General features: G+C 71.7%; 71 protein-coding genes (1 of these 71 only partly in view). 22 read left to right on the top strand and 49 right to left on the bottom strand.

All coding sequences use genetic code 11. The annotated features are described in order from the left end of the window. The 22 genes from ACFY3I_RS38445 to ACFY3I_RS38340 form a co-directional block, all read right to left on the bottom strand. On the bottom strand, positions 1 to 5,628 hold the 5' end (the start) of the coding sequence (locus ACFY3I_RS38445; protein ID WP_390865603.1) for a hypothetical protein. The gene continues 6,351 nt to the left of window position 1, outside the view; only the first 5,628 of its 11,979 coding nucleotides appear in the window; the start codon lies at positions 5,626 to 5,628; the stop codon falls past the left edge of the window. A 105-nt stretch (positions 5,629 to 5,733) separates the two neighbouring features. Continuing rightward, the gene (locus ACFY3I_RS38440; protein WP_388305621.1) at positions 5,734 to 5,946 is read right to left on the bottom strand and encodes a hypothetical protein; all 213 of its coding nucleotides are present in this window, start codon (positions 5,944 to 5,946) and stop codon (positions 5,734 to 5,736) included. Positions 5,947 to 5,951: 5 nt separating this feature from the next. After that, positions 5,952 to 6,275: a thermonuclease family protein gene (locus ACFY3I_RS38435; RefSeq protein ID WP_390865601.1), complete on the bottom strand. Its 324-nt coding sequence runs from the start codon at positions 6,273 to 6,275 to the stop codon at positions 5,952 to 5,954. 31 nt (positions 6,276 to 6,306) lie between these two features. Further along, a complete protein-coding gene (locus ACFY3I_RS38430) occupies positions 6,307 to 8,736 on the bottom strand; it encodes a phage portal protein (RefSeq protein ID WP_390865600.1) in 2,430 nt (809 codons plus the stop codon). 53 nt (positions 8,737 to 8,789) lie between these two features. Beyond that, on the bottom strand, positions 8,790 to 9,182 hold the full coding sequence (locus ACFY3I_RS38425; protein ID WP_390865599.1) for a hypothetical protein: 393 nt from the start codon (positions 9,180 to 9,182) through the stop codon (positions 8,790 to 8,792). A gap of 44 nt (positions 9,183 to 9,226) precedes the next feature. Then, complete coding sequence (locus ACFY3I_RS38420) at positions 9,227 to 9,832, bottom strand: hypothetical protein (RefSeq protein WP_390865598.1); 606 nt, start codon at positions 9,830 to 9,832, stop codon at positions 9,227 to 9,229. 92 nt (positions 9,833 to 9,924) lie between these two features. Further along, complete coding sequence (locus ACFY3I_RS38415; RefSeq protein WP_390865597.1) at positions 9,925 to 10,368, bottom strand: NUDIX domain-containing protein; 444 nt, start codon at positions 10,366 to 10,368, stop codon at positions 9,925 to 9,927. Between the two features lie 55 nt (positions 10,369 to 10,423). After that, on the bottom strand, positions 10,424 to 11,035 hold the full coding sequence (locus ACFY3I_RS38410) for an AAA family ATPase (protein WP_390865596.1): 612 nt from the start codon (positions 11,033 to 11,035) through the stop codon (positions 10,424 to 10,426). Then, on the bottom strand, positions 10,957 to 11,817 hold the full coding sequence (locus ACFY3I_RS38405; protein WP_390865595.1) for a hypothetical protein: 861 nt from the start codon (positions 11,815 to 11,817) through the stop codon (positions 10,957 to 10,959). Before ACFY3I_RS38405 ends, ACFY3I_RS38410 begins: the two co-directional genes overlap by 79 nt. Before the next feature lie 61 nt (positions 11,818 to 11,878). Continuing rightward, complete coding sequence (locus tag ACFY3I_RS38400) at positions 11,879 to 12,667, bottom strand: hypothetical protein (protein ID WP_390865594.1); 789 nt, start codon at positions 12,665 to 12,667, stop codon at positions 11,879 to 11,881. 1 nt (position 12,668) lies between these two features. Continuing rightward, positions 12,669 to 13,646, bottom strand: a complete 978-nt coding sequence (locus tag ACFY3I_RS38395; RefSeq protein WP_390865593.1) for a radical SAM/SPASM domain-containing protein — start codon at positions 13,644 to 13,646, stop codon at positions 12,669 to 12,671. Between the two features lie 248 nt (positions 13,647 to 13,894). Continuing rightward, the gene (locus ACFY3I_RS38390) at positions 13,895 to 14,590 is read right to left on the bottom strand and encodes a hypothetical protein (protein WP_390865592.1); all 696 of its coding nucleotides are present in this window, start codon (positions 14,588 to 14,590) and stop codon (positions 13,895 to 13,897) included. Then, positions 14,583 to 15,056, bottom strand: a complete 474-nt coding sequence (locus ACFY3I_RS38385) for an ATP-binding protein (protein ID WP_390865591.1) — start codon at positions 15,054 to 15,056, stop codon at positions 14,583 to 14,585. The genes ACFY3I_RS38390 and ACFY3I_RS38385 overlap by 8 nt, the downstream gene beginning before the upstream one ends. Next, positions 15,053 to 15,517 (bottom strand): DUF6415 family natural product biosynthesis protein, encoded by a 465-nt coding sequence (locus ACFY3I_RS38380; RefSeq protein WP_390865590.1) that lies wholly within the window; start codon positions 15,515 to 15,517, stop codon positions 15,053 to 15,055. Before ACFY3I_RS38380 ends, ACFY3I_RS38385 begins: the two co-directional genes overlap by 4 nt. After that, positions 15,517 to 16,020 (bottom strand): ATP-binding protein, encoded by a 504-nt coding sequence (locus ACFY3I_RS38375; protein ID WP_390865589.1) that lies wholly within the window; start codon positions 16,018 to 16,020, stop codon positions 15,517 to 15,519. The genes ACFY3I_RS38380 and ACFY3I_RS38375 overlap by 1 nt, the downstream gene beginning before the upstream one ends. Positions 16,021 to 16,123: 103 nt before the next feature. After that, positions 16,124 to 17,314 carry a helix-turn-helix domain-containing protein gene (locus tag ACFY3I_RS38370; protein WP_390865588.1) on the bottom strand — a complete coding sequence of 397 codons (1,191 nt, stop codon included), beginning with the start codon at positions 17,312 to 17,314 and terminating at the stop codon, positions 16,124 to 16,126. A 120-nt stretch (positions 17,315 to 17,434) separates the two neighbouring features. After that, positions 17,435 to 18,565 (bottom strand): tyrosine-type recombinase/integrase, encoded by a 1,131-nt coding sequence (locus ACFY3I_RS38365; RefSeq protein ID WP_390865587.1) that lies wholly within the window; start codon positions 18,563 to 18,565, stop codon positions 17,435 to 17,437. After that, positions 18,562 to 18,924, bottom strand: a complete 363-nt coding sequence (locus ACFY3I_RS38360; protein ID WP_390865586.1) for a hypothetical protein — start codon at positions 18,922 to 18,924, stop codon at positions 18,562 to 18,564. Before ACFY3I_RS38360 ends, ACFY3I_RS38365 begins: the two co-directional genes overlap by 4 nt. Next, positions 18,921 to 19,439, bottom strand: a complete 519-nt coding sequence (locus ACFY3I_RS38355) for a hypothetical protein (protein ID WP_390865585.1) — start codon at positions 19,437 to 19,439, stop codon at positions 18,921 to 18,923. Before ACFY3I_RS38355 ends, ACFY3I_RS38360 begins: the two co-directional genes overlap by 4 nt. After that, positions 19,436 to 19,771, bottom strand: coding sequence for a hypothetical protein (locus tag ACFY3I_RS38350; protein ID WP_390865584.1), 336 nt, complete (start codon positions 19,769 to 19,771; stop codon positions 19,436 to 19,438). Before ACFY3I_RS38350 ends, ACFY3I_RS38355 begins: the two co-directional genes overlap by 4 nt. Then, the gene (locus ACFY3I_RS38345) at positions 19,768 to 20,025 is read right to left on the bottom strand and encodes a hypothetical protein (RefSeq protein ID WP_390865583.1); all 258 of its coding nucleotides are present in this window, start codon (positions 20,023 to 20,025) and stop codon (positions 19,768 to 19,770) included. The genes ACFY3I_RS38350 and ACFY3I_RS38345 overlap by 4 nt, the downstream gene beginning before the upstream one ends. Further along, entirely contained in the window at positions 20,022 to 20,279 is a 258-nt protein-coding gene (locus ACFY3I_RS38340; protein ID WP_390865582.1) for a hypothetical protein, read from the bottom strand. Before ACFY3I_RS38340 ends, ACFY3I_RS38345 begins: the two co-directional genes overlap by 4 nt. A gap of 145 nt (positions 20,280 to 20,424) precedes the next feature. On the opposite strand from ACFY3I_RS38340, the gene ACFY3I_RS38335 reads away from it, so the two are divergent. The 20 genes from ACFY3I_RS38335 (at position 20,425) to ACFY3I_RS38240 (ending at position 31,127) form a co-directional block, all read left to right on the top strand. Then, complete coding sequence (locus tag ACFY3I_RS38335; RefSeq protein WP_390865581.1) at positions 20,425 to 20,613, top strand: hypothetical protein; 189 nt, start codon at positions 20,425 to 20,427, stop codon at positions 20,611 to 20,613. A 1-nt stretch (position 20,614) separates the two neighbouring features. After that, positions 20,615 to 20,902, top strand: a complete 288-nt coding sequence (locus ACFY3I_RS38330) for a hypothetical protein (protein WP_390865580.1) — start codon at positions 20,615 to 20,617, stop codon at positions 20,900 to 20,902. Between the two features lie 76 nt (positions 20,903 to 20,978). Beyond that, on the top strand, positions 20,979 to 21,563 hold the full coding sequence (locus ACFY3I_RS38325) for a hypothetical protein (protein WP_390865579.1): 585 nt from the start codon (positions 20,979 to 20,981) through the stop codon (positions 21,561 to 21,563). Between the two features lie 85 nt (positions 21,564 to 21,648). Then, positions 21,649 to 22,563: a hypothetical protein gene (locus tag ACFY3I_RS38320; RefSeq protein WP_390865578.1), complete on the top strand. Its 915-nt coding sequence runs from the start codon at positions 21,649 to 21,651 to the stop codon at positions 22,561 to 22,563. 16 nt (positions 22,564 to 22,579) lie between these two features. Then, positions 22,580 to 23,149, top strand: a complete 570-nt coding sequence (locus ACFY3I_RS38315) for a hypothetical protein (RefSeq protein ID WP_390865577.1) — start codon at positions 22,580 to 22,582, stop codon at positions 23,147 to 23,149. Positions 23,150 to 23,240: 91 nt separating this feature from the next. Beyond that, a complete protein-coding gene (locus tag ACFY3I_RS38310; protein ID WP_390865576.1) occupies positions 23,241 to 23,903 on the top strand; it encodes a hypothetical protein in 663 nt (220 codons plus the stop codon). Next, positions 23,900 to 24,136, top strand: a complete 237-nt coding sequence (locus tag ACFY3I_RS38305; RefSeq protein WP_390865575.1) for a hypothetical protein — start codon at positions 23,900 to 23,902, stop codon at positions 24,134 to 24,136. The genes ACFY3I_RS38310 and ACFY3I_RS38305 overlap by 4 nt, the downstream gene beginning before the upstream one ends. Next, entirely contained in the window at positions 24,133 to 24,387 is a 255-nt protein-coding gene (locus tag ACFY3I_RS38300; RefSeq protein ID WP_390865574.1) for a hypothetical protein, read from the top strand. Before ACFY3I_RS38305 ends, ACFY3I_RS38300 begins: the two co-directional genes overlap by 4 nt. Beyond that, positions 24,384 to 25,043 carry a hypothetical protein gene (locus ACFY3I_RS38295; RefSeq protein WP_390865573.1) on the top strand — a complete coding sequence of 220 codons (660 nt, stop codon included), beginning with the start codon at positions 24,384 to 24,386 and terminating at the stop codon, positions 25,041 to 25,043. Before ACFY3I_RS38300 ends, ACFY3I_RS38295 begins: the two co-directional genes overlap by 4 nt. Next, positions 25,040 to 25,315 (top strand): hypothetical protein, encoded by a 276-nt coding sequence (locus ACFY3I_RS38290; RefSeq protein WP_390865572.1) that lies wholly within the window; start codon positions 25,040 to 25,042, stop codon positions 25,313 to 25,315. The genes ACFY3I_RS38295 and ACFY3I_RS38290 overlap by 4 nt, the downstream gene beginning before the upstream one ends. After that, positions 25,312 to 25,770 (top strand): hypothetical protein, encoded by a 459-nt coding sequence (locus tag ACFY3I_RS38285; protein WP_390865571.1) that lies wholly within the window; start codon positions 25,312 to 25,314, stop codon positions 25,768 to 25,770. The genes ACFY3I_RS38290 and ACFY3I_RS38285 overlap by 4 nt, the downstream gene beginning before the upstream one ends. Further along, entirely contained in the window at positions 25,767 to 26,213 is a 447-nt protein-coding gene (locus tag ACFY3I_RS38280; protein WP_390865570.1) for a hypothetical protein, read from the top strand. The genes ACFY3I_RS38285 and ACFY3I_RS38280 overlap by 4 nt, the downstream gene beginning before the upstream one ends. Beyond that, a complete protein-coding gene (locus ACFY3I_RS38275) occupies positions 26,210 to 26,512 on the top strand; it encodes a hypothetical protein (protein WP_390865569.1) in 303 nt (100 codons plus the stop codon). The genes ACFY3I_RS38280 and ACFY3I_RS38275 overlap by 4 nt, the downstream gene beginning before the upstream one ends. Before the next feature lie 3 nt (positions 26,513 to 26,515). Beyond that, positions 26,516 to 26,698 carry a hypothetical protein gene (locus ACFY3I_RS38270; RefSeq protein WP_390865568.1) on the top strand — a complete coding sequence of 61 codons (183 nt, stop codon included), beginning with the start codon at positions 26,516 to 26,518 and terminating at the stop codon, positions 26,696 to 26,698. Further along, the gene (locus ACFY3I_RS38265; RefSeq protein ID WP_390865567.1) at positions 26,695 to 27,345 is read left to right on the top strand and encodes a hypothetical protein; all 651 of its coding nucleotides are present in this window, start codon (positions 26,695 to 26,697) and stop codon (positions 27,343 to 27,345) included. The genes ACFY3I_RS38270 and ACFY3I_RS38265 overlap by 4 nt, the downstream gene beginning before the upstream one ends. Continuing rightward, a complete protein-coding gene (locus ACFY3I_RS38260) occupies positions 27,342 to 27,659 on the top strand; it encodes a hypothetical protein (RefSeq protein ID WP_390865566.1) in 318 nt (105 codons plus the stop codon). Before ACFY3I_RS38265 ends, ACFY3I_RS38260 begins: the two co-directional genes overlap by 4 nt. 84 nt (positions 27,660 to 27,743) lie before the next feature. Beyond that, a complete protein-coding gene (locus ACFY3I_RS38255) occupies positions 27,744 to 27,992 on the top strand; it encodes a hypothetical protein (protein WP_390865565.1) in 249 nt (82 codons plus the stop codon). A gap of 233 nt (positions 27,993 to 28,225) precedes the next feature. Beyond that, on the top strand, positions 28,226 to 30,151 hold the full coding sequence (locus ACFY3I_RS38250) for an FtsK/SpoIIIE domain-containing protein (RefSeq protein WP_390865564.1): 1,926 nt from the start codon (positions 28,226 to 28,228) through the stop codon (positions 30,149 to 30,151). Further along, entirely contained in the window at positions 30,133 to 30,570 is a 438-nt protein-coding gene (locus ACFY3I_RS38245; protein ID WP_390865563.1) for a hypothetical protein, read from the top strand. Before ACFY3I_RS38250 ends, ACFY3I_RS38245 begins: the two co-directional genes overlap by 19 nt. 104 nt (positions 30,571 to 30,674) lie before the next feature. Beyond that, positions 30,675 to 31,127 carry a hypothetical protein gene (locus tag ACFY3I_RS38240; RefSeq protein WP_390865562.1) on the top strand — a complete coding sequence of 151 codons (453 nt, stop codon included), beginning with the start codon at positions 30,675 to 30,677 and terminating at the stop codon, positions 31,125 to 31,127. Positions 31,128 to 31,175: 48 nt separating this feature from the next. On the opposite strand, the gene ACFY3I_RS38235 is transcribed toward ACFY3I_RS38240, so the two are convergent. Next, positions 31,176 to 32,414: a hypothetical protein gene (locus ACFY3I_RS38235; protein WP_390865561.1), complete on the bottom strand. Its 1,239-nt coding sequence runs from the start codon at positions 32,412 to 32,414 to the stop codon at positions 31,176 to 31,178. A gap of 195 nt (positions 32,415 to 32,609) precedes the next feature. On the opposite strand from ACFY3I_RS38235, the gene ACFY3I_RS38230 reads away from it, so the two are divergent. After that, positions 32,610 to 33,782 (top strand): hypothetical protein, encoded by a 1,173-nt coding sequence (locus tag ACFY3I_RS38230; protein WP_390865560.1) that lies wholly within the window; start codon positions 32,610 to 32,612, stop codon positions 33,780 to 33,782. A 73-nt stretch (positions 33,783 to 33,855) separates the two neighbouring features. Here ACFY3I_RS38230 and ACFY3I_RS38225 read toward each other — a convergent pair whose 3' ends face one another. The 15 genes from ACFY3I_RS38225 to ACFY3I_RS38155 all read right to left on the bottom strand — a co-directional run bounded on the left by ACFY3I_RS38225 (position 33,856) and on the right by ACFY3I_RS38155 (position 44,630). Continuing rightward, entirely contained in the window at positions 33,856 to 34,080 is a 225-nt protein-coding gene (locus tag ACFY3I_RS38225) for a hypothetical protein (protein ID WP_390865559.1), read from the bottom strand. Positions 34,081 to 34,131: 51 nt separating this feature from the next. Next, complete coding sequence (gene dcd / locus ACFY3I_RS38220) at positions 34,132 to 34,716, bottom strand: dCTP deaminase (RefSeq protein ID WP_390865558.1); 585 nt, start codon at positions 34,714 to 34,716, stop codon at positions 34,132 to 34,134. A 9-nt stretch (positions 34,717 to 34,725) separates the two neighbouring features. Beyond that, on the bottom strand, positions 34,726 to 35,772 hold the full coding sequence (locus ACFY3I_RS38215; protein WP_390865557.1) for a hypothetical protein: 1,047 nt from the start codon (positions 35,770 to 35,772) through the stop codon (positions 34,726 to 34,728). Between the two features lie 50 nt (positions 35,773 to 35,822). After that, positions 35,823 to 37,619, bottom strand: a complete 1,797-nt coding sequence (locus ACFY3I_RS38210; protein ID WP_390865556.1) for a hypothetical protein — start codon at positions 37,617 to 37,619, stop codon at positions 35,823 to 35,825. 268 nt (positions 37,620 to 37,887) lie between these two features. Continuing rightward, on the bottom strand, positions 37,888 to 38,718 hold the full coding sequence (locus ACFY3I_RS38205) for a hypothetical protein (RefSeq protein WP_390865555.1): 831 nt from the start codon (positions 38,716 to 38,718) through the stop codon (positions 37,888 to 37,890). 342 nt (positions 38,719 to 39,060) lie between these two features. Further along, positions 39,061 to 39,681, bottom strand: a complete 621-nt coding sequence (locus ACFY3I_RS38200) for a hypothetical protein (protein ID WP_390865554.1) — start codon at positions 39,679 to 39,681, stop codon at positions 39,061 to 39,063. 108 nt (positions 39,682 to 39,789) lie between these two features. Beyond that, a complete protein-coding gene (locus ACFY3I_RS38195) occupies positions 39,790 to 40,044 on the bottom strand; it encodes a hypothetical protein (protein ID WP_390865553.1) in 255 nt (84 codons plus the stop codon). After that, positions 40,041 to 40,868 carry a hypothetical protein gene (locus ACFY3I_RS38190; RefSeq protein ID WP_390865552.1) on the bottom strand — a complete coding sequence of 276 codons (828 nt, stop codon included), beginning with the start codon at positions 40,866 to 40,868 and terminating at the stop codon, positions 40,041 to 40,043. The genes ACFY3I_RS38195 and ACFY3I_RS38190 overlap by 4 nt, the downstream gene beginning before the upstream one ends. Next, on the bottom strand, positions 40,865 to 41,221 hold the full coding sequence (locus ACFY3I_RS38185) for an HNH endonuclease signature motif containing protein (protein ID WP_390865551.1): 357 nt from the start codon (positions 41,219 to 41,221) through the stop codon (positions 40,865 to 40,867). Before ACFY3I_RS38185 ends, ACFY3I_RS38190 begins: the two co-directional genes overlap by 4 nt. A 121-nt stretch (positions 41,222 to 41,342) precedes the next feature. Further along, positions 41,343 to 41,936, bottom strand: coding sequence for a hypothetical protein (locus tag ACFY3I_RS38180; RefSeq protein ID WP_390865550.1), 594 nt, complete (start codon positions 41,934 to 41,936; stop codon positions 41,343 to 41,345). Between the two features lie 135 nt (positions 41,937 to 42,071). Next, positions 42,072 to 42,464, bottom strand: coding sequence for a hypothetical protein (locus ACFY3I_RS38175; protein ID WP_390865549.1), 393 nt, complete (start codon positions 42,462 to 42,464; stop codon positions 42,072 to 42,074). 95 nt (positions 42,465 to 42,559) lie between these two features. After that, complete coding sequence (locus tag ACFY3I_RS38170; protein WP_390865548.1) at positions 42,560 to 43,108, bottom strand: hypothetical protein; 549 nt, start codon at positions 43,106 to 43,108, stop codon at positions 42,560 to 42,562. 74 nt (positions 43,109 to 43,182) lie between these two features. Next, the gene (locus tag ACFY3I_RS38165) at positions 43,183 to 43,635 is read right to left on the bottom strand and encodes a hypothetical protein (RefSeq protein WP_390865547.1); all 453 of its coding nucleotides are present in this window, start codon (positions 43,633 to 43,635) and stop codon (positions 43,183 to 43,185) included. A 224-nt stretch (positions 43,636 to 43,859) separates the two neighbouring features. Then, positions 43,860 to 44,195: a hypothetical protein gene (locus ACFY3I_RS38160; protein ID WP_390865546.1), complete on the bottom strand. Its 336-nt coding sequence runs from the start codon at positions 44,193 to 44,195 to the stop codon at positions 43,860 to 43,862. A 69-nt stretch (positions 44,196 to 44,264) separates the two neighbouring features. After that, on the bottom strand, positions 44,265 to 44,630 hold the full coding sequence (locus ACFY3I_RS38155; protein WP_390865545.1) for a hypothetical protein: 366 nt from the start codon (positions 44,628 to 44,630) through the stop codon (positions 44,265 to 44,267). Between the two features lie 86 nt (positions 44,631 to 44,716). Here ACFY3I_RS38155 and ACFY3I_RS38150 point away from each other — a divergent pair, with 86 nt between their 5' ends. After that, entirely contained in the window at positions 44,717 to 45,061 is a 345-nt protein-coding gene (locus ACFY3I_RS38150; RefSeq protein WP_390865544.1) for a hypothetical protein, read from the top strand. 22 nt (positions 45,062 to 45,083) lie between these two features. Here ACFY3I_RS38150 and ACFY3I_RS38145 read toward each other — a convergent pair whose 3' ends face one another. The 11 genes from ACFY3I_RS38145 to ACFY3I_RS38095 all read right to left on the bottom strand — a co-directional run bounded on the left by ACFY3I_RS38145 (position 45,084) and on the right by ACFY3I_RS38095 (position 52,067). Further along, positions 45,084 to 45,293 (bottom strand): hypothetical protein, encoded by a 210-nt coding sequence (locus tag ACFY3I_RS38145; protein WP_390865543.1) that lies wholly within the window; start codon positions 45,291 to 45,293, stop codon positions 45,084 to 45,086. Between the two features lie 89 nt (positions 45,294 to 45,382). After that, positions 45,383 to 45,796 (bottom strand): hypothetical protein, encoded by a 414-nt coding sequence (locus ACFY3I_RS38140; RefSeq protein ID WP_390865542.1) that lies wholly within the window; start codon positions 45,794 to 45,796, stop codon positions 45,383 to 45,385. After that, positions 45,793 to 46,086: a hypothetical protein gene (locus tag ACFY3I_RS38135; RefSeq protein ID WP_390865541.1), complete on the bottom strand. Its 294-nt coding sequence runs from the start codon at positions 46,084 to 46,086 to the stop codon at positions 45,793 to 45,795. Before ACFY3I_RS38135 ends, ACFY3I_RS38140 begins: the two co-directional genes overlap by 4 nt. 96 nt (positions 46,087 to 46,182) lie before the next feature. Continuing rightward, a complete protein-coding gene (locus tag ACFY3I_RS38130) occupies positions 46,183 to 47,568 on the bottom strand; it encodes a DNA cytosine methyltransferase (protein ID WP_390865540.1) in 1,386 nt (461 codons plus the stop codon). Between the two features lie 98 nt (positions 47,569 to 47,666). Next, positions 47,667 to 48,227, bottom strand: a complete 561-nt coding sequence (locus tag ACFY3I_RS38125; protein ID WP_390865539.1) for a hypothetical protein — start codon at positions 48,225 to 48,227, stop codon at positions 47,667 to 47,669. A gap of 93 nt (positions 48,228 to 48,320) precedes the next feature. Further along, a complete protein-coding gene (locus ACFY3I_RS38120) occupies positions 48,321 to 48,698 on the bottom strand; it encodes a hypothetical protein (RefSeq protein ID WP_390865538.1) in 378 nt (125 codons plus the stop codon). After that, entirely contained in the window at positions 48,695 to 49,219 is a 525-nt protein-coding gene (locus ACFY3I_RS38115; RefSeq protein WP_390865537.1) for a hypothetical protein, read from the bottom strand. Before ACFY3I_RS38115 ends, ACFY3I_RS38120 begins: the two co-directional genes overlap by 4 nt. A gap of 63 nt (positions 49,220 to 49,282) precedes the next feature. Beyond that, the gene (locus ACFY3I_RS38110) at positions 49,283 to 50,122 is read right to left on the bottom strand and encodes a hypothetical protein (protein ID WP_390865536.1); all 840 of its coding nucleotides are present in this window, start codon (positions 50,120 to 50,122) and stop codon (positions 49,283 to 49,285) included. A gap of 70 nt (positions 50,123 to 50,192) precedes the next feature. Beyond that, the gene (locus ACFY3I_RS38105) at positions 50,193 to 51,104 is read right to left on the bottom strand and encodes a hypothetical protein (protein ID WP_390865535.1); all 912 of its coding nucleotides are present in this window, start codon (positions 51,102 to 51,104) and stop codon (positions 50,193 to 50,195) included. Between the two features lie 130 nt (positions 51,105 to 51,234). Continuing rightward, on the bottom strand, positions 51,235 to 51,459 hold the full coding sequence (locus tag ACFY3I_RS38100; RefSeq protein WP_390865534.1) for a hypothetical protein: 225 nt from the start codon (positions 51,457 to 51,459) through the stop codon (positions 51,235 to 51,237). Positions 51,460 to 51,557: 98 nt separating this feature from the next. After that, positions 51,558 to 52,067 carry a hypothetical protein gene (locus tag ACFY3I_RS38095; protein WP_390865533.1) on the bottom strand — a complete coding sequence of 170 codons (510 nt, stop codon included), beginning with the start codon at positions 52,065 to 52,067 and terminating at the stop codon, positions 51,558 to 51,560. Positions 52,068 to 52,188: the final 121 nt, after the last annotated feature.

The raw sequence follows: 52,188 nt of genomic DNA, 5'->3' as shown, positions 1-52,188 counted from the left end.
CCCGTCCGGGTTCGTGTCGTTGCGCTGCCGGCCGTTGTCCTGGTCGTCCTGGCGCTGCTCGTCCTCGTTGTCCGGCTGGCCCTGGTCGTCGCCGGGGGTCTGGGTGTCGTCGGGGTTCGGCTCGCCCTGGTTGTCGTCCTGGTTCGGCTCGTCGGCGCTGTCGCCGGCCGGGGCCGTCTGGTCGTCCCGCTGCTGCCCGCGGTCCTCACCGTCGGGGGTGCCTCCGTCCGTCGTGTCGTTGCTGCTGCCGTCGTTCTGGCCGTCGTTGGACGCGCCGTCGGTGCTGCGGTCGCCGTCTGCGTGAGCGTTGCTGTGGTCGTCGCCTCCGTGGTTGTCGCGGTCGTCCTGCTCGCCGCGGGCTGCACGCGCAGCACGGCGGAACCGGTCGGCGGCGAGCTCGCCCTGGGGGCCTGCGAGCCCGTACTGGTCGGCGAGCTCGTCCATGCGGTCGGCGATGTCACCGAGTTCCGCGTCCCGGTCGTCCGCGGAGTCAGCGCGGCCGAGACGGTCGTTGAGCTCCTGCATCTCCGGCAGGGAGTCGCCGCCCACGGCGTTCATGCCCTCGCCGAACAGGTCCCGGGCACGGGTGGCGCGGTCGTCGACGTTCGGAGCGTCCGCGTTCGGGGCGTCGGCGTTCGGCAGGTTGGCGTCGGGTGCGTCGTCCCTGTGCTGCGCTCCGGCGTCGTCGGGGATGGCCACGATGTCGCTCGGGCGGAAGCTCAGCGGCTGGCCCTTGACGCGCCAGTAGCCCTCTCGCTCGGCCGGGCGTTCCACCGTGACGTTCATGTGCTCTTTACCCGCGTGGGGGCCCGAGCCGCCGCCCCTGCGCGCGACGATCCGGTAGCGGTCGCCGGGGCGGGGCTGGATCTGAGAGCCGTCAACGGCCTGCCAGCCCTCCGGTACCGGCACCTTGGACGCATGGTGCCGCTCGAAATCGCCCTCGATCCGGCGCGCCAGGTCGGAGGAGTCCTCTCGTCCGGGGTTGCCCTCCGGGAGCCGCTCCGCCAGATCGGTGGCGGGGATCATCGCGAACTCGGTCCGCACGGTGTCCTTGCCGTTGAGCTTGACGTGCGCCTCGACCTCGATGCGGACCTGCCCGTTGCTGAGTACGGGGGTGACGTCGACGACGCGCCCCACCATGTGCATCGGCTCGTTGTAGACGGGGTCACGCGAGACGGTGTGCACCCAGTCCCCGCGCTGGATCTCGGACGCGGGCACCATGTCGCCGCCGTAGCGCTGCCGCACCGCGGCAAACTCGTCGGGCAGCTCGGGGCCCGTGCTCGGCGTTCCCGGAACCCCGCCCTCGGGCGCGTTCGCGTCGGGCGCGGTGGGAGCGTCCGTCGTGCTGCCGTGCTGGAAGTCCGGGTGGTCGAGGGCCCGCTGAGCCTTGCCGTGCGCGGCCACCGCCCACGACTTGTACCGGCGCGTCTCGAACGGCAGGTCCTCGCGGCTGAACTGCTCCTCGAGCCACGCGGCCTCGTCGCGGATCTTGCGGAGGTCTGCCTGCAGATCCTCGGTGTCGCCGTCCTCGACGCGGCGGATCAGCTCGCCCAGGCGCCGCATCCGCTCCTGGTCCTGGTCGTCGATCCCATCGGCGTGGTTCAGCAGGGTGGCGACGTCGTCGCCGATGTCGGCCATCCGGGGACGGAGCTCATGCCGCCATGCCGGGGTCGGCTCCGGGCGGGTGCGGTCGTTGGCCCACGCGAACGTGTCGTCGGGGCCCCGCAGGAACAGGGGGCTGCCCCAGGCGTGCGAGCCGTCGGGGTTGCTGAAGCGGACGATCGTCGTGCCGTCGTCCTGGTGCTCCACGCCGGTAACGCGGACCGGCTGCCCCCAGCCCTCGGGGTACGGCCTGCCGTCCCGGTCACGGCCCATCCGGGGGATACGGATGATGTCGTTCTCGGCCACGTCGGCGCGGTCGCCGAGAGTCCAGCCGTTCGGCGTCTGCGTGCGCGCCTGGTCCTGGCGAGCGTGCTCGGCGTCGTTGTTCCGGCGGACGTCGCGGCTCTGGACGAGCGCGGCCACGGCCTGGGCGCGGCTCGGGTAGAAGTCGGGAGACCGGCGGCCTTCGGCGTCTGTGTACTGCCACTTGCGGGCGGTCTGGCTGACGCTGCCGGCGTCGTCGCCGTCGACGGCCACCGGGTACGAGCCGTCAGCGGAGCGGTTGCCGATCTCGGCACGGGCGAGTGCCGCGGCCCGGTCCTGCTTCTCCTTCTCCTTCCGTTCCTTGTCCTTGCGGGCCGTCTCGCGGTTGCGCTGCTCCTGCCACAGGTCGCCGCGGCGGCTGCCGACTGGTGAGAGCGCGAGCATGCGACTGCCCTGAACGCGCGGGCCTTCCCCGCTGCTCGAGACGTGCCGGTTCTGCCACGCCTGCAGCGCCTCGAGCTCGGCGTCGATGTCCTCGTCGCTCATGCTCGCCGGGGACGCCTCCCCGATCGGGGCAGGCGGGGCGACGGAGTCGTCCGGGGTGCCGGGGGTGTCTCCCTCGGGCGCGTTGGCGTCAGGGGTGTCGGCGGCGTCGGCGCCCGGGGTGTTGGTGTCCGGGGCGTCCGAGGACGGGGCGTCGCCCTCCGGCGCGTTCGCTTCGGGGGTGTTGGTCTCCGGCACTTCGGGGGCGGTCTCGTCCTCGTGCAGGACGCGCAGTTCCTTGTCCGGCGCGAGGAAGTGCTCCCCACCGTCCTCGTCGACGACGCGGATGCGGCCGCGCGGGGTCCGGATCGGCTCGTCCCGCACGGTGTGGGTGCGCCCGTCGGTGTCGACGAACCGGTCGCCGGGCTTGAAGTCGGCAGGCTTGCGGGACTGCGGGGGCCGCAGCCGGGACGTGTCGCGGCCTTCGTGGTCGGCGAACATGTCCGGCGTGCCCAGCGGGTCGTCCGCCAGGTCGTCCGGGTTGTTCGGGTCGGCAACGAACCGCTGCTGCTCGTCGGGGGCGACGTCGAACAGACCGCCGGGCTCCTCCGCGGGCTTCGGCTTCGGCTTGTCCTCGCGCTTCGGCGCACGGCCGGCGCGGCGGGCCTCCTCCGCCTCGAGGACCTGGAGGCGGGTGCGGTCGACTCCCGACAGCTCCCCGCCGTTGGCCATCTCCCGCTCCATCAGGGAGACGATCTCGTCGCGGATCTCGCCGTCGTCCATCGACGACGGGGCCTTCGCTCCGTGCGCCGCGGCCGCGGGCGCGTTCACCTCGTCGGGCGACATGGTGACCGTGTCCGGGGTGCCAGCGTCCGGGGTGCCCTGGCCGGCGTCCGGGGCGTTGGCCGACGGTGCATCCGGCGTGCTGCCACCGGCGTCCGGGGTGGGAACGTTCGCGTCTGGGGCGTCGCCGTCCGGCTTCGCCGCGCGGGCCTCCTCCAGCTTGGCCGCGGCCTCGTCAACGCGCTTGGTGTAGTTGCGGTGGGCCCGGACCTCCTTCGGGTCGGAGTCCAGTCCTTCACCGCCCGCGAGCGTCCACGCCCACTCGAGCAGGGCCCGGTGCGTCTCGATCGGCGCGGTGACCTTCAGCGTGCCGTTGCGGCCGCGGACGGCTTCGGTGAGTGCCTTACGGGTGTCGGGGTCCTCCATCGCCGCGGTTTCGTCCACGTTGAGGAAGTCCGCGAGCGCCTCCGGCATGGTCAGGGTGACCAGGTTGTCGGGGGACCAATCGTGCTGCAGCGGTTCGCCGGCAGGCTCCGGGCTCGCGGGCGCGTTGGTCTCGGGCGCGTTGGCGTCCGGGGCGTTCGCGGCCGCGGCCGCCCTGCGGGCCTGGATCGCGCGGGCGTCGGCCTCGAACCGGTCGGCGTTGTAGTCCAGGCCCTCCTCGAGCCGGTGAAGGGAGCGCGCCATGTCCTGGCTGACGTTGTCGGAGTCCAGCCCGTGGAGGACGTCCAGGGCGCCGCGCATCGCGTCGGCGTTCTGCTGGTAGCCCTCGGGGCCCTTGGGGTCCTCCGTGACGTTCTGCATGTGCTGGGCCAGGGTGCGGAACTCGTCCGGCGCCCCGTCCGGCCACTGCTGCCCGGCGAGCTCGTTGACCCGGCCCCAGTCCCGGACGATCATCCTGGCCGCACCGCGGGCATCCGTGCTGTTCGGGTGCTGCTGCGTGTGGCTGGGGACGTCGCGCAGGACGTCCTCCGGTCGGCGGCTGCCGCGCGGGACGACGGACAGCATGGCGTCGGGGCGCGTACCGAACTGGTCGACCTCGCCGCGGCCGCCGAGGTTGCGGGTCGTGAAGGTCCGGCCGCCCTGGTGGCGGTTGATCCGGGTGACGACGTGCCCGAAGTTGCCGCGGGAGATGACGTCTCCGACGCGGACGTGGTCGGCGCGCCGTTCCTCCGGGGCGTGGCCGTCCGTGTGCCCGAGCCGGTCCGCCTGGCTGGGCATCCGCCGGACGTGGGCGGAGTCGTTGGATGCCATCACGACGCCGTCCGGGCGGGTCAGGGTGACGTCGACGAGGGGCGCGCCCTGGGTTCCCGGGCCGGGCCGGTAGGTGGGCGCGACGGTGCCCTCGACGGTGACCGTCTCCGGCTTGTCCTGGCCGCGGGTGCTGTCCGGCCACTCGATGTCACCGCGGCCCACGGTCACCCTGACGCGGTCACCAGGCTGGAGCTGGTCTCGGCTGACCGTCTCCGGCGTACCAGCGTCCGGGTGCGGGGCGTGGGCCGTGTCGGGATTGGGGCGGGAGGCGTCGAACTCCCCGCGGGCCCGCTTGATGGCGGTCGCGATGTTCTCGTCCCTGTCCGAGCGCCAGGTGCGCGCCTCGGCGTCAAGGTCGGGGTTGGAGAAGTCGAATCCCCGAGCAAACGCGCGGATCGCAGCGCCCTTGGTCGGGGCGGTGGTCCGGAGGTGGCGGGCGAACTCACTGGCCTCGTCGGGGGTGGCGAAGTCCCCGGCAAGGTCCATGCGCTGACCGGTGCCGGTCGCCGTCAGGTACCAGCGGCCGGTGGAGTCGTCGCGGAGGACGGCCAGGTCCCCCGCGATACGCAGGTCGTCGTCAGTGGCGACGGAGCGCAGGAACTGCGCCATCTCCGGCCGGGTGTCGGGCCGGTCGGCCAGGTCGAGGAAGTGCTGACGGACTGCCGCCGTGTCCTGGAAGCGGCTGCCGCCCGAAGTGGGTTCGTTGGGCAGGGCGCGGACGTTGACCGGGTGCCTGCCGTGCTCGGGCTCGTCCTGGTCGTCGTTCTCGCGGGGCCCGACGGGGTGGTCGTCCTCGCCGATCGGGCGGCCGCGGTCGTCGACGGGGTGAGCGTCGTTGGGGGTGTCGGGGTCGCCGGCGTCGTCGTGGACAACGCCGTTGCCGCGCCGGGCGTCCTTGTCCCGCTTCTCGTCCTCCGCCTCGACCTTGTGCTCGTTGTCAGTGGGCGCGGAGCCGTCGGGGCGGGCCACCATGGACACCCACTTGGCGCTGGTGGTGTGCCTGCGGCCGTTGAACTCGTTCGGGCCGGTCTGGTCCTGCACGAGGATGCGGTCGTTGGGCAGGGCGCGCATGACGCGCGCGAGGTCGCCTCCCCACAGGCGGACGATGCCGCCGGTCTCGATAAATCGGCCCTTGCTGTCGCGAGGATGCAGGGCGGGGTTCCAACGGCGGGCGGCCTTGACCTCGAGACCGTCACTCAGGTCCTGCAACTCAGCGTGCGCAGCAGCGGGGCGATTCAGCATGGCGCGGACCATGCACATCGCGCGCGGTTAGCGTCGCGTGGTGATGGCCGCGCCATACTCCAAGATCGTTCTTGCCCAATTGGGCAAGCGGCCCCCACCCGCTGGTTACATCGTCTCCGTCAGGATGTGCAGCGCGAACCAGCCGCTGAATCCGAACCAGGCGGCCGCGAATATGGCCCGGCCCGCCTTGCTGGTTCTCGTGCGGAACAGGCGGCGGACGTTCTCCGAGAGGGTGTCCTCGTCCTTCTTGTTGGCGAGGGCGATGGCCTCGGCGATGGCGAAGACGGTGGTCCAGGCGATCCAGATGGCTGCCCACATGGCGGTTACTCCTTGGGTTCGGGGAGGGGGCGGGGGCCGTGGCCGTCGTACGGGGCGGCTTGGCCGGCTTCGAGGAGTGCGGTGTTCAGGCAGGCGCCGTCCTGGCCGGTGACCGTGGCCAGCCAGCGGCCGTACTTCTCCCGGGCGTGGGTCTCGACCACCAGGTCGGGGCCGTGCTCGGTGAGCCAGTCACTCACCCACGCCTTGGCGGTCTTGCCCTCCGGGGTGTTCTTCTCCGGCGCGTTGAGGCCCAGCAGGCGCAGGCGCTGCCGAGAGCGGATCGTGAAGCCGAGGTCGAGGTCGACGTCGAGGGTGTCGCCGTCGATCACGCGCAGCAGGGCCGCGGGGTAGGTGTTCAGGTCAGTTCACGTCCTCGTCTGTGGCGTAGTGGAGACGGCAACGGCAGTTGATCGTCAGGGCGAGCGGAGCGAACGGGTCGCCGGGGTAGCGGAGCTGGGCGCCGTCGATCTCGTACGGCGTGCCGACGGGCAGCGTCTTGCCCTGGAGGGCGCGGTGCGCGGGCCGTACGCGGTCGTCCTGGCGAGTGATCCACGTCCGGACGACTCCGGGCCCGGCGTTCTCTGCTGCGGCGTCCGCGGCCCCGTTGATGGTCGAGACGGCGCAGGTCTCCGCGACCCGGGCCGCGAGGTCGGGGCCGGCCGAGTTGTAGAAGCCGCCGACCACGTGCTTCAGCGTGTCGAGGTCGAGGTTCGGATCGGCCTGGGCCTGGTGCAGCACGACGGCGAGTTCGGTGAGGAACGCGGTCATCGCTTCACCGGCGTGCGCCGCGGTGACGAGCGCGGGCGCGACGGCGGCCGGGGGCACCGTTTCGGTGCCGGTGACTGCCTTGCTCAGCTTGCGAGCGGTGGCGGCCGCGGCCTGCTGCAGGATCGGGGTCAGGGTGTTGGTGGTCTCCTCCGCCCAGCGGGCCGCGCTGACGACGCGGTCCTCGTCGAGGTTGGCGTCGCCGCCGCGGGTGTCGTTCTCGTTCTCCGGCTCCCAGAACCGCGTGTGCTTGCGGATCTTCGGGGCGTGGATCCGGGCGACGATGACTCCCTCCTGGCGCGCCAGAAGCGCGGTGAGGGCTGCCTTGATGGCCGCGGCGAGGGTGTCGAAGTCGGCGTCGGTGACCTCGAACCCGTTGTCGTCGCCGGTGAGTGCCTTGGTCTCGAGCTGGGCGCGTGCCCGCTCGACTTCCTCGGCCGCGGGTCCGGCCTCGGGCTGCACCGTGCTGGCGCGCGCGGCCGCGACGTCGCCGGCTGCTTCCCCGGGGCCGTCGTCGGTGACGTCCGCGCGGGCGTCCGCCACGGCGTCGGCCGCGGGCGAGTCCGAACCGGCGGCCGGCTCGGAGGGCGCTTGCCCGCGGGCTGCGGCTACGTCGTCGGCCGCGGTCGGACCGGGGTCGTCGGTGCGGGCCCCAGCGACCGCCGCGGCGGCGGACTGGTCCCCGTCGGCTGTGGGCGGTCCGGCGGCCGGGCCTGCTCCGGGGGTACCGCCCGCGCCCGGAGCGCCGCCCGGGTCGGAGAGGCCGAGGGCGGCCGCGTCCTGGGCGTTGGCGGGGACGGGTGCCTTCTGCGGGCTGATCCACAGCGCGCGGGACTGCGGGGTGTTGAACGGCTTACGCCCGGCCGCCACCCGGTACTCGTCGATGGTGATGAGGCCCGACTCCCACTCCTTGCGCGCTTCCTCACGGGCCTGGCGGCGGGGGAACTCCAGGGCCTGAATGCGGGAGGTGTCGAACCGGATCACCCAGTCGTCCGACAGGTCCGGGTCGAACGCCGAGGCGAGCAGGTTGAGGTGGGGAAGCTCCGTGTGGGCCCAGAACGTGTACTCCTCCCGGTCGGCGTTCGCGAACGTCCGCTCGCTGGCGTTGCCGATCACGCTCTCGGGCACACCGAACGCGGAGAGGATCTCGTTTTTCGAGGTGCTGGCGAGCGTCTCGTATGCCATCTCGCGGGGGCGGGCCGAGGTGTCGACGTACGTGACACCGCCGGGCCCGGTGCCCACGAGGGTGAGCTGTCCGGCGTTGTGCGCGCCCGGCTCGAGCCGCTTCTGGATCCGCTTGACCTCTGCCTGGTCCACGCCGTCCAGGTCGATACCGACGATGCCGCCAGGGCGGCCGTCATTGTCGATAAAGGAGATGTTGTAGGTGCGGGCCTTGACGTCCAGGTCGACCGACAGCCCGGCGGCCTCGAGCGGAGTCACGCCGCAGAACGGGTCCGTGGGGTGCGGGTCCCTGATCCAGATGACCTTTTCCGGCGGCAGTTCGCGGATGCGGCCGTTGTACTCCGTGAGCTCGAAGTGGCTCACATAGGCGGAGTTCTCGACGTCCGGGATGATGTTGACGCGGTCCGGGGGCAGCAGGTCGAGCCGGGTCAGCACTCCGCGCCGGTTCTTCGTCTTCTCGACGAACACGCCCTTCTTGCTCAGCAGCAGCATGGCGCTCAGCCGCTTCTTGAAGACATCGCCGGTCTCGAGCGGGTTGGCCTTGCGGTTGAGCAACTTCAGCAGCGGATGGTCCTTGAGGACCTCGGCGAATTCACGCTCGTCGCCACCGCGGCCGATCTGGATGGGCAGGGTAGAGGCGTGCTTGCTGATCGCCTCCACGGACTTAAAGGTCCAGATGGAACGCTCGTAGCCCTCGACGATGACGCGCTCGAGGTCCCAGCCGTCCGCACGGCCCGGGGTGCCCCACACGTTCGTGACGCCGGCGTACGTCATCGACGTGTAGACGCCCCCTGCGAGCAGGTCCTTCGTCTCGACGGGCGCGGGCGCGGCTGCTGGCTCCACGGCGCCTCGTGGGACAAGGAGGCCGCGGAGCCCGGGGAAGAGTTGGCGGGGCATCAGGCCCCCTCATCGCTGGACAGCCACAGGCCGGCGGCTATGCCGAGGGCGCTGACGGCCAGCCACCCGAGCGGCTGCAGCAGGTAGAACAGGAGGGCGGTCTGCCCCGCGTAGGCAGCGAAGGCGACCATGGCGCCGGCGTCTTGCTGCCATCGCTGCTTGCTGTTGCGGCGGACGACGACGCCACTGGCGCACAGGCCGATGAGAGCTGCGGACAGACCGGCGACCCAGTGCAGGGCGCCCAGCGCACCGAGGCCGCCGAGCACACCGAACGAGAGCAGGAGAAGCCCGAAGGCCTCCCGGCCGATCTTCGCGTCGGGACCCGCAGGGCCGATGATGTCCGGGTCGGTCAGGTCATCGACGATCGACGGCTGAGGTTGCTGAGTAGTCACGCCGCGCACCATGGACAGCGGCCGCGGTTAGTGTCGCGTGCTGCTCAGCGCTTGGGGCGGGACACTCCAGAGACGTAGGCGCCGAGGCCGCGCCGGTTGATCGTGCCGCCGGGGATGATCTTCGCGTTCGCGGGCGGCACGGGGATCTTCCGCTTCGCGCGGACGCTCTGGTCCCCGCCGATCAGGTGCTTGTTGTCGATCTTCTCGGCGCAGTCCCGGCCCTTGACCTCGTCGTACGGGCGGCGGCAGCCCTTGCAATACACCTCGAGCGCGTCGACACGCTGCCCCTCGGTGGTCTTGAAGCTGCCGCGGTAGTCGGCGACGCTCGCGATCTTCGGGTTGACCTCGATCTCTGCGGCCACGACCCACACGTGGGACAGGTCCCGCTTCTTAGGCGGGGCCGGGGCGACCGGGGGTTCTTCCTGGGCGGACTCCTCGAGCGTCTTCGTCTCGGCCGTGACCACCGGCGCGGTGGCGGGGGCCGCTTCCTCGAGCATCAACGCCTCGGCCACCGGCGAGCGCGCGGGCTCGCCGGTGGGCTTGGCTACGCGCGTCTTCGGGGCGGGCTCGGGCTCGAGCCAGGAGAACAGGCTCTCCTGCAGATGAGAGCGGCCGGCCTCGGGCGAGATGGGAGCTGTCGCGGTCGTCACACCGTTCCTCCGGGTCACTGCGGGGTTGACATAAAGGCCAACCCCCTTCACTGCCCGAACGTCAACGGCCGTGATCTGTTACACCCCCGGCTCTACGCGGACCTGTCCCACCCGTGCACGGAGAACTGTTCACCCTTGAGGTAGTGGGCGATCCCCAGCGCGTTGTACTCGACGGTGTTGTCGGGAAGGTGGTCCGCGGGGTGCCAGGACAGGCCGGCGCACTTGTGCGGCTCCATGTTCCGCGGCTCCCCCTCCCAATCCTGGACGACGAAGAACCAGCCCACGCGAGGCTCCCCCTCGGGGTTGCGGAAGTGCATCACGTGCACGATCCGCAGGGCGTCCCGGGTGCTCTTGACGCCGGTCTCCTCCTCGAGCTCGCGGAGCGCGGCGTCGAACACGTCCTCGCCCGGGTCGAGCTTCCCGGACGGCAGGTTCAGCTTCCCGTCGGCGTAGCCGGTGCCCTGCCGCTCGGCAAGGCACACGGCCCCGTCGCGCTCGAGGATGAGCATTACGTCGTTCACGGGCAGTTGGGGCACGGTGCGTTGTCCTCCGACCGGTTGGGCGCTTGCCGGTAGGGGACTCTAGCCGGGATCAGACAGCGATCAGCCCCATGTCTCCAACGCGTTGCATAGTCCACGAGACACGCTCAGACACGGTCAGGCCCGTGGGCATCTCGAGCATCGGCACGCCCGTGGCGCGGCACGCGTCGTAGATGGCGGTGTCCGCGTCGTCCTGGAGGCCGAGGACCTTCTCCCTCATGCGGTCGCCGCCGGCCTTCTGGTCGTAGCGGTCCCGGCAGTACACGATCGCGTCGTACGCAATGGGCATCCAGGCCCGACACATCGCCTCCGCCGCGGCGAGGACGGAAGCGGTGCCCGGCTCGGTGGGGTCGAGGACCAGACCGGCCAGGGCCAGGACGTTCGCGGGGGTCTTGTCGGTGATGAGGACCTGGTGGTGCCGGGCGGCGCGCAGCGGCACGGTGAAGTGCTGGGCGAACAGGTCGAGCTCCGCGACCAGGTCGAAGGGCCCTGTCCCGTGAAGGACGATGTCCTCCATGAACGGGCTGGTGCGCGCGGGCTCGCCGGTGCAGGTGACGCCGATGCTCTGCTCTCGAAGGTGCGCGGTCAGGGCGTGGACGAACGTCGTTTTGCCTGCGGCCTGGGTGCCTTCGACGGCGATAACGCGGCACTCGCGGACGGACACGGGACCTCCAGAAGGTTGGTGAAGACGGGGTTCTCGAGCCAGGCCCAGGCGCCCTTTGCGCCCTCGGCGATGACTCGGTTGACGTTCAGGCCGTCGGCGGCCCACACCGCGAGTCCGGCGCTGCGGGCGGCGACGTAGGCGGTCGAGAGGGAGTGCCGGAGGTTGAGGACGCTCACGCGCTCCCGGCCCTCCTCGTTGCCGTCGTTGAGCCAACGGCGGTGCCACTCGGGCATGGACGTCTTGCTGAGCTCGGGCTGGGTGACGTCCAGGCCGAGCTCCGTGCACACGTCGACCAGGCGGCGCGACGCTCCGGTGAGCAGGTGCCCGGCGTCATACCGGGTGTCGACGTAGTGGCTCGCGGTGGGGTCGGCCGTGCGACGGCCGCTCCACTGCTCACGGGCCCGCTCCAGCTCCTGCAGCGCGTCCGCGGGAGCGTTCGACCGCAGGACGGCCAGGTCGCTGCAGAACTGGTGCCCGGTGATGATCGTGGCGGTCTCCGCGGCCGCGGACAGCGTCTGCGCGGCGCGCCGGATGAGCTCATCCATCTCGTCGGGCTCATCCACGTACAGGCTGGTCCATTCGAACGGGACGTCCGCCAGGTCCGGTGTCCCGTCGGCAGGCAGGTCGAGCCAGGCGACGCTGAAGCAGAAGGGGCGTTGCCCGTTCTTGATCCGGTAGTTCTTCGTCCACTCAACGTCGACGGACGCGATCCGCACATCTCCCGAGTGCAGGGGAGGGGGTCGCAGGGAGCGGGTGCTGGGCAAGTTGCTCGTGATGATCATGTGTGGTGTTCCTGGGGTAGGGCGGGGCCGCACGCCCGGTGCGCACGGCCCCGCCGGGACGCTACTCGCTCCGTACCGACGCCACGCCGCCGAGAAGTGAGGGGGCCGCCTCCCACGCGGCTTCGGACAGTGCTTGGAAGAGACTCAGCGGCTCGTCCCAGTGCAGCCGGCCGGTGTGCTTACCTCCCATCAGTGCCGTAGCGAGGGCTGAGGACAGGGCACTGCCGGCCAGGGCGTCCGGCGAGAACGCTGCGTCCCGGTCCTCCGTGAGGGCGTCGCACGCCTCCTGCGCGCTGGCCTGTTGCTGCTGGCCGGCGAACGACTTGAGCGGCTCGAGCCCGTGCGCTGTTGCGGTGTCGCTGATCAGTCCGGCCGGTCCGAGATCGTGGCTGGTGTCCACGCACAGCGTGGTGCCCCGTTCGCGGGTGCTGCGGTCCTTCCAGGCGTCGGCGATGGCGGTCACGCCCGGGTGGCGCGGCTCGTCGTCGGCCCGGGGGAGTTGCCGCAGGACGTGCAGGTCGTCGGCGCCGTTGTGCCAGGCGAGGATCTGCGACTTGCGGCGGGCCTGGACGAGCACGGTGTCGAGCTGCCGGACGATCGCCGCGGTCTCGCCCAGGGCCTGCGGGATCAGCACCCTGTACCCGAAGTTCATGAGCGGAGCGGAGACGGGTAGCGATTGCGTGCGGTGGATCTTCATGAACACCGCAGCGGCGCCCATGAGGATCGGGTCGTCGCCGGCCTCGCCCCAGAGCAGGAAGATGCCGGTCAACCATGTCCCGGGCTTCTGCACGGGGCTGGTGACCGAGCCGTATGGCGTCTCGGGCCATCCCAGGTTGGTGCGTTCGAGCACGTCACACCCCCTGCGTGACCGCGTGGATCGAGCGGCCGACGTACTTGGAGATGTGGTTCTCCTTGAAGCGGTACCGCTTCCAGATTTCGGTGATGGGCTCCTCGAGGATGTTGCCGAGGTTCTCCCAGAGGTCCGGGGCGTCGTAGACCGGCCAGGCCCTCACGATGCCGTTCGGTTCCACGACGAGCATGTGCCCCTCGTTCTGCGGCGTCCAGGCCGTCAGCCGCAGCGCCGGGGACCACTGCATCTCGGCGCGCTGCTCCTTGAGTCGCGCGAACGTGGTCTCCGCTTCCTCGGTGGTGATGAACTCGTGGTCGGCGAGGTTCAGGGCGTTGCCCTTGCGCAGGGGCAGGATCAGCTTCACCTTCGTGGCGTCCAGGACGTCGGCGATCTGCACGGTGTACGGCAGCACCGACAGGGTGGAGCGGTAGACGACGGCGGACAGGGCGAGGGGGATGCCGTGCTCCTGCAGAACGCGGACGCCGGCCATCGTCTTGTCGTAGTCGCCGCGGACCCGCTTGAAGGCGGCGCGGGGGCCCTCGAACCCGACGTTGGCGTACGAGATCTTCCCGGCGATGTTCCGCGCGTGGTCCAGGGCGTGGGTGGCGTTCGTGGGCACGGCGACAATGTGGTGGTCGGCGAAGATGTCGACGACTTCCCCGAAGTCCTTGCGCATCAGGGGCTCACCGCCGGACAGGAACACCCGGCTGACTCCTGCCAGGTTCCGGCGCATGGTGTCGAGCTGCTCGAGGGTGGGATCCGGCATCTGCAGGATCTCGGAGCAGAACGAGCAGTCGAAGTCACAGCGCTTGGTGACCTGCACGATCACGGACAGCGGCGCGTCGAGTGTGCTCGCGATGTCCGCGACGCTGGCGTCTGCCGGAGCGTCGAAGTGCTGTCCGTTGAAGGCGTACCCGATGCCTCCGCCCAGCTCCCTGTGCTGCTGACGGGGCACGCTCGGCAATCCAAGGTCGGTCACAGTTTCCTCCGTTGAGCGTCGGGGTGATGGTTCGGGCCGCGGCACCGGCCGCCCGCAGGGGAGTCGGCGGACCGGGTACCGCGACCCGGGCGTCGGCCCTGCAGTCCGGGGCGTGGCATCGCTGGACTGCAGGGCCGACATGCCGGCGTCGGGACTTGCCCAGGGGAGGGGAAAGGCAGGTCTCTGCGCGCCGGGGTTGTGCTGCCCGAGGGCCAGGGCCATATCGGCACCGGGCCGCCGGGCAGGATCTAGGGGGCGCTCACGCGCTCACCGTCGGGTAGGCCGGGCTCGCGCTCAGCCATGGCGTACAGCTCATCCGTGGACACGGGTGTGACGCCATGGAGGCTGTGCACGGTGAAGTTGGCCAGGGTCCACCGGATGGCCTTGTCCGCGACGTGAACGTGGTCCAGGTCGCCAGGTCGCGATCCGGTGCTGGGAAGCGGCTGCATCGTGACCGGGTCGAAGACCACACCAGCGACGCCCCACAGGCGGCTGACGTCGACGAGCGCGGCCGCGTGCTTGCGGCGGAGAGGCGGGCAGTTCTCGATCGAGTACTTGGCGCACGCGGGGTGAACCGGGGGTGCCGTCGTCGTCTCCCCCTCCGCGATCGGTCTGTCGCCACCCATGAGGCACAGGGTTCGCTCGTCGTCCCGCGTGCCCAGAACCGTGAACCCGCAGAGCTGGCACAGGTCGTATCGCATCGCCCGCTTCTGCCGGAGCGAGTTGATGCGGCTGAAGTCGGGCGCACCGCGGCCGCGGGCCATGCCGGAACGCACCCACAAGGCCTCGTGCCGGCGATCGATGACGGGGTCCTCGTCCTCGTACCCGATGCCCTCGCCGCCGCGTCGGGTGACCCGGACGACATCGGGCTGGGGAACGACCTCGGCGCTCCAGGCCGTGATGTAGGGGACGCGCAGGTCCCCCCAATGGAGCTGCTTAGGCATAGGGGTTCACCGGTCCAGGAGGCAGTACGGCCCGTACGGTCTTCCCGGCCCCTTCGTGCGGCAGGAACCGGATGATGCGCGCGCCCAGGCGGGCGACCTGCCACAGGCCGCGCCCCTTCTCTCCCGCCACCGCTCTGTCGAAGTCGGGGAACGCGGGGTTGAGGTCGGACACGTCGATGAGGAGCTCGCCGGTCTCGGCGACGGCAGCGGACAGAACCAGGCGCCGCTCGTCCTTGGGTACGTCGGCGGGCATGCCGTGGCGGACACCGTTGTCCACGAGTCGGCTGATGACCTCGACCGCTTGCAGGATGTCGCCCTGCCAGCACAGGGCCGTGACGGACATCCGAACCCAGAACCGCGCTCCCTGAACGGCGTACGGGACGCCGGGGAGGTCGGTGGAGAGGGAGCGAGCGATGGCCAACTCGGCTTCGGCCGGAACGGCGAGCGAGGTCTCTGGGGCGTTCACAGTGCCTCGCTCAGGGAGTCCGGGGACTTCACGCAGCCGAGTTCGACGAGGAGGTCCAGCAGCTCGTTCACGGCCCATCCCATTTGGCGCAGGTGGCCGACGGCCTGGCGGTAGTCGCCCGGCATCTCTGCTTCTCGTATGTCCCGGGCCCGGGTGATGCGGAGTGCCGCGCGCGCGTCGCGCTTCTCGGTTTCGTCGCCGGCGGCGATGGCGACGAGCTGCATCAGGTACCCGCGTAAGCGCTGGGCGAGTTCCTCGACCTGGTCTTCGGCCGGTGCGACGGTGTCGAGGGCATCCGCGACGTCGTCCAGCCAGTCATCCCCGTTGTAGGGGCTCCAGGCCCGTAACTTCGCCAGGGCGTCCAGCACTGCGGCCTCTTCCGGGCGCTGCGCGGGCTCGACGTCATGATTCCAGCGGGGCGCGTTCTCGCTGCCGCGGCGGACGCAGGCGGTGGAGGGCATCAGGACGTGCCCCCTACGGGGAAGAGACACCAGACGCGCGTGCCGTCGTCGCTGACGCCCCACTCCGCGGCCAGGGCCTCGACGAGGAAGAGGCCGCGGCCGCTCTCGTCGGTGGGGCTGGCGGCGCGGAGCCGGGGACGGGTGGGGGACCCGGCGGTGTCGGTCACCTTGATCACACAGTGGTCGCCCTGGAGGAAGATGCGGACTCCGATCGCGGGGCCGCTGCCGTGCTGAAGTGCGTTGGTGGCCAGTTCGGTGACGAGCAGTAGCGCGGTATCGACCATGCCGGGGTGGCCCCAGTGGATGAGGCTGGCGCGGACGATACGGCGGAGGCGTCGGGGCCAGGCGGCATCTGCCGCGGACAGGCCGCCGGTTTCCGGATCGGGTCGGCGCTCGATGGACATGTCGAGCGCTGTCCGGGTGTCTCCGGGGCTTCTCGGCTCTGGGGCGGTTCCGGGCGCGCTTCGACGGGTGCGCACCTGGTCCGCAAGGTAAGTCGTCATGGTCGGCTCCATGTCGAAATGGCCAGTGACGACATGGTGGGGCCACAACTAGGCCCTAACTGGCATGAGTTCATACCAGTTAGGGCCAAGGGTTTACGCAGCGTCAGACTTGGCTGGCCAGCCAACTGCCGTACGAGAGGAAGGTGTCGGGAAGCCGGCGGTGTGCGGCCTCCAAACTGGCGTACGTCTCCCGCACCATCGGGTGGTACTTCGCCTGTTGCGGAGCTGTCTTCCGCGCCTTGAGCAGGCTGGCGAACGACGCATCGAGCTTGCCCGTCCACATCTGCGCGCGGGCGACTTCAGCCCAGTGGTGGCTCGTCCGGGACTTCGGCCAGTCGGCCGGGATGAGGAGGTTGTCGGCCGCCGCGACGGCCTTGTCGTACTTGTCGAGCTCGGCGAGGACGGACACCCGGTGCACTCGGACGTTGGTCTCGCCGAACGCCATCCAGAGCACCCGCGGGGACTCGCCCGTGCGGGCCGCGATGGTGTCGGCCTCGGCGAGATGGTCCATGGCCTGGGACTCGTTGTGCGCCCGGCCGGCCATCACGGACCCGCCGAGGTGGAGCTGCCCGGTTACGACGTCGCGCTCTCGTGAGGGCTCCGCCTGGCTGATGGTGCGCAGGCCCAGGTCGACGAGGCGCTGCCCGGTGCGGAACTTCCCCTCCCGCAAGTAGGTGAGGGCGCGGAAGTACTGGTACGCGCCGCCGAACACCGCGCTGCCCGCTCGCTGCGAGGCCCAGTCCAGCCGGGCGAGGGAGAGCTGCGCCAGGTCGGCGTATCCCAGCTTCGTCGCCACGTCGTACGACGTGCGGTAGAGGGAGGAGAGGATCAGCCATCCGTCGCTGCTGCCGTGCTGGTGCGCCGCGGTGGTTGCCTCCTCGATCAGTCCGGCGACGTCACTGGCCGCCCGCTTGATCTCTCCGGCCCGTACGGCTGCACACAGGCTCTCGGAGTCCTCCAGCAGGTTCCGCAGCGGGCGGGCCGAGATGTCGGGGTCAACGCCCAGGTCGTAGACGTCCAGGGCCTCCCGGATCGGCGCTATCAACACGTCCAGTTCGTCGGCGCGCAGTTCGGCCTTGTAGGGCTGCCCGATGATGGTGGAGACCTCCACGCGCATAGCGCGGGCCAGGCAAGCAATCGCGTGCGGCGTGGCCGCGTACTTGCCCTGCTCGATCTTGGTCAGGGTGTTGTACGGGACTCCTGAGAGGTCGGCCAAACCCTGCTGAGTGAGATGGCGCTCCCGACGGAGACGCGCGATTCGTACCCCGGTGTGGTCTTGAGGCAGAGCGTGCATACTTATCTCCTGTTCTGACTCGACACCAGAACGGTACCCCTCGATCGGCTTCGGGGGGCACGGACAGACCCCGCCCCCCTCGGGAGCGGGGTCTTTCGTTGACCGCCCGTCATGCCCGGTTCAGGGCCGGTGCAATGGCACCTTGTCGAACGGATCCTTCCTCTCCGCCTCGGCGGGCCGGACGTACACCTCGCGAGGGACGCGGGAGCCCGGACGCCACCGGCCGGCCCGCTCCAACTCCTCGTCCGTGGCTTTGTTCTGGGCCAGTTCGGTCGCCGCGCCCGCGCGGAGGCCCTGCGAGGAGACGTGCCGCCCGTCCGTGACCAGGCCGGCCGCGCCAAACCAGTGCTTCACCCGGTCGTTGACGGTTTGCCCCCGCAGGTGCAGGCCGCGGCTCGTGGCCGTCTTGCTCCGGGTCTCCTCGGTGGCCACCTTCCCGTTCTTGAGGACGTGCCGGAAGACCGGGCCGGACGTGATGCCCTGGTCAGCCATGTACTCCAACCACCGGTTGAGCCGTGGGACGAGCTGCAGGTCCTCACGGTCGCGCAGCACGAGGTTCTGTTCCTCGTCGTGCGTCTTGTCCTCGGGCAACCACACCAGAATGCCGCCGCTGGTGAACCTCACGTCCTCGATCTCGAGGTTCGCGTTCTCGACGCTCCGGCCGAGGAAGCGGTACCCGAAGGCGAACATGGCCGCGTCGCGCCAGCCGATCGGCTGGTTACTCGCCTCGGCCTTCTCCATCATCGGGATCAGGTACGACAGCGTGATCGGAAACGCCCGGCGGGTGCGCATCGCCCGCTTGTTGTTCTGCCGGTAGTTCGCGAGCAGCCGCAGGTAGAGGCTGTTATCGGGCTTCTTCCCCGGCGGCATCGCGGTCTTGATCAGGGACATGTAGTTCTTGATCGTGGCGACCTTGAGGCTTCGGGCCATCAGGTGCCGGCTGTACTCGGTGTAGGTGGCGGTGGTACACGGAACCGCCACCCGACCGTTCGCCTCGCACCACGCCTTGAAGGCCTTCATCGGGCCCGTCTCCGTCGGGTCCGTGCCGTCGAGGATGTCGGCGGTCTCCTGGCTGACGTACAGGTCGCGCTCGCTGTACTGCGGGCCGTTGGCGGCCGTGGGCAGCTCCTGGCCCGGGTGCAGCACGGTGTTGAAGTCGACGAGCGGCACCTCGTCGTCGACGAGCGCCAGGACGCCGCCCTCGACGATCTCCGCGTCGACGAACTCCTCCTCCTCGTCGTGCAGGCTCATGCCGCCGACTCCCGAATCTCAACGAGTGTCTGGCCGTCCACGACGCGGAAGGCGTGCCCGCACGGCTTCACCGTGACCAACCCCGCGAGTCTCCTGTATCCGGGCCACGCAATGCTGGGCGCCTGCACCGTGATGGGGGAGCAAGCAGCGATGACATCGAGATCCGACCCCGTGATCTCTTCCTGGCACTGCGGGCACCACATCGTGCGCACTGGACCGTCCTCCGGGCCGATGCCCCGGATCGGTTCGGCAAGGTCCGGCGCCTCGTCGTAGCGCTCGACCACGCCCGGGGCTGCCTCGATCTCCGCTCCAGGCCACAGCATCGGCGTCAGGTCACTCGCGCGCCGCTCCACCATCATCGGTCGCTCCACTTCCAGCAGTCGGGCGTGCAGTCCTTGGGCAGGTGCCACGGCGTGGGCTGACCGGACAGCAAGGTGCCGTAGTCCATGTGCGCGCCGAGGGCCTCGAGCTCGGCCGCCCGGGGGGACTGCCAGAAGTGGCCGCCGCCGTGCCCTTCCGATGCGGCCCGGCCCTTCGGGATCCGCTTCGTGCAGGGGTGCCCGGTCTCGGGGGCCGGGACAGGGCAGGGCATGGTGCCGTCGGAGATCGGCTCGGGGTAGTCGGGGTGCGCCTTCCACTTGGACGCCTGGTTGCGCAGCCCCCAGAGGCAGTCTGCGGCCTGCTCCTGGTCGCCGCGGTGCAGCGCGTCGACGAGGGCCTGGTGCTCCGTCTGCGCCTCGCGGTACTGCTCCCGGTACGTCTCCACGGCCGGGGTGCTGTCCGCCGTCGGGTACTGCTCGCGCAGCTCGTCGGCGTACCGTGCCTGGATGAACTCGTAGAAGGCGAGCGCGATTTGCTCGTCGACGGCGGTCACTGCGCGGCCCCGGCCGGCGCCGCGGCGTACGGGTCGGGGACGGGCGTGGCCGCGACCCATCCGGCCGCCGTGGCGTACTCCATGTTCGAGGTGACGTGACGGCGTACCGGCTGCTCGTCACCGTCGAACTGCACCATCAGGTAGTGGCCGGACGTGTCGACGATCTGCCCCTCCTGCCCGCTGCTCCGGATCCGGCCGCCGATCGCCACGCGAATCCCGTGGCGCCGCTCGAGCCCGTAGTAACGGCGGATGTAGTCCAGGTCACCGGTCTGGCGCTGCCGGTTCTGGTACTCGGCCGCCAGGCGGTCCTCGAGGTCGTCGTCGTAGTTCATGCGTGTACTCCGGGGTCTACGGGGGAGCGGCCTTCGGCGACTTGCTGCAGGTAGAGGCTCAGCCACTGGCGGGCCTCGTCCTTGCCCATGGGCGGGCCGCCCATGCTGAACTCGGCGAGCGCGTGGAGGATGACGGCCTCGACGGCGTACGGCTCCCGGTTGCGGATGTCCTCGAGGACGTCGCCGCTCTGGATGGCACCGGAGGGGATCTTGCCCGCGGTGATCGCGCCGGGCGGGATCGGCTCGAGGTTCATGCGTGGAGTCCTTCGGTGTCGTAGGCAATGCGGAGGCCGGCGGCGCGCAGCTCCGGCGGCAGGGTCTGCGTCAGTTCCTCGGCCATGGTGTCGACTTCGCCGAGGATGCGCGTGTGGTGCGCCTCCCGGTCCGTGGCCGCCGCGGTGTACAGCGCATCGAGCGCCTGACCCCATGGGTCGTCTTCTGCGAGACCGAAGGCGGCGAGCACCTGGGCCCGGACCTCTTCGACGTCGGTTGGCCGACTGGCCGTCATGGTGCCCCCTGGGTTGCAGTTCTGACGTTGAGCCAAGATTACCGACAACAATTGGGATTATTGTCGGCTACCGACGAGTAACCGCGTAGAGTCTTCCTCGAAGGGCGGAGAGCACCGCCCAGACCACGAACTGAGGAGCTCCCCCATGGCGGGCTGGATCAGCACGGGCCAGCAGAAGCGCGACCACGACGGTCTGCGGAACATCTGCGCGGCAGACGGTCACCCGGGTACCGAAGAGGACCCGCTGGTGAAGACCACCGACGGGTGGCGAGTCCACCTCTCCGACACCACCAACCCCTCCAGCGGCTTCTACGGCCAGCAGCAGGAGGGTTGAGATGCGCGCCAAGCTGCAGCTTCTCGCCTGGGCGTTCGGCCTCCTGGCCGTCGCGCACCCGGCCATCGTCCCGCCTACCCTGGCAACTCTCCTCTTCCTGGCGGAAGTTGTCGGCGCAGTCGTGGGCTGGTTCCTCGCGCACCTGGCCCTCACGCTGACGATCGCCGCCGGCGTCCTGGTGGCGCAGATGTTCCCCGGCCGACTCGGCAACGCCGCACGGTGGTTCGGCCGCGCCTGGGACACCTCGATCGACGCCATCCTGCCGGTGAAGGCTCCGGCCAAGGCGTAACAACCCGGCTGTTCGACGCGTTCGATTCTTCGCTCAGAACGATTCTCCGCTCAGCCCCGTCGAGGAGCAGAACCACATGCCCGACTTCACGCCTGCTGTCGAAACCCTCCTCCGCACCATCGCGGAGGCCGGCAGCACCGGTGCCCAGTTCGCCGTGGCGCCCCGCGCCCGCTACCGACTCACCGGCACCGACTACGTCGTCAATCAGAGCTCGTTCTACCCGCTGACCAGCGCCGGGTACGTGACCGACGGGGGAGACGACTCCGCCCCCGTGAAGCTGACCGACTCCGGCCGGAAGTGGATGGAACAGCACCCTGTGCCCCGCGGCGGCCGCGGCCCCTACCGGCCGCGCGGTCGGCGCCCTGCACGTCAGGCTCCAGCGTCGCGCGCGCGGTTCGCGTACGCGGGCGGCTTCTCCGCGGAAATTGCCGAGACCACGGTGTTCATCACCTGCCCGGACAACGGCCACGGCGGCGTGACACTGCCCGCCGACGGGTGGGAGGAGCGGGCACGCGACCGCCACCCGACACTGCACGAGATCGAAGGCCCGACCATCTCCGGCGGATACGCGCTGCGTTGGCGCTCGGACCCGCGGACCAACGCCGAGCTGCTCGTCCAGTCCCTTGCGATCATCCGGGCAGAGCCCGCGCGACGTTCCTGACCTCACCGTACGCAGGTCTCGGCGCCCACCGCGGTGCCACACAGCGGAGAGCACCGCTGTTCACCCGAAGAGAGGAACACCCCCGATGCGACGACACGTCGTGACCGCTCTGCTTCCCCGCCCCGTGCCCGATCCCGCGTACGACACGTACGAGATGGTGCGGACGGACGCCGAGCGCAAGAGCCGCGGACCGTTGGGTCCCGAGGACCTCAAGAGCATGTACGAGGTCGCCGACCGGCGCGGCAACGACTGGTGCACCGCCGTACTGGGGCACTCCTTCCCCGGTATCGACCGCAGCTCCAGCGTGGACGGCTGGATGCTCGTCCTCGCCGACCAGATGGCCCTGGACCCGCCCCTGCCGCCGTCCGTCGTCGAGGCGCGACAGCGCCGCAAGGAACACGAGGAGCTGATCGCCCAGAAGGCCAAGGAGCGCCGAGAGCGCGAAAAACGCAGGTGGGACGAGGCACTCGCCGCTGCCGGCGTCGAGATGACCGTGCGGGAGAACACCAGGCACTCGGGCGTGGGCGGATCGCTCCGGCACGCCGCGCCCAAGGACGACCTGGTCTCCGGCCGGTCCCGCAAGCACCCGGCCGACCGCGGCCTGTGCGAGACCCCCGGCCGATCGAACCCGCTGCACCTGAGCGAGCCCGTCGACGCCCCCGCCAACTGCCACCGGTGCCTGGACTACATGGGGAAGGTCCGCCCCGCCGACGCCCCGGCGCCGCCCACCGCGGCGGAGAAGGCGCTGCTCGAGCTCATCAAGTCGGGCGTCGTGTTCACCCTGCGGCCGGGCCGCACGAGCCAGCCCATCGTCTTCGACACCAGCCAGCGCAGCACCTCGGCATGGGGACACCTGGGCCGGAGGGTCAGCGCCGCGGTGAAGAAGCTCGAGGCGAAGGGGTGGGTGGTGGTCGACGAACAGTTCAGCAGGACGCAAGCCAACGGCATGGGGTGGCGTTGGCGGCTGACCGACGCCGGTACCGCTGCCCTGGAGAGCTGATCCCTTGGTTGCCCGTATGACCGCGGCCCAGTACCGCGACCTGATGGCGAGCCGCCGCGGGGGACAAGCCTCCCCGGCGGCCGCCGCCGCGAAGCCGAAGAAGAAGGCCCGGAAGAAGCCGGCCGTGCACCCGGGCCCGCCGTCCACCCCGCCCGCGCCCGCAGTCCAGCCCCTGCTCACCGGCCTGTCCGGCGTCGGGCGCACCTGGACGCTGCTCATGCCGTACGTCGAGGAGATGCTGGACAGCAACCAGCGGCTCCACCACATGGCCGTGCACCGGATCCGCAAGCAGCTCCGCCAGGACGCCGCCGCCATGGCCATGGCCAAGCGCCTGCCCAAGCTGCAGCGCGCGGCCGTCTTCTACGTGCTGCACCCCCGGCCGCTCTCCCGGAAGCGGGACCCGGGCAACTGGGCGCCCACGGTGAAGGCGTACGTCGACGGCCTGGTCACCGACGGGGGACTCCTGCCGGACGACAACCACGAGTTCCTCATGGGCCCGATGCCCGTCATGGGGGAGCCCGTCACCACCGGATTCGCCCGCATGTCGCTGGTCATCGTGGAACTCACCGAGCCTCTGACCAGCTAGAACGCCGGAACCGTAACAGGAATCGGCCACTCGACGTACCTCACATGAGGGCTGGCCCGCCCTCGCCTCAGCTAACAGGAGATGCCCCTCCATGAGCACCAAGCACCCCGTATCCCTGCAGATGTACGACCACCGCGGGATGCCCGTAGCGCCGCTCTGGGACCGGTTCCGCAACGTGGACCTGGTCGTCAATGCGTTCTCGGCCGCCGGGACCATGCTCGAGCGCGACGTCGTCGACCTCCACCTTCTCGAGATCGTCGACAAGGCCGCGTGTTCCCTGCTGCGTGACCAGTGGAAAGACAACTTCCCTGTCGCCGCGTACACGGAGCTCCTCACCACCATCGCCGCCCTGCGCAGCCTCCTCGGCTACGCCCCGACGCCGACGGCCGTGGACGTCAACGCCTGGGCGCGCGGCATACGCGACGCCTCCGCCGAGGCGTCCGGGGCGACCCGGGACTTCCACGAGGTCCGGATCGTCGAGGGCCCGCACATGGGCATCGTGCTGGGCGTGTGGGGGCCGAAGGAACCGCCGGCGGCCGACGCGCTGACCGGCCCGGTCTACCGGCTCGAACTGCCCACGGAGTGCGGGGACACCACGGACATGGTGTTCGGCACGGCCTATTACAAGCGGCTCAAGCGGGCCCAGCCGCGCACCGGGCAGTGGGAGTACATGCTCGACCGCGAGCAGCCGTTCCCGGCCGAGGGCTCCCGTCCGCGCTTCCTGCCGGTGCCCGACCAGGGCGGCCGCGCGTGATCCTCTCCAGCGTCATACCGTCCCCGGCCGCAGACGCCGCGCACGATGCTGCGCACGAGACCGCGGCCCGGTTCCGGCACGGCTCCTACTCCGTGCAGTGCCCGACCTGCCACGTTCCGGCGGGCGTGCTCTGCCTCGCCCGGCGCAGCGTCCACACTGCCCGCCGGGACCTGTACCGGCAGAACGCCAAGCCCACCGGCCTGGTGCAGCTCCTGACGGGGCGGGCCCGATGAGCCTCACCGCGGCCGGGGCCGCAGAGAAGGCGCTGGGCTGGGCGGAGGCCGCCGAGCTGGGCATCAAGGCAGTCGACGAGCAGCAGAGGGAGGCGAAGCGCGCCGAGAGCGCGCGGGACAACGCGGCCGCTGCCCTGCATCGGGCGACGGCTGACGGCCTCGAGATGTACCGCGAGCGTGCGGTCGGCATGGCGACCATGTGGGCCCGCGTCGCCGGCGCGCTCCAGAGCACCGCGGGGGACAAGTCGTGAGCGCCCTGGCCGTCGAGACCCCGGCCGCGCCCGTGTGGGCCGGCCGCCTGGTCGTGCGGGCTGCAGGCCGCCCGATGCTGCACATCGCGGGGGAGGGCGTCACGGCCCCCAGGATGCCCGTGTTCACCGTGCCCCTGGAGTGCACGCCGGACGTCGAACAGGCCCCGGGCGTACGGCCGTGGGACGGGCCAGTCACCGAGGCGGACATCTGCCCGGCCTGCCTGCGCGCCCTGCGCGGGGAGCCGGAGCCGGAGAAGCCCCGTCTCGTCCAGGCCGACGCCGCCGAGGAGCTGCCGGAGCCTGAACTGGACCGCCGCGGCCGCCACCTCTGGGCGGTTCCTGAGCCGACGACGTACGCCGAGGCGCCCCTGCCCAGGGAGCACGCGGGCTGCGCGATCACCTGGTCGATGCCGTGGCGGCCGGCTCCGATCCTGTCCCACTACGACCCGTCGTGTGAGTGGTGCGGCGACCGGACGCACGGCGAGATGACCAGCGGCCGCTCGGGACACCAGAAGTCGACGACGAACCCCCTGCGGATCTTCCTGGCCCGTCGCTGCACGGCCTGCCAGTTGATGACCGCTTACGAGCAGGTCGGGGGAGACCTGCAGACCATCGCCCACCACAAGTCGCGCGCGCCGAAGGACTGCAACCGATGACCGCCACTGTCACTGAGCTCCCCACGGATCTCGTCCTCGAGCAGCGCCTGGCACTGGTCGCGTGCGGAGAGAACACCCGGCCCGGGAAGACCCGGGCGTGCGACTCCTGCCGCAAGAAGGGCGTCACGCTGCTCCGCATCACCTCCACCGGCGCCGTCGACGCCCTCGCCGCGGCGATCTGCGGCACGGGCGACCCCCGCCGCAAGACGTGCGACTCGTGCCAGGCGAAGGCCGTCCGCATGATCCACATTTACAACGGAGACCTCGCATGACCACTGCTGTCGCCGCCCCGCCGCGCGGGGCCGTCGCCTTCGACCTCGAGGGCGGCCTCATCAACGTTCGGACCATCCGCCACCTGGCCGGCGATGCGGCCGCGTTCTACCGTGCCAGCCTCCAGTGCCCCCCGAACCGCAAGGTCGTGCAGGCTGCCAGGGAGGCGCACGCGAAGGGGCAGACCGTCCTGGTCATGACCGGCGGCGACCGGCGCCTGGAGCAGCTCGTCGTGACGTGGCTGGGCGCGCACGGGGTGCCCGCCACCCTCGTGCTGATGCGCGGCCGCGGTGACTTCCGGCCGACCGCCGTGGTGAAGGGGGAGCGGCTGCGCGCCGCGGCCGCCAAGTTCGGCGGGCTCACCGTGTGGAGTGCCGACCCGAGCGTCGCCCGCGTGTCCGAGCGGGACGGCATCGACGTCCACGCTCTGCCTGGCTACTGGGGTGAGACCGCGTGAGCGGCGCGTTCAACGTCGGCGAGTCTCGCGGCATCGTCCCCACGGCGCTGGTCGGTGACGTGGTGCCCCTGAGCGCGCTCAGCGCGATGAAGCCGATCACCTCGTACTCCCTGGTCATCCCGGACGACAACGGCCGCCCGATGCTGACGGTCCACCCGGACGGGCGGATGGTGTTCGGGGAGAACTACGCCCCGGACAAGGCGGCCGGCGCGTTCTGGGAGGCGGTGAAGCGGTTCGCTCCGGACCCTTCGGTGCAGGAGTTCGGGGCGCCGCTCAAGGCCCGGATCGACAAGGAACTGGCTCGCGGGGAGAAGGCGGAGGCCCTGCTGCGCAAGGCGCTGGCGATGTACGAGGACGTCGTCGAGGGACGGATAGACGGGCACGCTATCGGGATGCTCGCCGGGGAGATCCGCGGCTTCGTGAACACCCCGGAGGCGTCGTGACGGGCCCGGTGGGCGGTGCGGTGTGGACGGCTCCGGCGGGAACCCCGCCGGACGCGGCCGGCGCCTGGTCGTACGTCGGCTACGCCGCGGACGCCCAGCTCGACACCGAGCAGGAGTACAAGCCGGGCGGGTTGCTCCCCGCCCGGCCACTTCTGGCCGAGGTGGAGTTCGTCCTTCCCCTGAGCATTTTCCGGCGGGTCATGCCCCGGCATCTGGCCTGTCGGATCACGGCGTTGACCGTCGAGGGCTGGTACGCGCGCCTGGCCGACGCCGCCGGGCTCACTGAAGTGGAGGCGTAGGACATGGTCGTGTTGGCGTGGGTCGTGGTGGTGGCGACCGTGGCCGCCTTCGCCGGGGGAATCACCTGGCTGGGCTACCACATGGATGGATCGTGGAAGGGGGCCGCGCAGCTCTGGGGAGTTGTCGTCGGCTTCGTCTCCGTGTTCATGGCCTTCTGCTGGTCTATGGCGGTGCTGACCGCATGACCGCCCCCGGAAACCGCGAGATCACCGCCGAGGAGCTGCCCGAGCTGCTCAAGGGCGAGCTGCCTTCCACGCTGCCCCTCGAGGGCTGGCGGACGGTCACCCTGCACTGCCAGGTCGACGCACTCGGCCCGTCCGACCGGCACCCCGACCTGGTGAAGCTCGAGGTGTCGTTTCCCCCGCCGAAGCCGCCGGCTCCGCCTTGCCGCCGCTGCCGCGGCCGCGGTGTGGTCCCCGACCTCACGCGGTGGGAGCAGAGGCCCGTGCCGTGTCCAGAGTGCTCGGGTGAGGTGACCACCTGCAGCGCGACCATGCTGCACGCCATGGCGGGCCGGGTTTCCTGCGGGCGGCCGGTGGGCCACTACGACCCGTCGCTCATGCCCGTGCGGGACCAGCCTGGCGGTTGGCATCAGTCGGAACCGGACCGGGACGGTACGCGGTTCACGTGGAATGACATGTACGACGCGGCGACGCCGCACGACCCCCCGATCGCATCGGCAGTCGAGGCAAGCGAGTGGGTGTTCCCGCGCGCGTGCGAGCTGTGCGGGCCGTTGGGCACGGAGCCGCACCCGCGCTTCAAGGGCGTGGTGCGGTGCGTGAACTGCAAGGAGCACATGCAGCCCGTCCGCGCCCCGCGGAGGGCATCGTGAAGGGCCTGTACGCCACGCTGCTGGAAGACGGCTGGCTGGAGGCGCGGGGGCCGCGGCGGATCCTGCACTGGCTCGAGGCCGAGGCGGAGCGTGCCGACGAGGCCGCGTGGGCGGAGGCGTGGAAGCGGACGCACCCGGCGCGCGTGAAGGCGGACCTGGACCAGGTGGTGCCCCTCGTGGCGTGGACGCCGTGGCCGGAGGAGTTGGCGCTCGAGTGGCTGGGCCTGGAACCGCCCCCAGCTCCCCCAGCTCTCCCGGAGAACGTGCGAATCCTTCTGGAAAAGGCCAGGCCACTCCTGGTTCGTAGGCGCTGAGGGCGCAAGTTCTCCCGGAGAACTATCAATCTCCCCGACAGATCAGGCACAATGAGGGCTGTGTCTGATCCAGAGGGGGGACGAATGACGTCGGAGCGAGATGCCCCGCGGGTGCTCACAGTGACTTTCCAGTTCACGATCCCGCCGGGCACCCCGACCAATGTGCGCACGGCCAAACGCATGGACGCCGTGGACAGCATGACCACGGCCGTGGCAGCCATCGCCGGCCGCGCGCTCCCACCCGAAACACAGATGACCAGTCGTCATCAGTGGGGCTACGTCTGGCACGACAAGACGACCGACCCCGTGACGCTCGGGCCGCCCGGCCCGTAACCCGCACCTGCGACAACCGAACATCTGGCGTCATGGCCAGGCCCCACGGCGGAGAGCACCGCCGAGACCACGAACGAAGGAACACCCCGATGCCCTCGCGCACCGCAGCCGTTGTCCGCCTTTCCGCGTCCCTCCTGGCGAGGTGACGTGACGTGTTCATCCCTCGCGAGAAGACCGATCACGTCACCCCGCCACCCATAGACGAAATCTCGCCCCACGGCCGTACGCGCCGCATGGCCGAGGCTGTGTGCCGCTGGTGCGGGCGGATGCGCTACGAACTGGCCCCGGCCGCGGTGACCTTCGGCATGACGTGCCTGGGCTGGCTCCACCACCTCGCCGGCGTCACACCGGAGGCGTACGCCGGGTACGGCGTGGCGCTCGCCGCCGCGGGCGGCCTGACCTGGGGCGGCATCAAGCACAAGAACGGACTCGCCACCTCCCTCGGCGTCGCCTCCACGGGCACGATCGTGAACACGGCGATCGGCGCCATCACCGGCCCGACCGTCCCGTCGCTCATCGCCTCGGGTGTCGTAACGATCTCCTCGTACGCGGTGTACGTGCCGTGGCTGATCAAGTCCCGCCACGAGCGGTTCAACCTGCAGATCAAGGCGGCCAAGACCGCGCCCCTGCCCGACGGCATGGGCGTGAACGTCGGCCAGGCCGGAGTCACGGGCGACACCGAGGAGGAGACCGCGCTGCGCCGCGCCCTGGTGGCCCTGGGCGTGCCCGCCGTCGACGTCTCCCGGATCGTGTTCACCGAGACCGGTTGGTACTGCCTGGTGACGCTGCCCCCGGGCAAGAACACGTCCGCGGCCTCCGTCATCGCCAAGCGGCAGCAGCTCCAGGCGAACCTCGACCTCCCCGGCCGGCTCCGTCTCACCGAGGGCGCGCAGCCGAACCAGTTGATCGTGCGTCTGCAGACCACGGACCCGCTCGCCGGACCTGGCATCTCGTGGCCGGGCGTGCGCATCGACTCGATCGAGCAGCCCATCCCGATCGGCGTCTACCCCGACGGCAGCGAGATCCTGGTCGACATCGTCGACGGGCACGTCCTGGTCGCCGGTGGCACCAACAAGGGCAAGTCCGGGGCCGTCAACGTCCTCGCCGCGAACCTCGTGGCCTGCGGCGACGTCGACCTCGCGGGCATCGACATGAAGCCCGGCGCGCTCGAGCTGGGCCCGTGGCGCGACAACATGATCGCCCTCGCCGACGACCCGGACACTGCGCGTCAGGTCCTGGTCTGGCTCAAGGGCGAGATGACCCGGCGCGGCAAGCACCTGTCGACGCTGCGCGGCCCGAAGGGCGAGCGGGTCAAGAAGTGGACCCGGAAGCACGGCAAGTACATCGTCCTGATCATCGACGAGCTCGCCGAGCTCATCCGCCAGGCGCCCGACGTGGCGTCCGAGCTGATGACGCTGATGCAGGTGTCCCGCGCCATGGGTATCCGCATCATCGCCGCGACCCAGTCGCCCAGCGAGCAGGCATTCGGGGGGAAGGGCACCGACACCCGGCAGCAGTTCGGCGTGCGCATCGGCCTGCCCGTCAACGAGCCCACCCCCATCAACATGATCATGGGGACGGGCGCGTACGGGAAGGGCTGGCGCCTCGACGAGCTCGACCTGCCGGGCAAGTGCATGGTCTCGTCCGAGCGGTACACGGCGCCGAACGAAGGCCGCTGCTACTGGATCACCGAGGAGGAGATCCTCGAGACGTCCCGCGAGCACGCCCCGGCCGCCGAGGACACGGACGCGGACGTCCGCCCGCACCCGGACCTGGAACCCGACCCGGACCCGACGCCCCCTCCGCCCCCGCGCGGCGGTGGTGGCGGCCCGCGGGGCGGCGGCCGGCCGGTGCTGCGCGCCGTCCCGACGTACCCGGACGGCTCCCGGATCGAGGAGAACCGGCTGGAGCTGTGGCGGGCCCTGGAGAAGGCCGGTCCCGAGGGCCTGACCAAGGGCGAGGCGGTCCGGGACGGGATCTGCAATCACCACTCGTCCATCAGCCCGTGGCTGTCCCAGTGGGTTGGTCAGGGCTGGGTGACCGAGAACGGCAAGCGCGACCGCTCAGTCGTCTTCGTCCTCACTGCCGCGCAGCACACCCCCGAAGCCGACGTCGACGACACCAGCAAGGAGAACTCCGCATGTCCGGCAAGCCTGTGATCCGCGCGTACACCCCTCAGCCGGTCGTGGGGTTCGTCGAGCTGGGCGACGAGAACGACCCGATCGTCCACGTCCAGGACCCGTACGATCCGAACCGGTCCGTGGCGGTGCGCCGTTCCGCCCTGCAGCCGACCGCGCCGACCCCGGCCCGGGACCTGAGCCCCCAGCCGCTCATCGACCCGCTCGCGCAGCGCCTGTTCGGTGGCGGTGTCGGCGGTGGCGTCGCGGGCTGGGGAGCGGGGCAGTTCCTCGCCGGGGCAAGCCAGCTCATCAGTGCGTTCTCGGCTGCGGGCGGCGCGGTCGCGGCGATTGCGCTGCTGCTGCTCGCCTGGAAGATGGCGCCCTCGAACCGGGCGGGCAAGACGGTGAACATCACGAACAACAACCGGTGGGGAGGCCGCTCCAACACGCACGCGTGACGCTGCTGAACCGAGGGGCCCCGGCCATTGGTCGGGGCCCTTTGCCGTGCGCGGCCTACGGCTGATCGTGTGCATGTCGGCGGCCCGTGCGATGATCTCCCGCCATGGGGAGACACACGTGGGGGAAGGCGGCCGTGGGCGTGGTCCTGGCCGTGACCGTGGCGGCCGTGAGCGGCTGCGGCTCGAGCAGCAAGGACGACGCAAAGCCGGCGGCGAAGGCGAAGACGGTGAGCCTGGGGGCGGCCACCACCAAGTTCCAGGCCGCGGTGGAGAAGTTCGACACGGACGGCGGCTGCCTCGAGCAGGAGCCGGGGACGTGCTGGAAGCAGATGCAGGCGCTCATGGGGCCCGCGCGGACCCTGCGGACTGCGATGCACGCGGACAAGGGCACAGGGCCGGAGTTCTGGTCGGGGGCGTACGTCCTGATCAACAAGATGGAGGACGGCATCGCGGTGGGGGAGGACAAGGGCGCCACGGCCCTCGGGACGAACCGGCCGGCGGTCCTCGGCTCCGCGCATGAGCTGTCCCGGTGGCTGGACGCGCACCCGGCCGAGTGATCAGACGGCAGGGGCCCCGTACGACGCCGTACGGGGCCCCTGTGGCGTTCACTGGCCCGCGGGGAGGCTGGCCCACTCCTCGGGTGCGTCCGGGGCGTCCACGTCGTCGTAGGTGGCTTTGTACGCGGGGAGGTTGGCGGCGTAGTGTGCGCGGCCGGCGTCGGTCAGGTGCAGGATCGTCAGGTCTCCCTCCCGCGTCCGGCGCCACGGGTCCAGCCATGGGGAGACCACAGTCTCGGCGGCAAGCGGGCCGCCGCGGAACGTGAGCAGCTTGCCGGGCGCGGTAGCGCTGCGCGTGACATTGCGGGGGTGAGTGATCCCCGCCGGCAGCGCGGCCAGGGCGTCCGCCGTGACGCTGTCGAGGCCGCTGCCGTACCGGTGGAACTCCTTGCGGATCCACAGGTGGTTGCGCACGTCGGCCGAGACCAGCGCGACCAGGAGCAGGTACGGAGGGCGGGCCAGGAGTCCGCGGGGCTTGTGGACCTTGTGGGACTCCAGGCCGAGGTGGGCGTCCTCGGGGAGATGTTCAGGTACGGGCGCCTCGATGTCCGGGTACAGCTCGGCGTAGCAGCGCAGATGGTGCTCGTAGTGCGCGCGGCCTGCGTCGGTGAGGAACACTCGGGGCTCGGTCGGGGTGATCATCTGCCCGGGATTCAGGTAGCTCTCGTACGGCTCCCCGTTCTTCACGCGGCGCTGCTCGATGAACCGTCCCTCCTTGCGGTCCATCCGTTCCAGGAAGAGGCGGGCCTTCTGGGAAGGGGCGCGTTCCTCGTACGGGGTGCCGCGCGGTGACTCGCTGGGCATCCCCTCGGGCCCGGCCCGGTAGAGGCGCACGAGGTTGGACCACAGCCACTCGGAGAGCATCCCGCGCGGCGGGGACTTGGGCGCGGTGTGGCCGAGGCCCGCGCGGGCGGTGGCGCGGCCGAGGGTCGTCAACTTCACCCGTACGCGGGGGACCCAGCCGAGCACGGTCTGAACTTGGTCCTCTGCGACCTCGATCAGCGCGCGTCGGCGCAGCGCGGCGAGGGAGGACCCGGCGCCCTGGTCGTGCTCGCCCTTCGCGTCCAGCTCGTACTGCATGGCCGTGCGGCCCACCCATTCCTTCGGGGCCTTCAGGCAAAAGGTCTGCCACCGCCACTCGCTGGCCGGCGGGCCGTGTCCCCAGTCGAACGCGCCGCCCTTCTGGTTGGCCTCGGCGTTCTGGTCGGCGTTGTAGACCGCGGTGAGGTACGTCTGCTGGCGGGGGTTCAGTCCGGCCCACAGCTCAATGGGTTGGGGACGTGGCATCCCAGCACGGTAGCGGCGGGCGCCGACAACGCGGGCCCGGAAACCCCGGTGCGCGATCCAATCTCATCCCATCGCATCACATCTCATCACCGTGATGAGTTGAGATGAGATGAGATGGGATGAGTTCTCGCGTGTGGTACAACTCGGGCGCCCGGACCTCCAGAGCGACCGAAGCGACCCAGGAGAGCAACGTCCATGAGCGAGCCCAGCGCCGATGCCCCGGCCGGGGAGAACGCGGAACAGGTGACCTGCAAGTTCCCCGGATGCGGGGACGAGCGGGAGCCGAAGAGGGATCCGTCGGCGCCCGGCCCGGCGCCGGAGTACTGCGTCCGGCCGGACCACAACGCCGGCAGCGCGTGGCGGGCGAAGCGCAAGATGGCCAGGGCCGCGGGCGGCGCGCCCGCCGTGGAGGAGCCGGAGACCGACAAGCCCGTCACGGACGCCGCGGTGAACGCGGTCAACGTCCGGGAGCAGGTGATCGGCCACGTTCAGGGGCTGCTCCGCGACCTGCCCCGGTACGTCGATCTGATGCAGACGATCAACGACCCGGAGGCGGCCGAGGCCCAGGTGCTCGCCGTGGAGAGCGAGGCCAACACCCGTATCGCGCAGGCCGAGGCGCGCGCGGACCAGGAGCGCTCAGCCAAGGTCGCCGCGCAGAACGCGAAGGGTGCGGCCGAACAGGAGGCGGAGGCCGCCAACCAGGCCGCGGAGCAGATGGAGGCGGAGCTCGAGGAAGCCCGCGCCCACTTCCAGGCCGAGGTCGAGCGGATCAACAGGGAGGCCAACGCCAGGGTCGAGGCGGCGGAGACGTCGGCGGAGGAGGCGCGCGCCGAGGCCAAGCGCGAGATCGCCGAGGCGAAGGCCTTGACCGAGACGCACGTCAACGCTGCCCGCCAGGCCGCGGCCGACGAGATCAACGCGATGCGCCGGCGTACGGCGGAGGAGGTCCAGGCCGCGGAGAACGCCGCCGGGGAGGCCCGGGTCGAGGCCGACCGCCGGGTCGCGGAGATGACCACGACGCTCGAGCAGGGGCAGGCGGCCGCCGCGGCGCAGGTCGAGGAGGCCAACGCGAGGGCCGCGGCCGCGGAGGCGCGCGCCAACGAGGCGGAGGAGAGCGGGCGGCAGGCCATGCGGAACGCCGAGGGCATGGTCACCGCGGCGAAGGACGCGGCCGAGACGGTCCGGGCCGGACTCGCCGCGGAGCTCGAGCGCACGAACAAGCGGCTGGAGACGCGCGAGACCCGAATCGACGAGCTGCGCAGCGAGCTGGACCAGGCGAAGGAGCAGCTCCGCGCGGCCGCGGACCGGGAGCGCGCCCTGGAGACTCGCGCGAGCGAAGCCGAAGCAGCACGCGACCGGAGCAAGTAACCTGCCAGGAGGGCCCGGTACCGCATCCCCCGTCGGTACCGGGCCCTTTCGTGTGCCAAGGGGCCGAAGGGACTCAGCCCGCGTAGTCGTGGCGGATCCGGTCGGCCGCGCTGCGGGCGGCGACGGTGTCGGCGGCCCGCTCGAGGGCGACGACGAGCGGGTCGTACGCCGCGGCGAGGACGGCATCCCGCACGAAGTCGTCGAACGTCTTCCCGGCGGCCGCCGCGGCGGTCTCCACCTGGGCGCGCTCTGCGACCGTGAGAGGCACTGTGGCGGCTTGAGACTGGGCGACGTCCATGCGGGGACCGTAGCAGCGCCCTGGGGGCCGCCAGGGGCCGTCTCGGGTGATCTACGTCGAGGGCAGTGCGGTGCGGTGGAAGTTCCGGCTCGAGCGGGACGCGGTCGGCCCGCTCTGTCCCTGGTAGCGGGAGCCGCACTCGGTGCTGCCGTACGGGTGCTCGGCCGGGCTGGACAGGGCGAACACGCACAACTGGCCGACCTTCATGCCGGGCCACAGCTTGATCGGCAGGTTCGCCAGGTTGGACAGCTCGAGCGTGACGTGGCCGGAGAAGCCGGGGTCGATGAACCCGGCGGTGGAGTGGGTGACCAGCCCCAGCCGGCCGAGGGAGCTCTTGCCCTCGAGGCGGGCGGCGAGATCGTCGGCCAGGGTGATGACCTCGTACGTCGATGCGAGGACGAATTCCCCGGGGTGCAGGATGAACGGTTCGTCGCCCTCCGGCTCGACGAGACGGGTGAGGTCGGACTGTTCCTCGGCCGGGTCGATGTGGGTGGCGCGGTGGTTCTCGAAGACCCGGAACTGGCGGGCTAGGCGCACGTCGACGGACGCCGGCTGCACCATCGCGTCGTCGAAGGGAGCGATGCCCAGCCGGTCGTTGGCTATGGCCTTGCGGATGTCTTTGTCGGAGAGGAGCACGGGCGCACCCTATGCAGGCGACGGCGGTAGCTTCCCGCGCTGGTCAGGTGCGGTTCCCGTGGCCTGCCGGTGCGCGAGGAGGGTACGGCGCATCGTCTCCCACCGGGTCGGCACGAGTTCCTCCTCCGGCGTCCCCTCGGCGTCCTGCTTGACCTGGACCTCGTCGGCGACGCCCTTGTACCAGCGGCTGATGCCGCGCCGGTCGATGGGGACGCCGGTGTTGGGGTGCCAGGCGGACAGCCACAGGTGCCGGGGCACGCCGCCCTGCAGCCGGGTCATCAGGCGGGTGCGGCGCTCGAGCCAGCCCTCAAGACGGCGGCCGGTGTCCGGGGACAGACCGACGATCTCGGGCTCGGGCATCTTCCCGCGCAGGCCGCCCTGGGGCTGGCGCACGATCGTGAGCGCTACGGGGGTCTTCCCCTCGATGACCATGTCCTCGACGAGCATGGACTCCAGCTCGCCCAGTCGCGGCAGGGCGTCCCGCATGACGCCCCACATGGCCAGGCCGCGGACGATGACGTCCGGCCGGTCAACCTCGGTCCACTGCTTGGCCTGCTCCTCCAGGTGGTCCGTGATGAGGTCGGCCTTCTTCGGGGAGACGGTGGGGCGCAGTCCCCACGGGGGAAGGTCGGGTGCCTCGAACTCGATCCGGGCCTGCTCGGCGATGATGCCGAGGCAGAAGATCCGGATGCGCTCCGAGGTGTCGTAGCTGGTGGGGTCGGTGGCGACTATGGGCGCGGTCCGCAGGTAGCCGCCGCGCCCGTAGAGCAGGTAGGCGTGCACGGCGTCCGGTGCGAGCAGCTCGGCGAGGGAGTCGCCGGCGGTCTCGGTCAGGCCGAGGGGGAGCGCCAGGGAGAGCTCGCCCGCGACCCATTCGAGTTGCTGCAGGCGGGAGTCCGACACGACGTCCTTGGCCTTGCGGTTGACCGTCCGGAACACGTCCAGGACCCGCTCGAGCTCGCGCAGCGCGGGCGCGGGCGCAGGTACTACAGAAAGGGCGGCCGCCTCGGTGGGGCGGTCGCCGCTTTCGCTGGGGTGACGAGCGGTCGAACTCATGGCACAAGAGTTTGCACGCTTTCCGCCCCGACGGATGCACTTGTGACGGACTAGTTGAGCAGGCCGCGGCGGCGCGGGGGGTTGATCGGCTCCGGCTCGTACAGGGCCAGGAGGACGGCCTCGGCCCGGTCGGGGGACTTCATGCCGCGCTGCTTCATCTGCTTCTTGGACTCGACGACGGAGTAGCCGCCGGCGTTCGACAGGAGTTTCGGGGTGGAGAGCTGCGCCGCGGTCTTCTTGTCGAAGCAGAACCGCAGGCGGCCGGTGCCGGTCGACGGATCCGGCTGCAGGAGTGCCCTGGTCGCGAGCCACATCTCGTCACGCTTGCGGTACGGGCGCATGACGGCGCCCGGGTCGTCCTGGGTGGGGTTCTCGGAGACCATGACGCCGACGATCTGCGCCTTGTGGCGGCCGGTCTCGGCCCAGCGCTCGAGCATGCCGGTCACGCCGTGGCCGATGCCGTTCTTGTCGACCTTGACGCGGACGGGGTGCGGGGAGCCCAGGGCGTCGGCCAGGCGCTGCGCGGCGAGGATCTCCTCGAGGACGCGTTCGGCGACCTTGACCTGGTTGTCGTTGGCGGAGCCGGCGGAGGCGTGCCGGTTCTCGACGACGTCCCCGACGGAGCGGGCGATGGTGAACTCATCGCCACCGTCGGCGGCGACGTCGACGCCCAGGCGGACCCAGGCACCCTCTTTCACGGTGTGCGTGCCGGTCTCGCCCTCGAGGCCGAGGTCGCACAGGCGGTGCCAGCCGGGACCGTCCGGGTTCGGGGCGCTCAGGGCGCTGTCGATCCAGGTGGGCGGGACGACGAGACCGCCACCACCCTTGGGGAACTTCGCGTACACCTTCGCGATGACGTACGGGTGATCTTCGCCGTACGAGCGGATGGTGCGGTCCACCCAGTCCTGGTCTGGCATGTGCCGGGCGAGGGTGTGCCGGTCGTGCGTGGAGTCGGGGCAGTCCGTGCAGTACGGCACCCGCTCCCCCGTGATCGCCGGGGAGTCGAGGGAGGAGATCGGCAGGGTGATGGTCGTCGGCTCGTCGGGGTCGTCGCCCTCGATGCACAGTTCCTCGAACCAGCTCGCCGGGTCGTCCATGGCCGGGTTGCCGATGGCCAGCATCGCCGCGTGGCCGCCGGTCAGGAGGTTGTTGGTGCCGTGGCCGATCATCGGGGCGATACCGCCCGCCTCGTCGACGATCAGGAGGATGTGGGCCATGTGGATGCCCTGCATCGCGGCCTCGTCGTTGGCGGGCGCGGAGAAGCCGTAGGCGGCGACGAAGTCGTGCCCCTGCGGGGTCGGCATCTTGTACTGGACGGTGTCGCAGGCTCCGGGCAGGCCGGCGCGGGGGACGACTTTCCGGATGTGGGGCCAGAGCTGCCGCTGGACCTGGCGGAAGCGGGTGGCGGTGGTGATGCACAGCGCGGTGCCGACCGGGTAGACGTTGACGAACCAGACGGCGGCGCGCGCGGCCAGGTGGGTCTTGCCGACGCCGAAGCCTGCGGGGACGGCGACGCGCTTGTGGTCGACGAGCGCGTCGAGGACCTCGCGCTGCAGGCTCCATATGGACTCGCCCAGGACGTCCTCGACGAAGCCCGATGGGGTGTCCCGCCACAGGCCGTACATGGAGCCGGTGGCCCGCTCCACTTCCCGCATGACGTACGGCCGCTCGCGGACGCTGATGTCGTACTTGAAGGCGTGGCGGCGGGCGGCGACGGGAGCGCGCAGCAGGATGTCGGCGACGTTGGCGGCGTCCCGGGAGACGACGCCGGGCTTCCGTGAGCGCTGCAGCTCCTCGCGTGCGGGGGCGACGCGGAGTCTCGAGGTGGGGGGCTGCGTGCGGGACATGCCGCGGAAGGTGCAGCGCGGAGGGATCTAGTGTCGCGGCCTGGCCGAACGGTCCATGCCCAGACCGTCGGCCAGGCCGCGGGATCCGGCACTCCTTTGGAGACGCCACCCGGGGAAGGGATCAGCGTGGGTGCCGGAAGTCTTGCCGGGGGCGGCCCTGCTCCGGGGAGGTGGAGCGGGGGCGCCCCCGGTCTTCGGGGGGTGCTGGCTGGAGCTGCTTTACCCGGGAGCGATTCGGGGTCTGTCAGCCAGCCACACCTGTAGTACGTCAGCCGAGGAAATCCGTTACACCCCTGAGCGGGCTCTGGGGCGCGATCCGCCACTGCGCCCAGTACTCGCGGCGCATGGCCTCGAACGGGCTCCCGTACCGGCGGCGGAGATCCTTCTCCAGCGCGGCCGTGTCGATCCAGTTGGCGCCGGGCGTCTTCTGGAACTTGATCGGCTCCGGCGGATAGATCAGCTTGAGCGGGCGACCCTCGGCCTCCCACTTCCGGATCGCGGCCTCGGCGGCAGCACGGAGCGCGGCATCCTGCGGCTTGGGATCGGCGGGCCCGAAGGTGATCGGGCCCATGGGGGCGGGGCCCGTCAGGACAGCGAAGTCGATGCCGGCCGTGATGAGAGTCAGCTTCCCGAACGCCTCGTCGGTGGCGGCCGCCAGGCGGGCCTCCTCCTCCCGGGTCAGCGGGACGCCCCAGCGGCGGGTGTCGAGCGGGACCACGTTGACGGAGAACGGCTCGAGCGGGCCACTGGGCTCCGACACGGTCCAGCCGAGGGGCTTGTACGCCTCCTTCAGCAGCTCGGTGAACGTGGCGCGCATCGTGCAGCCCATGCAGTCGCAGGGCTCCGGGGCGGGGCTGTCCTCCGCGGCCGGGATGTCGGCGGCTGGCGGGGCGTTGTACTGGGCGACGAGGTCCTGCTCCTCCTCGGCCGCGCGGATCGCCTGGCGGAGTATCTCGACCTGCTGCTCCACGGAGGCCCGCTCTGCCGGGGTGAGCCGGTACCAGGGCTTGGTGTCCATGCCCTCCTCGAGGAGGAGCCGCCGCTGAGTCTCGTAGTAGTGCCGGGTCAGGTGCGGCGGGAGCATCGTGCGCGTGGGCATGGATCGCATCGTCATGCCCGGGGGAACGCCAGGTGATCCGATTCTGTGACAGCCGCTCCCCTGCCGCTGCTGCTGCGCTTGTCGCCGCTCGAGCTCTAGCAAGCCCCAGCACCCGCCGATGCCTGAGCGAAGCGAAGGCATCGGAACAGACTTGATGGATGTACTTGATCTTCTTACTAAAGGGGCCCAGTTACCCGGGGGCCGGAACTCCGGCGACCGCTAAACCGGCGCCCGGTAACCCGTCTCCGGTGACCGGGGCCCAGGAACCCGTCCCCGGTATGACCTGCGGGGCGGGCAAAAAAGAACCGGCCCCGTAGGGCCGGTGGGTGGAGCTGGTGGGGGTCACATGCCGTGGCGCTTGCGGGCCGTCCGGCGCTGCTTGTAGATCAAGTCACGGTGGACGCCCGCGTGTTCGGCGATCCGGTCGGGCGACCAGCCGTAGGGCTCCTGCGACAGGGCGAGCACCGCCTCCTGCATGTAGCGCACGGCGACGTCCCGGCGGGTCCGGGCGGCGAACACGATCGGGGCCGTCTCCAGGAGCTTCGCCTCGGCGTTCTCGACGCGCTCGATGCCCGCCTCCTCCGCGGCCTTGACGAGCTCCTCGTTCGACAGGTTCGCCGGCAGGTCGCCCCGCTTGTCGCCGGTCATCATCTTCGCGAGGATCTGCCGGTAGCCGATGTTCGTCAGGCCCACGGTCTTCGCCAGGCCCAGGCGCTGCTCGTAGAACCACAGGTGCGCGAGCGCCCGGTCCCGGTCGCCGAGGTAGGCCGCGAGCTCCGCGTCCGCCTGCTGCAGGACTTCCGCGGCCTTGACGACCAGGGTGTCGGGGCGCGCCTTGGCGACCAGGTCCTCGGCACGCTCGAGGCCGAGCTCCTCGAGGACCTGGCGCTCGGCGTCACGGGCAATCTGCTCGTAGTCCGGGGCCGCGATACGCGGGCCGTAGGTGATCCCAGCCTTGGGCATGGTGGCTGTTCTCCGTTTCCGTGGCGCGGTCTTGCGCCGGCTGCGGCGACTGGGGAAGCCCCATCCCGCCGCAACGCGGAGAATAGTACACCCAGGTAAATCACCCTGTCAGGAGTGCCGCGCGGGCACGGGCACTGACCTGCAGCGGAGCACCGCGAACGCGATGCCGCCCAGGACCAGGACGCGGCCGCTGCCCTCGCGCATGTACTGCTGGCCGGGAGCTGGGTTGCGGGGAGTGTCGGTCGTCGCGATCGGCCCGTACCCGAGAGCCGGGCCCTGGGGGACGCGCGCGGCCCACAGCCAGACCGGGCCCAGGCGCAGGCCTCGAGGGGCGCGCATCGTGCGCTGCATCCGGGGGCTCATGCCTCGAGCTCCTTGCGTCGGGCGCGCCGTTCGGCCTTCGCCTGCTTGTAGGCGGGCCACTCGCTGCGCGGCATCAGAGCGAAGGCAGCCATGCCGTACCCGCCGATGACGAGCTCGAGGCCAGCCTTCGGACCCTTGGGACCGGCGCCGTGCCGCGCCCAGAACAGGCCGAGGATCGGCGTGTTCGTGCCCGGGTGCACGCGCCAGACGCCGGCGGTGAACCGGCCGACGTCCAGGAAGTGCGGCCGCTTGACCCACGTCAGCGCCACCCACACGGTGTACGCGGCCGTGACCAGGTACGACACGGGCCACAAGCACCAGGCGAGGGCGACGAGCACCACGTCCAGGGCGACGAGGGCCACGGTCACGGCACGCAGGGCGAGGCGTACCCGCTTCTCGGTCCAGAACGAGCGGGGCCTGTGGCACTGGCAACTCGCGTGTAGGTCGGCGCGGGTGGCGAGCTTGGCGAACATCAGGGTGCGAGAGGCGACCGTGACGGTGCAACCGATGCGGCTGCCGTCCCCGCCGAACGCCCAGCCCGTCGACACCGGCACGCGCCGGACGGTTCGCCAGCCTCCGATCGTGTACCGGCCGAACCGGTGGCCGAAGTCGCGGTACCAGCCGTGCGTGGTGTGGCAGCAGCCGGAGAACACGCCGAGGGCGACGGTGAACCCGAGGACCGTCGCAGCGAAGCCGATGATCTTCTGGCGGCCGTCGACGCTTGTGCGGATGGTCTTCGCGCGCAGCCGGTACTTGCTGCGCCACGTGGCGAGGTACCACTGGGCAGTCAGCGGGAACACGCGGGTGCGGCGGGAGCCGGTCATCGGGCGGCCTCCACGGTCGTGGAGCGCACACCGTCGGGGGTGAGCACGTAGTCCCGGCCGTCGGGGTAGCGCACCAGGACCTCGCCCGGCAGCTCCGGCCGGCGGACCTTCCAACCGTGCTGGTACGACTCCCGCGGGTTGTCCTCGAACCAGGAGTTGCACACCGTGCACACGAGCAGGAGGTTGTGCGCCTGGTTGATCCACGCCTCGCGGGCGCCGCCCATGCCGCGGTTCACGCGATGGTGGATGGTCAGGTCCTGCCGCCCGGCGCAGCGCACGCACGCGCCGCCGTCCCGGTCGTAGACGATCGCCTTCACCACGTCGGTGGGCCCGGTTCGCCGTCGTGCCTTCACAGCACTGGTCTCCTCGCCTGCCCCCGGGTGCCGGGCCGCGGTGTTCACGGCCCTGTGGGCGCACCCTGGGGCGAGGCGGGGAGAGTGGGCGGCGGCCGCGCCTTACGTCGCGCGGTGGCGGTCACCGGCGCTGGAAGTCGCGCCCCAGGTGGTGGAGGACCTGCCCGGCCGAAGCGTGCAGCCACTCGGCGAGGAACTCGGCGCGCTCCCGGCTGATGACCGCGGCGGGCAGGGCGTCCGGGGTGGCGCCGGCGGGGAGCTCCGGCAGACCGGTGGCGAAGAACCCCATGTGCCGGAAGTCCGCGCCCCGCACGCGGCTGAGGAGCAGCTCGGCCGCGGCACCGTCCCACGGGCCGACGGTGTGCAGCGGCGACATGGAGCGGTACGAGAAGTGCATGCGGCTGGACAGGGCGTCGGAGTTGGTCCGCGCGACGATCGGCCGGGTGTCGCGGATCCGGCCCAGAGTCAGCGGCATGGCCGGGTCGTCGACGGCGTGCTCCAGGAAGTCGGCCACGAAGTCGGCCAGGGGCGCCATGTCGCTGATGGTTCCGCCGTACAGCGGGGCGGCGACACCGCGGAGTCGTCGGGGCCGCTCGTCGACGCGGCGGGTCAGGCCCCGCGTCCAGACGCGGATCCCGCTGTCCAGGGCGTGCGCGAGAACGAACTCGCCGCCCTCTGCGACGGGGACGACCAGGACGTGCTTAGGGGTGGGCATCGAGGGATCTCCTCATGGGCGGCGGACGAGCGCGGCCCGGGGCCGGGCGCGCGCGGTCAGCCCGGTCGGAACGGGCTGCATCCCCGCCGCGCGGGGCCCAAGAGGGGGAGTCCGACGAGGTCTCCGAGGCAGAGCCTACCGAGGGCCGGGGGCAGCGGGCCGGGGAACTCGAGCGCCCGGGTCCCTCCAGGCGAGGAAGTCGACGAACGTCTGCAGGTGCGCCCAGGTCGGCGCGCCCAGGACGTCCTCGGCGAACCCGGCCAGGTTGTCCGCCCACAGGGCGTACGGGGTGCCGTTGTGCAGGTACGACAGGATCAGGAGGTCGCACACGACGCGGTCGTCGAGCCGCGCGATGGCGGCGCTCCGGTCGGCGGCGGGGGTCGCAGTCAGGCGGTGGAGCTGCTCCAGGCGGGCGGGCCAGTCGGGAACGGCCGTCGTGCGGGAGACCAGGCCGGAGTCGACGATGTTCCGGGCGCGGGCCGCGAGGCCGGCGATCCGGGTACGGGGCAGTGCGGCAGTCGGAGACATGACCGCGGACCGTACGAACGGGCGGGGCTTGCGTCGCGCGCTACGGTGCGCCGTGAGGTGACGTGACGCGAATCCGCAGCTCTGGGCGCGTCACGTCACCTCGCGGAGAGGCGACCGAACAGGCTGCGCCCGGCGGCGGGGCGGAGACCGAAGTGCCGTTCGGACTCGGCCTCGAGGTACGCCCGGCACGCCCGGAGGAACGGCAGGGTGAGGTCATGCGCCGCGGCGAGGCGCAGCTCCTCCGGGCCCGGGTCGGCGTCCAGGACGAGCGCGTCGACGAGCCGCTCGGAGTCGGCGACGACCGCGGCCGCGGCCTCCCGGATGGCCGTGTCGGAGTCGGCCAGCACTGCCACGTGCTGAGCGCGCAGGGTCTGCAGATGGGCGCGCGCCTGGTCGAGCGCGTGGGGCCGGGCGTCCTGCGGCAGGTGCGACCACACCATGACCATGGCGGCGATCTGGCCCGCGGCCGTGGAGAACTCGGTGTACGTCTCGGCGCGCCGCTCGTGCGTACGCCTCAGCGCCTGGCCGTCGACGACCGGCCCGGGGACGGCCGCGGCCGTCTGGGCGCGCACCAGGAGGTGGACCGCGATCCCGCCCGCGGTGGTGACGGCCAGGGCGGCGGTGAACGCGACGGTGGAGTCCATGCCGCCATTCTGCCGGGCAGGTGACGTGACGCGGTACGGACCCGGGCATCGCGTCACGTCACCTCGAGCCCGCATCAGCGGTGCGCGGCCAGGGCCTGCTCGAGCTCGTCGAGGATCGTCACGATGTCGTCGATCTTCACGTAGGAGATCCAGAACGTGACGGTCCCGTCGTCGTGGACGTCGAACTGGTACTCCGCGTACGTCTGCTCGTCCTCGTAGTGGTAGCTGCCTGGCTCCGCCACGGCGAACCCGCCGGGGCCCTCGTCGAACCAGTCGGCGCCCCACGTCTCCTTCATGGCCTGGCCGACCACGGCCTTGGGGACGCGTTCGAACTCGATCGTGGCGCGCCCGTGGTCGTCCAGGCACACCTTGCCCTCGCCCTCGCCGAGGGTCTTCCAGCGCAGGGTCGGGCCGAAGCACTGGCACTTCTCCGCCGGGGTGAGGGCGGGGAACGCCGCGGTGAAGGCCTGTTGTGCCGCGAACTGCTGGTCGTCCCAGCTCATGCGCCAGTCGTGCATTGCCTTCATGACGTGCGGTTGCACGCTGCTCCCTTCTGCCCGCGGCACGTGGCCACCGGTCGGCGGCCGCGGACGTGCGGCGAGCGGGAGCGCACCCTTCCTGATGTGGAGGTTTTGTGTCCGCTGCTGGGTTACTGGGCGGTCACCCTCGGCCGGCCGCGGGGCCTGGGGGCCGGACATGACTGCGCCCCGGCCGGGGAGTCGTCCGGCCGGGGCGCAGCAGTGCGGGGAGGTCAGCTCGAGGCGCCGCTGTCGCACTCGGGGTCGAAGATGTTGCACGCACTGCCGGTCGGGTCCGGGGGGAACGAGAGCGACGGGCCCGGGGTGGGCGAGCTGGACGGCTCCGGCGCGGACGGGGTCGCGCTCGGCCTGGGCGTGGACGTCGCAGTGTGCGACGGCTTCGGGTTCGGCTTCGCGTCCTGGTGGCGGTCGTGCACGCCGAGGACGCCGAACCCGACGGTGGCGGCGAGGTTCACCAGGAGCAGGGCGAGGATCGCGCGGTTGTAGCGCACACAGCGGTTGTCGGAGATCAGCTCGAGCTCGTCCGAGGCCGGGGCGGTGTCAGACACGGGGTTCCTTCCGTACGGGGTGGACAGGCGCGCGGACGGTGCCGGGCGCGGACGGCTTGTGTCGCGCGGTCACTTCTTCAGGGAGAGCCGCGGGGGCGCGGCGGGGGCCTTCGGCGCCGCTGGCTTGGGCGCGGCCGGGACCTTCGCGACGGGCGCCTTCGGCCGCGGCTGCGCGGGCCGGCGGGCGCTGCTCCCGGGATGCTTGGTAGTCGCCCCTGCGCCGTGGCCGTGGCCGTGGCCGTGGCTGTACGGGAGGCAGGTGTACGGGTCGACGGTGCCGACGGCGTACCCCGGGCAGCGGTGGGAGCTGCTGTCGCTGTCGTCGTCGGCGACCAGGGCGGCGAACAGCACCACCAGGGCGAACACGAGCAGGCCAGCGCCGAGGGCGACGATCAGGCGGGAGTGCTGCTCGGACTGCGGGCGGTGGGTCTTCACGGCGGGGCCTTCCAGGCGGACGGGTAAGGCCGCGGATCGTGGGGGCCGGGGGCGCCTTGCGTCGCGCGCTGCCTACAGTCGGAGGCATGGCAGATATCCCGGACGCGGTACCGGCCCGGCCGTGGCGCCCGGAGGACGGGCCACGCCCGGAGGTGTGGACCTGGCCCAGGACCGACCGCCCGGCGCTGCAGGTGATGTCCGGCGGGAAGTGGCGGCACGCGCCGGTCGTGGCGCGGCAGAACTGGGCGGACGGAACGGTCCGCTACCAGGTCGAGGTGGACCTGCACGGGGACACGACCGTGCGGATCATGGCGTACCAGTGGCCACAGCCGGGGTTGCGCGTGGCTCACCGGAGCGACTCCGAGCCATCCCAGGGCGTCGACGAGCGGCGGCAGGGGGAGATGCCCCGGCGCGGCCCTGCCGGGGGCTGACAGGGCCGCGGGGGCGTTCGGGCTACAGGCGGGGGAGCTGGAGCTCCGCGACGTAGACGTCGCCGTAGGCGGGCAGCGGGGTGTCGGTGAGCTCCACGCGGACGGCGCGGCCGCGGACGACGCGGTCGACGACGGCACCGGCCGGGGCCGTGCTGCGGACGACGATGCGCGCACCCGGGCCGAACAGGGCGGGGGCGTTGGTCACCAGGTAGGTGCGGACGGGGAGAGCCACGGCGGGCCCCTCTCGAGCGGGGGCGCGCCCCGTGTGGGCCGCCCTGTACCCCTTCCCCGCTCTGGGGGCCCGTCGGACAGGAGCGTCGGTTACGCGGCCGCGGTGACGTCCTGGCGCTCGAGGGCGGACGGGACGGCGCCGGGGGCGTGCTTGAGTGCCTGCCGGGTGGCGACCATGTCCGCGCCGTTGTCCCGGCACGCCTTCCAGTGCCCGTGTCCCTGCACGAACGCGGCCAGCTCCTGCAGCCGGCGCATGAGCCGGTCGAACTCGGCGGCGTCGGCGGCCGCCCACCCGGGCGAGGCTTCACGGCCGGGCCGCTCCCGTCCGCGGTCCGTCACCTCCGGCCATCCGTCGTGAGGTTCCCGGGACCAGGGGAGCCGCTTTTGCAGCGTGTGGAGCGCGGCGTACGCCTCGGCGAGCTCGCGCTGTGCGGCGACCAGGTCGGCGGGGAAGGCGTGCGGGTCGAACGGAGTCTCCTCCGGGGCGGGGGTGGGGGTGCTCATGCTTCGGAGGGTACGTCGGGGGTCTGACGCTCGGCCCGGACGGGCGCGGCGGGGACGCCGACGGTCACGGCCGGGGCCAGGTGCTCGACGATGGCCCGGCCCAGGCGCTCCCACACCAGCCGCTCGTACGCGGCGACGGCGGCCGGGTCGGTCGACATGGCGGCCCAGGCGTGCGGGTCCACGCACTCCTGCGCGCCGATCTCCACGCCGTTCACGGTGACGGTGGCGCTGAGGGTCACCGGGAGGGTGAACGGGGCGTACGGCGCAGCGTGGGGCGGTGGCAGGCTCATGACCGGGGGAACGGCGGATGGCGGCAGGCTGTTGCACGGGGCCGGGAACGACGGCGGCCCCCGCCGGGTGGGCGGGGGCCGGGCGGGGCGAGGGGGCTAGGTGACTAGGTCGTAGTCGTCCTGGGCGAGCATGTCGTCCATCTCGTAGAGCTGGGCGAGGTAGTCGCGCACCAGGGCCTCGCCGAGGGCGCCGAACATGCCGGACAGGACGATGGCGGCCATGACCGGGGAGACGACGTCGGCGGCCTGTTGGAAGGCGCTCGTGCGGCTTCCCTGCCACGGGTAGGAGCGGCGGAACCCGACGAGGAGACCAGCCTCCGACTCGGTGAGGCGCAGGCCGTCGCTCTCTCGCTTCCAGGTGCGGGACTTGCCGGTGAGGCACCAGGACGGGCCGTCGGCGGAGAAACAGTTCCCGCCCTTGGGGCGGCCGGTCTTCGGGTCGATGGGGCGGGTGCCGCGCGTGTTGACGCGCTCGCCGGGCTGCCAGCCGAGGGCCTGCGCCATGGACGTCGCGGGGAGCGGGCGGATGCGGCGTGTGATCGCGGGCGTGTAGGTGCGGGTGGCGACCATGTACACGCGCTTGCGGCGGGAGGGCAGGCCGTAGTCCGCAGCCTCCATGATGTCGTGGCTGGTGTAGAACCACTCGGCACACCGGAACTCGCCGGACAGGTAGTCGAGGATGTCCTCGGGCAGGTTGTGCGACTGCTCCATGGCCATCCAGCGGATCGGTGCCCCGGCGGCCTGCAGCGCGAGCGGCCAGATGACGACCTCGAGCATCAGGGCAATGCGGGGGTCGCTGACCTCGGCAGCCATCTCGCGGACCTCATCCCAGGTGGCACCAGAGCGCGGGGCGAAGGGCGCCATGCAACCCTCGCCCGGCTCGCACGGGCAGTTCCCGTCCTCGTCGTAGTCGTCCTCGTCGTGGAAGTCGAAGATTTCGTCGACGGGCAGGAATCCGGCGGCCTCGCCCACGTAGGCGATGGCGGTGCACAGGATGTCGATGTTGCGGGCCTCGAGACCGGACAGCTTGCCCGCCGGGGAGAACGTGGGGCACGGCGGGCTGATGATGACGGCGGCGGTGTAGCGCAGTGCGATGTGCTCGGGGTCCAGGGTGGTGATGTCGGCGCAGATGCGGCGGTGTCCGGCGGCGCGGGCGGTAGCGCAGGCGTCCGGGGAGATGTCCACTCCGCACGAGTCGACGGCCACGCCGAGGACGGCGGCGATGCCCTCGGACCAGCCGCCGGGACCGGCGAACAGCTCCACCACGCGGATCGGGTCGCCGGGGAGCGGGGCGAGCAGCCACTCGGCGGGCCACGGGTTGGCGGCGGCCTCCAGGACGGCGTACACCTTCGGCGGGATCGGCTTCCCTGCCTTGCGGGCGAGGGTGGCGACGTGCACGGCGGTGGCGACCGCTGGGGGCAGGGTCCGCATCTGGTGTTCCTCTTCTTCGTGGTCCGCGTCGGCGGCGCTCTCCACCAACACGCCGAATAGTACACCCTGGGCAATGCATGCGTGTGCGAACAGTAGAAACGCGCAACCCGTTGCCATGGGCTGCGCGTTCCTGGGGTTCCTGGGGTGTCTCAGCCGAGGTGCTGCGGTGCGCGCCGGACGATGTCGGCGACGGCCCGACCGAGTGCGACCGGGTCCCCCGTCGTCAGGCACTCGACCCTCAGCCGGCCGCCCCTCACCGCCTCGGCCAGGCGCCCCCGCAGCGTGGCCCGCGCCTCCTCCGACTGGCGCAGCCGCTCGCGGAGCTGCTCGGTCTCCCCGACGTCGCGCCGGGCACGCCCTGCCCAGTGCTGCGCGTCGTGGGCGCGGCCGACGAGCGCGGACCACGGGGTGTCGGCCGGTGCCCCGAGCGCCTCGGCGACGGCGACGCGGTGCGCCTCGTTCGTCTCCTCGGCCTCCCGGATCGCCGCGTCGGCGGCCTCCCGGTGCGCGGCCAGGGTCCGGGTCGTGGCGGTCAGGGACCGGCGGGTCTTCTCGCCCAGGCGCCGCTCCTCGAGGACGTACGCGGCCAGGAGGGCGGCCTCCTCCGGGGTGAGCTTGCCCCGCTTGAGGCGTGGCAGCAGCGCGTCGAACCCGGCGTGCCGGGCCTGGCGGTCGTGCCGGTTGGGCTTGGTGCGGGAGTGGCGGCTCACGTGGGGATCTCCTCGGAGGGGCGCTGCGCCCGACCGGGAAGGCCGGGCGCAGCAAGGAACGCGGGCGGGCTCGAGGCTGTTGCAGGGGGCCGGTCAGAACGTGGCGGCGTGCGCCTGGCCCTCGAGGACGGCGGCCGCCGCGGTGACGTCGTGCGCCAGGTCGACCCCGGCGCGCCGGAGGTCCTCGAGCAGCTCCCCGGCCGTCGGGTCGTGGCCCTGGTCGTGCGCGGCGATGTGCCCGGCGACCTTCGCGCGGACGGTGGCCAGTTCGGACTCGACGGCCAGGAGGCGGCGCAGGACCGGCGGCAGAGCCGTACGGCAGTACCGGCCGAGTCCCTCGGTCGTGTGCAGCCCTCGGAGGGTCTCGGCGTGCACCTCGGCGGCGTCCAGGGCCACGGCGAACGACGAGACGGAGGACGGGCGCAGCAGGGCGTCCAGGGCGGCCAGGTGCTCGGGCTCGGCGGGGATCATCGCGACCGCCACAGGGTGCACGCGGAGCAGACGTTCGGGCCGCACGGCTCGGTGCCGCAGCAGGGGGCGCACACCCCGTCGGGGGCGCCGCACGGGCAGATGAGCCGGAGGCCCACGGGCGTCAGGTCCAGGTCCTCCTCGTGCGGCCACATCGCCTCGTCGGGGAGGAACGACAGGACGCCGTGTTGGTCGACCTGCTGAATCATCGACAGCACGGTGCCCGGGTCGCTCGCATCGTGATCCGGCCACAGGGCGGCGATCTCGGCCGGGACCGGCTGCGGGAAGCGGCCCATGTCCCACCAGCGGGTCGGGAACCGGAACACGGTCTCGCCCTGGGCGGTGCGCACGGAGTGGTAGCTGAGTTCCCCGTCGCTGTCCCGGTACAGCGCCAGGTGCACGCCGGTGGGGTACTGCGCGCGGAGCGTCGCGGCGAGCAGCGGCAGCATGTCGCGGGCGACGGCGCGGGCCTTGTCTTCGGCGGCGAACAGGTCGGTGATCGGGGCCAGGTTGGCGGTGGTCACTGCGGGAGTGTCCTTCCAGGAGGGGGTGCGCCCCGTGAGCCGGCTGACGGGGCGCACCCGGGGTCAGCGGGCGAGCTGCGGGGCGAGGGACAGCAGGAAGTCGACGCCGACGCCGTGGACGTCGACGGACGTGAGCGTGTTGTCGTGGGCGCGGGCGGCCGGGTCCAGGGCGGGGGCGACGTGCCCGTACGGGCCGGACTTCTCGCCGAACGCCAGGCCCTTGCCGTCGAGCTGCTCGACGTGGCCGTGCCGGGCGAGGACGTTGGCCATGCGCCGCTCGAGGCGGCCGCGTATCCCGGCCGGGGTGATCGGGCGTCCGGGCGCGGCCTCGGGCAGGAAGTGGGCGACGGCCCGCTCGAGGGCGCGCACCGGGCCCTGGATCTGGACGGACGCCACGGGGTTGGTGCCGTGCAGGGTGGCCGAGTAGCGCAGCCCGCTCGAGGACCACACGATGCACGCGGTGTTCACCAGGAGACTGGCCCGCTCGTACGTGGCAGCTCCCTGGGCGCGCATCGCGGTGCCGATGTCGACGAGCGCTCCCCGGCGGGCGCGGGCGCCGTCCTCGAGGCCGTGGGCGGCTTCGTCGTCGAGGACGGGCAGGACCAGGCGCAGCACGTCGCGGGCGATGGCGGCCGGGGCCATGCGGTCGATGCGCAGGTCTGGGCGGGTCGGCTCGCGGTGCGGGAGCTGCCACCCAATCTCGGTGTCCCAGGTGCGCGCCACCAGGACAAGGGCGCGCTTGCCCTGGACCAGGCGGGCGCCGGGGTGCCGGGCGGTCCACCAGGGGGAGCACGGTTCGACGGTCCACGGAACGCCGGCTCGCTCTGGGAGGAGCGCGGCGACGTGCTCGGCGAGCGTGACGGCGGGGGAGGACGGGCGGGCCGGGGCGGTGACGGTGGTCATGTCGTGGTGCCTTTCGAGGCGGGCCGCGCCCCCAGCACGAGGGGCCGGGGGCGCGGCCGGGCGGCTGGGGTCAGATCAGGTGCGCGGCGGCGGCGAGCAGGAAGTCGGCGCCGACCGGGCCGACCTGGGCGCAGACGCGGGTGTCGTCGTCGACGACGTCGCCCAGCTCCGCGCGGGAGGGAAGCGCGATCCAGCCGTGCAGGTCCTGGTAGCCGCCGAACTCGACCTCGTCGGCGTCGACGGGCTGGAGCTGCGGGAAGCGGTCCGTCAGGTGCCGCGTGAACGCGCTACCGGCGTCCGTGGGGGTGTGGGTGCCCAGCGGGGGCAGCAGGACCGGCAGCGCCCCGTATAGGCCGCGCATGGGGCCCTCGTAGGTCAGGGTGTAGGCCGGGCCGCACCCGTGCGACCACACGCCCCACTCGGCGCCGCTCGCGGCCGTCCACGCCAGTCCGGGCCCGTCCGGACGCTCCATGGCCAGCGGGTGCCCCCACTCGTCCATGTGGTCGGCCTTCCGCGCCATCTGGCCGGGGATCTCTCGCGGCACGGGGTGCGCGCCGTGGTCGATGAGGCTGAAGCCGACGTCGATCAGGTGGGTGCCCTTCAACCGCAGGAAGCGCCGCCACTGGTCGGCGGGGTCCTTGCACCCGGCGGCGTCGGCCCGCATCCGTTCGGCGTCCAGCGTGGGGAGGATCCAGCGCAGCGCGCGGGCGGCCAGCGCGGCGACGGCGGAAGGGTCCGTGCCGTCGACGACGGCGTCCGGGGTGATGGGGAAGGTGTCCGGGCGGTCGGCGTACAGCTCGACGCGGTTGCCCTCCTCCACGACGATCAGCGCGCGGCGGCCGTCCGTCAGTCGGGAGGTGGCGACGTTGTTGCGGATGCCGTACGGCGCCGGTCCAATCCGCCAGGTGTTGCCCATGCGGGTGGGCAGGAGGGCGGCGAGCGGGGCGGCGGTGGTCGCGTGGGCGACTGCGGGCATGGTCACGGCGCGGTGTTCCTTCGTTCGTGGTCTGGTCCGGCGCGGTGCTCTCCGGCCGGGGCATTGGGTCCTGCGGGTGGGGCTTGCGTCGCGCCCCGGGGCGGCTCGTACGTCCGGGCCCCGGGGCGCGACCGCTCTACGGACGCTCGGCGTCGTAGTCGCGCTGGGCGCGGGCGAGGATCTCGTCAGCGCCCTTGTCCTGCTCGTCGGGCAGGCGGTCGGCGAGGTGCAGTAGGTCGCTGATCAGGTCGGCCATGGTCACGCCCCTGTGCGCGGCGGCGTACAGCTCCCATGCGGGGCGGGCGCCCTCGGCGAGCTTGGCGGCCGAGGCGGCGGCCGGGTCCTGGGCGGTGTCGTCCACGGGGGTGTTCCTCCGGTGTGTGGTCGGCCCGACGTGCTCTCGTCGGGGGGAACGCCGGGCGGGCGTGTGCTGTGACAGGCCCGCCCGGCGAGCGCTGGTCAGCGCTGGTTGCAGGGGCGGCCGTTGGTCGCGAGGACCTCGTCGGCCAGGCGCATGTGCTTCTGCCAGACCATCAGGACGGTGCGCAGCCACGTGTCGGGGGCGTCGGCCTGCATCTCGGTGTCCGCGTGGAGCTGCTCCAGCCGGTTGACCAGGTCCGTCTCACGGGCCGCGCGTTCGGCGTCGAGGGGGCGCAGCGGCTCGGGCATGGGGAGCGTGCGGCCGCCGAGGGGCGCCAGGACGTACTCGCCGAGGAGGGCGGGGAACCGGGTGCGCGGGCAGTCGACGGCGTGCTGCTCGGCCATGAACACCTCGGACGCGGCCGAGTCGGGGACCTGGGCGGGCGCGGTGGTCGCGGCGGCGTCCAGCTCGCGGGCGGCCTCGTCCAGGCACGCGGCGATGGCGAGGATGGCGGCGCGGATCTGGCCGTCGGCGAAGCGGTCGCGGGCGACGTAGGCGATGGTGCGGGCGCGCTGCGCGGCCTGGAGGTATGCGGCGGTGCTGGTCACGGTGTCTCGTCTCCGGTGTGTCGAGAGGGGGGCCGGGGCGCGGTGGGGGAGGGCCGCGCCCCGGCGGTTCAGGGGGTGGCTCAGGCGGCGATCAGCGCGGCGCGGATGGCCTTGTACTCGG

Source organism: Streptomyces sp. NPDC001068, assembly GCF_042897315.1.
GTDB lineage: Bacteria > Actinomycetota > Actinomycetes > Streptomycetales > Streptomycetaceae > Streptomyces.
Note: the sequence above shows the minus strand (reverse complement) of the source record. Positions and strands in the feature narration are given on the sequence as shown.

What these genes read in the sequence shown, in the direction of transcription:
- ACFY3I_RS38345 (WP_390865583.1), bottom strand. Translation starts at nt 20,025, where the DNA reads ATGAACCTCGAGCCGATCCCGCCCGGCGCGATCACCGCGGGCAAGATC.
- ACFY3I_RS38310 (WP_390865576.1), top strand. Translation starts at nt 23,241, where the DNA reads ATGAGCACCAAGCACCCCGTATCCCTGCAGATGTACGACCACCGCGGG.
- ACFY3I_RS38340 (WP_390865582.1), bottom strand. Translation starts at nt 20,279, where the DNA reads ATGACGGCCAGTCGGCCAACCGACGTCGAAGAGGTCCGGGCCCAGGTG.
- ACFY3I_RS38195 (WP_390865553.1), bottom strand. Translation starts at nt 40,044, where the DNA reads ATGAGCCCCCGGATGCAGCGCACGATGCGCGCCCCTCGAGGCCTGCGC.
- ACFY3I_RS38265 (WP_390865567.1), top strand. Translation starts at nt 26,695, where the DNA reads ATGACCGCCCCCGGAAACCGCGAGATCACCGCCGAGGAGCTGCCCGAG.
- ACFY3I_RS38165 (WP_390865547.1), bottom strand. Translation starts at nt 43,635, where the DNA reads ATGAAGGCAATGCACGACTGGCGCATGAGCTGGGACGACCAGCAGTTC.
- ACFY3I_RS38255 (WP_390865565.1), top strand. Translation starts at nt 27,744, where the DNA reads ATGACGTCGGAGCGAGATGCCCCGCGGGTGCTCACAGTGACTTTCCAG.
- ACFY3I_RS38120 (WP_390865538.1), bottom strand. Translation starts at nt 48,698, where the DNA reads ATGATCCCCGCCGAGCCCGAGCACCTGGCCGCCCTGGACGCCCTGCTG.
- ACFY3I_RS38335 (WP_390865581.1), top strand. Translation starts at nt 20,425, where the DNA reads ATGGCGGGCTGGATCAGCACGGGCCAGCAGAAGCGCGACCACGACGGT.
- ACFY3I_RS38150 (WP_390865544.1), top strand. Translation starts at nt 44,717, where the DNA reads ATGGCAGATATCCCGGACGCGGTACCGGCCCGGCCGTGGCGCCCGGAG.
- ACFY3I_RS38330 (WP_390865580.1), top strand. Translation starts at nt 20,615, where the DNA reads ATGCGCGCCAAGCTGCAGCTTCTCGCCTGGGCGTTCGGCCTCCTGGCC.
- ACFY3I_RS38205 (WP_390865555.1), bottom strand. Translation starts at nt 38,718, where the DNA reads ATGCCCACGCGCACGATGCTCCCGCCGCACCTGACCCGGCACTACTAC.
- ACFY3I_RS38320 (WP_390865578.1), top strand. Translation starts at nt 21,649, where the DNA reads ATGCGACGACACGTCGTGACCGCTCTGCTTCCCCGCCCCGTGCCCGAT.
- ACFY3I_RS38370 (WP_390865588.1), bottom strand. Translation starts at nt 17,314, where the DNA reads ATGCACGCTCTGCCTCAAGACCACACCGGGGTACGAATCGCGCGTCTC.
- ACFY3I_RS38325 (WP_390865579.1), top strand. Translation starts at nt 20,979, where the DNA reads ATGCCCGACTTCACGCCTGCTGTCGAAACCCTCCTCCGCACCATCGCG.
- ACFY3I_RS38360 (WP_390865586.1), bottom strand. Translation starts at nt 18,924, where the DNA reads ATGATGGTGGAGCGGCGCGCGAGTGACCTGACGCCGATGCTGTGGCCT.
- ACFY3I_RS38250 (WP_390865564.1), top strand. Translation starts at nt 28,226, where the DNA reads ATGGCCGAGGCTGTGTGCCGCTGGTGCGGGCGGATGCGCTACGAACTG.
- ACFY3I_RS38225 (WP_390865559.1), bottom strand. Translation starts at nt 34,080, where the DNA reads ATGGACGTCGCCCAGTCTCAAGCCGCCACAGTGCCTCTCACGGTCGCA.
- ACFY3I_RS38140 (WP_390865542.1), bottom strand. Translation starts at nt 45,796, where the DNA reads ATGAGCACCCCCACCCCCGCCCCGGAGGAGACTCCGTTCGACCCGCAC.
- ACFY3I_RS38235 (WP_390865561.1), bottom strand. Translation starts at nt 32,414, where the DNA reads ATGCCACGTCCCCAACCCATTGAGCTGTGGGCCGGACTGAACCCCCGC.
- ACFY3I_RS38180 (WP_390865550.1), bottom strand. Translation starts at nt 41,936, where the DNA reads ATGCCCACCCCTAAGCACGTCCTGGTCGTCCCCGTCGCAGAGGGCGGC.
- ACFY3I_RS38380 (WP_390865590.1), bottom strand. Translation starts at nt 15,517, where the DNA reads ATGCCCTCCACCGCCTGCGTCCGCCGCGGCAGCGAGAACGCGCCCCGC.
- ACFY3I_RS38170 (WP_390865548.1), bottom strand. Translation starts at nt 43,108, where the DNA reads ATGGACTCCACCGTCGCGTTCACCGCCGCCCTGGCCGTCACCACCGCG.
- ACFY3I_RS38440 (WP_388305621.1), bottom strand. Translation starts at nt 5,946, where the DNA reads ATGTGGGCAGCCATCTGGATCGCCTGGACCACCGTCTTCGCCATCGCC.
- ACFY3I_RS38390 (WP_390865592.1), bottom strand. Translation starts at nt 14,590, where the DNA reads ATGCCTAAGCAGCTCCATTGGGGGGACCTGCGCGTCCCCTACATCACG.
- ACFY3I_RS38190 (WP_390865552.1), bottom strand. Translation starts at nt 40,868, where the DNA reads ATGACCGGCTCCCGCCGCACCCGCGTGTTCCCGCTGACTGCCCAGTGG.
- ACFY3I_RS38365 (WP_390865587.1), bottom strand. Translation starts at nt 18,565, where the DNA reads ATGAGCCTGCACGACGAGGAGGAGGAGTTCGTCGACGCGGAGATCGTC.
- ACFY3I_RS38350 (WP_390865584.1), bottom strand. Translation starts at nt 19,771, where the DNA reads ATGAACTACGACGACGACCTCGAGGACCGCCTGGCGGCCGAGTACCAG.
- ACFY3I_RS38110 (WP_390865536.1), bottom strand. Translation starts at nt 50,122, where the DNA reads ATGACCACCGTCACCGCCCCGGCCCGCCCGTCCTCCCCCGCCGTCACG.
- ACFY3I_RS38315 (WP_390865577.1), top strand. Translation starts at nt 22,580, where the DNA reads ATGACCGCGGCCCAGTACCGCGACCTGATGGCGAGCCGCCGCGGGGGA.
- ACFY3I_RS38240 (WP_390865562.1), top strand. Translation starts at nt 30,675, where the DNA reads ATGGGGAGACACACGTGGGGGAAGGCGGCCGTGGGCGTGGTCCTGGCC.
- ACFY3I_RS38270 (WP_390865568.1), top strand. Translation starts at nt 26,516, where the DNA reads ATGGTCGTGTTGGCGTGGGTCGTGGTGGTGGCGACCGTGGCCGCCTTC.
- ACFY3I_RS38135 (WP_390865541.1), bottom strand. Translation starts at nt 46,086, where the DNA reads ATGAGCCTGCCACCGCCCCACGCTGCGCCGTACGCCCCGTTCACCCTC.
- ACFY3I_RS38405 (WP_390865595.1), bottom strand. Translation starts at nt 11,817, where the DNA reads ATGATCATCACGAGCAACTTGCCCAGCACCCGCTCCCTGCGACCCCCT.
- ACFY3I_RS38215 (WP_390865557.1), bottom strand. Translation starts at nt 35,772, where the DNA reads ATGAGTTCGACCGCTCGTCACCCCAGCGAAAGCGGCGACCGCCCCACC.
- ACFY3I_RS38175 (WP_390865549.1), bottom strand. Translation starts at nt 42,464, where the DNA reads ATGTCTCCGACTGCCGCACTGCCCCGTACCCGGATCGCCGGCCTCGCG.
- ACFY3I_RS38210 (WP_390865556.1), bottom strand. Translation starts at nt 37,619, where the DNA reads ATGTCCCGCACGCAGCCCCCCACCTCGAGACTCCGCGTCGCCCCCGCA.
- ACFY3I_RS38200 (WP_390865554.1), bottom strand. Translation starts at nt 39,681, where the DNA reads ATGCCCAAGGCTGGGATCACCTACGGCCCGCGTATCGCGGCCCCGGAC.
- ACFY3I_RS38245 (WP_390865563.1), top strand. Translation starts at nt 30,133, where the DNA reads ATGTCCGGCAAGCCTGTGATCCGCGCGTACACCCCTCAGCCGGTCGTG.
- ACFY3I_RS38290 (WP_390865572.1), top strand. Translation starts at nt 25,040, where the DNA reads ATGACCGCCACTGTCACTGAGCTCCCCACGGATCTCGTCCTCGAGCAG.
- ACFY3I_RS38375 (WP_390865589.1), bottom strand. Translation starts at nt 16,020, where the DNA reads ATGACGACTTACCTTGCGGACCAGGTGCGCACCCGTCGAAGCGCGCCC.
- ACFY3I_RS38285 (WP_390865571.1), top strand. Translation starts at nt 25,312, where the DNA reads ATGACCACTGCTGTCGCCGCCCCGCCGCGCGGGGCCGTCGCCTTCGAC.
- ACFY3I_RS38230 (WP_390865560.1), top strand. Translation starts at nt 32,610, where the DNA reads ATGAGCGAGCCCAGCGCCGATGCCCCGGCCGGGGAGAACGCGGAACAG.
- ACFY3I_RS38300 (WP_390865574.1), top strand. Translation starts at nt 24,133, where the DNA reads ATGAGCCTCACCGCGGCCGGGGCCGCAGAGAAGGCGCTGGGCTGGGCG.